We start from the raw sequence: 57671 nt of genomic DNA, 5'->3' as shown, positions 1-57671 counted from the left end.
TGAAAGAAATAAATGTTAAGTTAGTGCGTGCTGATTATCTTCCGACTATAGGTTTGATGGCGGGTTATAATTATTTGGACGGGTTGAAATTCTCCGGCACGAAGCTTAGCATGAGTCTGCCTTCGGTAATGCTTTCGGCATCAATACCTATATTTAGTTTCGGACAAGGAAAGAATAAAATAAAAAGTGCCAAATTCGCTTATAATATTCAACAACAAGAACTTGAAAAAAATCGTAAGCTGATGGACATTGAAGCAAAAAATATCGAAAGAGGTTTGCAAGATGCATTTAAACTAATTTACACAGCAGAAATTGCGCTCGAACAATCGTCTGCTAATCTCGAATTGATCACAAATCGTTACGAACATCATTTCGCAACAATAATTGATGTATTGGATGCTCAAACTCAATGGCAAGAAGCATACAGTAACTTAATTGATGCACAAGTTAGTTATAAGATAAAGGAAATAGATTATCTAAAAGTATTTGGTAAATTATAATAAGCACAAAAACATTTCGATTAATATACCTGTGTTAAAAAAAGTTTAATCTCTTTTTATCAAAAGAAAATAGACAAAATTTTAAATATCTTTGCGCAATTTTTGACACTAAAAGTAAATAATGAACCTGAATATAACCATTGAGCAAAATAGAAATTTTGTTTCAACGAATTGTTTTTCAAAAATAACACCGGATTGCATTATTATATTTTTGCTACTTTTTATTACAATGCCAGTAAAAGCACATTCAAATGTGAAAACCAATGTTGAAGGAATAGTGGTTAATAGCATGACAGGGGAAGGTGTTCCTTTTGCCCATGTTGTTTTAAGACATTCCGATTCGTACGTTGGCACTACAACTGATTTCTCAGGACGTTTTTCCTTAGAAACTTATGAGGCATTGGATACGCTTGTCGTTTCGTGTATGGGATATGAAACATATCATACGAATATTATATTAGGTGAGAAAAATAATATCGCTATAAAGTTAACCGAAACCGTTATAACACTTGATGCAGTAACAATAACGTCTAAGAGAGAACGTTACACCAAGAAAGGCAATGAAGCGAATGAACTTATTGAACAAGCGATTGCTCAGAAATCACAAAACAGACTTGAAAACCTTGCTTACTATCAATACAAACAATACGATAACTTGGAAATTGCTATTTCAAATCTCGGAGATAGTATTGAAAATAGTAAATTGATGAAGAGGTATAACTTCATGGCTGAAAATATTGACACGGCAGCACTTACCGGAAAACGGATATTACCTTTTTATAAGACCGAAACTGTTGCCGAAACATTTTATCGAAAAAAACCGGAGTCTAAGAAGACCTTCATCGACGGATATAAATACGTTGAATTTACAAAATTCCTCAGCGCCGAAAGTATGGACATTATTATGCGGGATATCTTCGGCGAAATAAATATTTACGAGGATAATATCTTCTTTATGCAGAACCAGTTTATGTCGCCCCTATCTCCGCTGGCCCCTAACTTTTACAAATTCTATATAACAGATACCGTGTCCATTGAAGGCACAGATTGTATTCAAATCTTATATGCCCCGCGAAATTCTTCCGATTTCGGATTTATGGGCTATTTGTATTTAACTTCTGAAAATCAACAGTATGCTGTCAGACGGACGGAAATTCAATTGACAAAAAATACTCCTGTTAATTTTATAAAAGAAATTTTAATTAAGCAGGATTATGAGTTGGTTCAAGGAATTTGGACTATGACTGAATCTATAACGATGGTGGATTTTGCATTAGCAGGTGAAAATTTCGTTCCGCTTTACGGACAAAAGGAAATAACATATTCCGATTTTGTGTTTAACTTACCCCAAGATGACAAATATTATCTGGGCAGCGCGTTGATTGTCAGAACTGAAGGATATGATGAACGTAATGATGAATACTGGGAAGAAAATCGCACTAAAGCAACAGGCTCAACGAGAAGCACCTACGACTTTATTGAAAAATTGGAAGATGTGAAGGTTTACAGAGTTGTTAGAGATTTTATTACAACTATTGTCGGTGGGTATTACGCTGCTGGGCCCATAGATATTGGTCCTGTTGAAAATATGTTGAGTTTTAACAGTATTGAAGGCGCACGTTTTAGAATTGGCGGAAAAACAAACGGTAGAATGAGCCGGCGTTTCTTCATTGAAGCTTTTGGGGCTTACGGTTTAAGAGATAATGAGTTTAAATATAATTTTACCGGACATTATTCTTTCAACAAGAAAAAGAATCATCCTTGGGAGTTTCCTACAAACCTGTTGTCAATTAGTTATGAAAAGAATACGGATATACCCGGACAATCATTCCTTTACGGAACCGGTGACCGTCTTTTGATTTCTATCGGTAGAGGAAAAACCGAAAGAATGACTATGGATCGTCGCTTCAAGATTAATTACAAAATGGAAACAATTAATTATTTCAGCATGAATGTTAATTTCACTCATTTGCAACAATATCCGCTCGGACAGTTGAGCTTTGCAACTTATGACGGAAATGATTTCTCTCCTTATACAATCACATCATTCGGATTAAATTTGCGTTATGCTCCTAATGAAAAATTTATCCAATCGCAGCAAAATCGCTATCCGATAAATTTGACAGCTCCTGTTTTCGATTTAGGATACCAAGTCGGTATCGGTGGTTTTTTAGGTGGCGATTATACGTTCCATAAAATAACAGCTAAATTTCAAAAACGGTGGTATATATCCAGTTACGGATACTTTGATACTTATGTTGATGCCGGAAAAATACTAAATCAAGTGCCTTACCCATCTCTATTTATACATCATGCCAATCAAAGCTGGGCATTTCAGGATGAAGCATATAACAGCATGAGGTATTTTGAATTTGTGAGCGACCAATATATTAATTTACAAGTTACATATTGTATGAACGGATTTATTCTCAACCGTATTCCTTTGATAAAGAAGTTAAATTGGCGCGGATTGATTTCATTTAAAGCTTTATTCGGAAGTGTTTCAGACAAAAACATGCCCGATCCTGATACAAACCCTGGCTTGATGATTTTTCCTCACGATGCTGACGGCAATCCGACAACTTTTACTCTTAATGGTAAACCTTTCCTTGAAGGAAATATAGGTATCGAAAACATATTCAAAATTTTACGTATAGATCTGGTAAAGCGTTTCAACTACCTTGATAATCCTAATATAAGCGAATGGTCGTTGAGGTTTAGATTAAGGTTGGTATTTTGAGTTAAAAATCAAATATGAATTTAAAAATAAAAACATATAAATAAAATGATTAAATATAATAATACATGTAAAGTTAATTATTTCTTTTTCGATGATATATTATTGAGTTACAAGTTACCGAAAATGAGTTGTTTTAATAAAGCGATAAATGGCAAATTTTCATAACCACAACAAATTTCAATCCTACGATATGAAATATAAAACTATCCCTATAAATATGAAAATGCTAAAAAATAACTAACAACTTATCACTTTAACTCATAATTTTTAACTCCATGAATTACGCAATACTATCTGCCGGCACAGGCTCTCGTTTGAAAAGCGAAATGATAGAAGTTCCGAAGCCTTTAGTAAAAGTGGACGGAATACCTATGATTGAGAGATTATTATCTGTGTTTCTCGAGAATAATGCCGAAAAGATTTATGTTATCACAAATCTTCAACCGGAAACAATGGATTTTTTGAGAAAAAAACAAAGTAAAATGAAGAATAAATTGGAAATAATTTTCAAGGAAACTCCGAGTTCTGCTCATAGTTTCTACGAGTTATTTCCATATTTGTATGACAAAAGTTTTTGCTTAACAACAGTTGACACCATTTTTAATCCGGATGAATTTACATCTTATATTAAAGAATTTACTTCAGATAAAATGATTGACGGATTGTTGGCCGTAACTTCTTTTATCGATGATGAAAGTCCGCTCTACATTGAAACCGATGAGAACATGAATATTACAGGATTTCATGATCAGAATAACGGAAAGTGCAAATATATTTCCGGTGGAATTTATGCTTTCAACCCGTCAGTATCGCCTACAATAAAGAGAGCATCTGAAAAGGGAATTACGCGAATGCGGAATTTACAACGAGAGTTACTTGCAAACAATTTGAAATTAAAAGCTTACCCTTTTTCAAAAATATTGGATATAGACCATGCTGCAGATATTGAGAAAGGTAAAGAGTTTTTAGAAAAATTGAAAACTGAAAATTAAAAGTTATGAAAACAATTTTAGGCATAAGGCGTTCGCATCAATTTTCGCCGAATCATATAGGCAATGATAGCAAAATATTTAATATAACGGCAGCGGAGTTGGAGAAGAAGGGTTTTGCTGTCAGGCAAATGACTGAGGAAGAATTTTATTCGACGGATGATATACAAGACGATATTATATTTTCAATGATTAGAAGTATCGAAAATGTGAATAAACTAAAACAGCTCGAAGCGAATGGAATTAAGGTCATTAACTCCGGAAAAGGCATCGAAAATTGTTTCAGGGCAAATATGACTACCTTATTACTAAATAATGGTATTCCCTACCCTAAAAGCTATATTATATCTACGGAAGACAATCCGAAAGATGCTTTCGACGGATTGGGCTCAAAAAATATTTGGATAAAGCGGGGCGATTTCCATACTTTGCACAAAGAAGATATAGCTTTTTGTCGGCACTGTGAAGAAGGGGAAGAAATATTGAATGAATATGCCGTTCGCGGAATTCCTAATGCAGTTTTATCGGAACATTTGTGGGGCGACCTCGTAAAATTTTACGCTGTAAAGAATACCCCTTTCTTTTATTGGTTTTATCCTTTCGATGCAAACCATTTGATGTTTGGTGCACAAAAGCCGGAACACACTTCACATTTCGATTTTGACATATCGGAACTAAGAAGTATTGCTGAGAAAGCTGCTGCTGTTTTAGATGTTGATATTTACGGTGGCGATGCAATTATTTCGAAAGAAAATAAAATCCAACTTATTGATGTAAACGATTGGCCGAGTTTTGCGCCGTGCAGAAATGAAGCCGGAAAGCATATCGCGGATGCTATAAAATTAAAAGTTGCGAATTAAGAGTTATAACATTATTTTTTTAGTTAATATATTATGAAACAAGACATAAAATCTACGTACAAATCTTTGGATACTGAAGAACCGATAGATATTTATTTCTATCGGCCAATCGGATATTTCTGGGCGAAGATTGCTCGGAAATTACATATTACACCGAATATGATTACTATTGCCAGTATCTTTATTGGGGCGGCAGCCGGCATTCTGTTTTATTATCCTGATTTAATTCTAAATATAGTAGGAATGTTATTGCTCGTTCTTGCAAATTCTTTTGACAGTGCTGACGGGCAGCTTGCGCGCATGACAAACAATAAAACTCAACTTGGTCGCATTCTCGACGGATTAGCGGGAAATATTTGGTTTATTATCATTTATGTTGTTATTGCATTGCGAACTGTAAATCAAGGATTCTACGGTTTACCGAATTATTGGATTTGGATAATTGCAAGTATTGCCGGAGCCTTTCATATTCTACACGCAAATATTGCCGATTACTATCGCAATATTCATTTATATTTCCTCGAACACGGCAAAGGCGGAGAGTTTGATAATTCTAAAAAAATTAAAGCAGAACTAAAATCACTTACCTGGAAGAAGAATTTCTTTAAAAAAGTAACTCTGTTATTTTACTGGAATTACACTCACACACAAGAAATGATGACACCTAAATTTCAAAAGTTTATATCAAAAGTGCGTGAAAAATATCCCGACAACAATCTGCCGGAAGATCTTTGTAATGAGTTCAGAAAAGGAAGCAAACCTTTAATGAAATTTACCAATATATTGCAATTTAATACACGAGTAATTGTTTTGTTCATCTGCATATTCCTGAATATGCCTTTTCTTTATTTCTTTTTTGACTTGCTGATATTAACACCGCTAATGCTTTATATGATCCATAAACATGAAAAACTCTCTAAACAATTAATAAACAATTTTTAATTCTTAACGTTTTGGCAAAAAACTGGAAAATATTCTTATTCATCGCGGGAGTTCTTATTCTCGGTTATATGGTTTATGCCATTGGCGTTGATGTAATTTGGGAAAATGTTCTTAAAACGGGCTGGTGGTTTGTTCCTATCATCGGAATTTGGTTGATTGTGTATATTTTAAATGCGTTTGCATGGGATATTATAATGCGCGATAAGAATCTGCCGGTAAAGCGTCATCCAGCTTTTTTAAAAGTGTTGAAAGTTACAATCAGCGGATACGCAATCAACTACATTACTCCGGTAATTGCTTTAGGCGGGGAACCTTACAGAATACTTGAGATGAAAGAAGGGCTCGGAGTACGCAGGGCAACTTCTTCCGTGCTGTCTTATAGCATTATGCATATATTATCACATATTGTCTTTTGGATGTGCTCCATATTCCTCATTATTTTTTGGTTGAAACCTTCGACCGGGCTCATCATAGGTTGTATCATAACTTTTTGTATATTTGCTTTTTTATTATATATCATTTTTAAAGGATACAGAAAAGGTTTAGTTGAAAAAGTTTTTGCCATGCTAAGCAAGGTACCTTTTATCAAAAAACCGGTAAAACGTTTTGCAGAGAAAAATTTTGAATCATTTAATGAAATTGATCGCAATATAGTGAAATTGAGCACTGATCGTAAGCCTGCTTTCTATTCGGCACTTGGATTGGAGCTTTTGGCACGTATTGTTTCATGTTTTGAGTTGTTGTTTATTGCCAAAGCTGTTGGCATTGATATGGGACTGATTGATAGCATAGTTTTGTATTCCGGCTCTACACTTTTTGCTAACATTCTCTTCTTTTCCCCAATGCAATTGGGTACCCGTGAAGGAGGTTTGGCTTTAGTTCTGAAAATGATGGGATTTGCCGGTTCATTTGGGATTTATATGGGTTTAGTAATGCGTATTCGCGAATTATTCTGGATCGCTATCGGATTAGGTATTATGCGTATAAAAACTTTTTCTAAAAATAAAAAACATAAAAAGATGAATATAAAAGGAATTATTTTTGATTACGGCGGAACATTAGACACAAACGGCGTTCATTGGTTTGAGGTCTTTTACGACGCATATCAAAATGCAAAAGTAGATATCGACAAGGAAACTTTGCGTAAAGCTTATATCTTTGGCGAACGCGCTATGGAAAAAAATAGCGAAAAAATAAAATCTACTGATACCTTTTTTGATAATTTGAAAATGAAAGTAGAATATCAATTACAATATCTTAATGAGAACGATGGTATGTGCGCTGATTTTTCGCATTTAAAAAACGATATTGTTGATTGGTGCTATCGTTTGGCAAAAGAAAATATAATCAAAGCTACCGCAATACTAGCAAAATTAAAGGACAAATATTCTATTATTTTAGTTTCAAATTTTTATGGCAATCTAAATAGTGTTTTGAAAGATTTTAAGATTGACGGTTATTTCAATAATATTATAGAATCGAGTGTTGTAGGTATTCGCAAGCCTGATCCGGATATATTCCGCAAAGGCTTGGAAACACTTAAGTTAAAAGCCGGCGAAGTAGTTGTTATCGGCGATTCATACAAAAACGATATTGAGCCGGCACAATCGCTCGGCTGCATTACAGTATGGCTCAAAGGTATAGGTTGGGAGCCGGAAAACGATAGTAATAAAACTGCTGATTATGTGATCGGCAAGTTGGATGAAGTGCTTGCGTTAGTTGAAAATTAAGGATTAAAATTAACAATAATCCCGTAAGGGGTTACAAAATCATAAGATGATGGAAAAATTAAATGTGCAAAATCCGCAAGGACGCTTAGGTGTGCTCGTGGTAGGTTTAAACGGAGCCGTATCCTCTACTTTTATAGCAGGAACATATTCCGTAAGGAAAGGTTTGAGTCAACCGGTTGGCTCAATAACTCAAATGGCAACAATTCGTTTGGGACAGCGGAACGAAAACCGTTTTCCTAAAATCAAAGAGATTGTTCCATTGGCAAATCTTGATCAACTTGTTTTCGGAGGTTGGGATATTCAGGACGAGAATCTCTATGAATCTGTATTACGTAATGAAGTTCTTGTTCAAAAAGATGCTGACCCGATAAAGGATGAATTAGAAAAACTCCGCCCGATGAAAGCAGTTTTTGACCGGAATTATGTAAAGCGCCTTCATGGAACACACGTAAAATCAGCTCCTACAAAATGGGAGTTGATGGAACAGCTGCGTTCAGATATTCGTAATTTTAAAACAGAAAACAATTGTGATCGCATTGTGATGATTTGGTGCGGAAGTACTGAAGTTTTTATGGCTCCCAACGGCGAACATGATAGTTTGAAAAGTTTCGAGAAAGCGATGAAAGAAAACAGCGATGCAGTAGCTCCGAGCATGTTATATGCTTATGCCGCAATTGCCGAGAAAGTGACTTTCATTAATGGTGCTCCCAATCTTACCGTTGATTTTCCGGCAATGCTTCAGCATGCAGAAAACAACAATGTTCCTCTTTGCGGAAAAGATTTCAAAACAGGACAAACAATGATGAAAACTGTCTTAGCTCCGATGTTTAAAACTCGTATGTTGGGACTTAACGGTTGGTTTTCCACAAATATCTTGGGAAATCGCGACGGTGAAGTATTAGATGATCCGGGCTCATTCAAAACTAAAGAGGAAAGCAAACTCTCTGTTATTGACACTATTTTGCAACCGGAACTCTATCCGGAACTCTACGGCGATGTTTATCACAAAGTTCGCATAAACTATTATCCGCCTCGCAAAGATAATAAAGAAGGTTGGGATAATATTGATTTATTCGGTTGGATGGGTTATCCGATGCAGATAAAAGTTGATTTCCTTTGTCGCGACTCAATTCTTGCAGCTCCTCTATGTCTAGATTTGGTTCTTCTTTCCGACTTATCGCAACGATGCGGATTCTCCGGCATTCAACATTGGCTGTCATTCTATTTTAAGAGTCCTTTGCACAACAAAGACCAACAACCCGAACACGATTTATTCATTCAAAGTATAAAATTAAAAAACACTTTACGTATGATAATTAACGAAGACCCTATTGACTTCATTGATGAAAGTATTGAGCTTTTTAAATAATATTTTATTGAGCACATTATTACATATATTTTATGTAGTCAATTTGCGTCGTTATCAAATAAATTTATATCTTAATTAAATCTTGACAATGAAATTTTTTAACAAAAAAATATTTTTGATATTGAGTTTATTCTTTTTGCTGCATACCTTTGCACAGGCTCAGGATATACGTTTATTTCATATAGAAAGAAATAAAAATAACAGTATTGTTTGTTATGATTTACATGTAGATGATAATAAGGAAATTAATCAACAAAACCCTATTGATGCCTATTGGATTACTCCCGACAAAGACAATTCGAGAAATTCTTTAAGTCTCGTACAATATAAATTGGCTTACGGACTTACAATTGATAAGATTGAAGGCGATGATATTTCTTTTAAGCTCAAAGCTTACCCCGAACGTGATATAAGAGTCATTTACGATTCAGAGAATAGACAAGCAAACGCATATACATATATTAATGGTGCGTTTGCTGTTTTAAAAAAATTATATATTCATGCATCACCACCTCTTTATAAATCGGTGGAATACATTATTCTGGAAGGATATGACCCTGAGACGGGTAAAGAAGTGAGTGAAATGATTATAAATACATAAACTTTTATTAAAAATATGACATTAGATAAAAATTGCGATATTCATTCAATAAATTGTGATGACTATACGCAGGCAGATTTTTTGAATTATACCGGTGAAGATCTTTTTGAAGTAACCGATTATTTTTCAGCATTTTTACAAGATGCAACACAGAAAGGATATATGGTTTACGGCAATCCAGTATCATCAGCACCTAAAGCGGAATTTAAAGTATGTAACGGACAATCTGGTGAAGAACGAAATTTTTTGAATTTCTGTTCTTACAACTATTTAGGATATTCCTATCATCCCGAAGTCATAAAAGAAGTGCAGAATGTTATTGGAAAATACGGTACCGGCGCTGTCTCCGCTCCCCTTTTAAGTGGTTATTATGATTTATCGAAGCAGTTAGAAAAAGCCATTGCTGACTTCAAAAAGAAAGAAGATGCAATCTTGTTTCCCACCGGTTACGGCGTTAATCTCGGAGTGCTTTCCTGCCTGCTAAAACCCGGTGATGTTGCCGTATTGGATATTTTATCTCACGCTTCAATCTACGACGGTGCCAAACTTTCGGGAGCTAACATAAAAGTCTTCAGTCATAATAATGTTGAACATCTGGAAAGAATACTCAAAAGTTTAAACACAAAAAGAGTAATAGTTTGTATTGAAGGCGTTTATAGTATGGATGGCGATTTAACTAATCTAAAAGAAATTGTGCCGGTATGTAAAAAATATGGTGTGAAAATACTTTTGGATGAAGCCCACTCAACATTGATTTTCGGAGAAAACGGCAGAGGCGTTGCCGAACATTTCGGAGTTGAGAATGACATTGATTTAACAATAGGGACATTCAGTAAATCATTTGCCGCTATCGGCGGTTTTGCTACCGGAAATTCATCATTAATGGCATATTTGAAAATGTATGCGCGCTCCTATGTTTTCTCTTGTGCTATGGCACCTCATACTATAGCAGGCGTACTGAAAATATTGGAAATCTACAAGAAAGATAAATCCAACTTAACTAAAATGTGGGATAATACTCATTACATGCAAAGAAAATTGAAGGAAGCCGGCTTAGACATCGGGCAAACGCAATCTCAGATAATTCCTGTTATTGTTGGAAATGACATCAGATTGCGCGAAATAAGCCGTAAACTTCATCAACAAGGACTTTACACCGGTGTTGTTACATTTCCGGCAGTATCAAGTAAAAGAACACGGTTAAGATTATCCGTTTCTTCGGAACATACTATCGAGCAGATTGATAACTGCGTAAATATAATTAAGGAAGCTTTCAATCAAACCAAATAAATCGAAATTTATAAGAAAATGATTACTATCAGAGAAGTTACAAATAAAAAAGAACTAAAAAAATTCATTCGTTTCGGAAACAAACTTTATGAGGGAAATCAATACTTTTGTCCTCAACTAGAATTTGATGAGTTAAATACACTTACAATAGAAAAAAATCCAGCTTTCGAAAACTGTGAATCAATTTATTATCTGGCTTATAAAGATGGAAAAATTGTCGGGCGTATTGCCGGAATAATCAATAAAAAAACGAACGAAGTATGGAATGTAAAAAAGGTTCGGTTCGGTTGGTTTGATTTTGTTGATGATAAGAATGTTTCTTTTGCTTTGTTAGACAAAATAGCCGAATGGGGAAAATCGAAAGGGATGAATTGTATGAATGGCCCCGTAGGATTTACCGATTTCGATCATCAAGGTTTATTGCTTGAAGGATTCGAGTACAATTCACCGATGTCAAGTCTATATAATTATCCTTACTATATTGAACATTTCGAAAGCTACGGATTAAAAAAAGAAAGCGATTGGATTGAATATCGCGTTTATACGCCAAAAGAAGTTCCGGAACGAATGGAAAGGATCGCTAAAACCGTAATGGAAAGGTATAATTTAAGAATCGACAAGGTAAAATCGGACAAAGAAGTAGTTAAAAAATACGGTTATTCTTTTTTTGATGTAGTAGATGAGGCATACAAGCCACTATACAATTATTCTCCGTTAACCAAAAAGCAAAAAGAATATTACGCAAAAATGTATTTTTCCTTTTTAAATTTCGACTTTATTACTATTATCGTTAACGACCAAGATGAAATCGTTGGTTTAGGTGTAAGCATGCCTAATATTTCTAAGGTTTTACGCAAATGCCAGGGGAAATTATTTCCTTTCGGATTTATCTATCTTCTCAAAGCATTAAAAGCAAAGAAAATATCCGATTTAGATATGTTGTTAATTGCTGTTCGCCCTGATTATCAAAATAAAGGAGTAAACTCAATTTTCTTTTATGACCAGATTAAGTATTTTAATCAATATGGTGTAAAGAATTCAGAAACAACATCTATCTCCGAAAATAATGTTAAGAATCAGGCTAATTGGGAGTATTTTGATAAGATTCAACATAAACGCCGCAGGGCATACGTGAAAGAAATTGAGAGTTAAGAATTAAGTTTAAAAACTCAATATTTTATCAATAATCTTAACTTTTAAGGAACTTTATAGTACCATCTCAATATCGCATGAAACCATCTTGACGGTAAGATTTTCTTTGCCAATATAGAAAGTTTCTGCACCGGACTCGCCACCGAATATCTGAATTTCGGTCGTTTTTTATTGATTATGCGATTAATTTTTTTAGCAATAACAATCGGTATTAAACCTGACAATTCTTCTTTTTCAACCAACTTCAATGTCTTAACAAACGAATCCTTATAATCTTCATTACATAAACTTTCTTGTGATATTTTTCTATTGGAAGTAAATTCTGTATGAAAATCGCCTGGTTCCACCAAGATAATCTTAATATTGAATTGATGAACTTCCAGAGAAAGCGCTTCGCTATAACCTTCTATCCCGAATTTTGAAACAGAGTATAAGCCTTGATACGGAATGCCCATCACCCCTGCAATAGAACTCATATTTATAATCTTTCCCGAACGTTGTTTCCGCATATGGGGAAGAACTTCTGAACATACGTTCATAGTCCCAATCAAGTTTGTATTGATTTGAAAATTAATTTCTTCTTTTGTTGACAATTCTAAAACCCCACCTATTCCGACTCCGGCATTATTAATCAAAATATCTATTTTTCCTTCATTGTCAATAAGCGTTTGCATGCATGAGCGAATACTTTCTACTTTCGTGATATCCATTTGTAGCAGACGTACATGTTTTTTTTCTTCAGCGACTATATCTTTTTTTGTTGGAATAGTTCTGCTTGTTCCATATACAATATGACCTTTATCGGCAAGTAGCTCAGCAATTGCTTGTCCGAGACCGGAAGTTGCTCCCGTAATTAGGATTACTTTTGCTTTAAATTTATTATTCATAATTGGATATCAGTATTGAAGAAAACCGAATAAAATAATTAAAAACGGGTTTAAGTTTAAGAACTATAATATTATTTTAGTACAAAAATAGAAAAAATGATTCATCAATAATTATTTTAATTCAGTTTTTTATTACTAATTAAACACCAAAAATTAATATATTATACTGCTCCCCCTTTTAGTCTTTTCACTTTGCTAAAGTGCAAACAAAAAAACCTACAAACTATTGAATTTGTAGGTTTTATCTATAATTTGTCGTTTTTCGACTTCTTTCAAGCGGAGAGAGGGGGATTCGAACCCCCGGTACCCTTCTCGGGTACGACAGTTTAGCAAACTGTTGGTTTCAGCCACTCACCCATCTCTCCAATATTTTCTAAGATCGTTTTAGAGTTTGCAAAAATAATATTTTTTCTGAAATAAATATACTTTTGACTTATTTTTATTTTTGAAACTAAATCTAACGAACAAAATCACACAGTCTTCAGAATAATGTATTCGCAGAATGTGTAAATTGTTATTCTTTTACAGATCTCATGTCTTTTTTAAATCCTGTATCTGTTCTTCAATCACCGCAATTTTTTTATTTGCATCATCACGTTTTCTTTGCTCTAATTCAACAACATTTGCAGGTGCATTAGCAACAAACCGTTCATTATTTAATTTCTTATTTACCGATTCTAAGAATCCTTTTACGTAGTCTAATTCGGTATAAAGTTTTTCTAATTCGGCATCGATATCAATATTTGAAGGAGTCGGAATATAAAATTCAGTAGTATCGACAATAAAAGAAAATGCGCCTTCTAACTTTTGATCTAAATATTCAATCTTATCCAAGTTGGTCAGCTTTGCAATAACAGAATCAAAAGTTATGTCTACTTTTTCATTATGATTTTTCTTAATGAATAATGACAGTTTTTCTTTCTGAGGAATATTTTTTTCTAAACGCAAAGTGCGAATTGTCATTATAACTTCAGCAGCAGAATCAAACTTTTTAAGTATATTTTCATCATTTTTTTCGTAAACTGGCATTTTCGAAATCATAATACTTTCTTTCTCATTTCTTATTCTAAGATTATGCCAAATCTCTTCCGTAACGAAAGGCATAAACGGATGAAGTAATTGCATAAGTTTCTCAAAGAAATCAACAGATTGATTATAAGTTTTTCTATCTATGCTCTCTCCATATGGCGGCTTAATAATTTCCAAATACCAAGAACAAAAATCATCCCAAATAAGTTTATAAGTTGTCATTAAAGCTTCGGAAATTCTATATTCGGCAAATTGATTATCAAGCTGTAATATCGTCGAATTAATTTTTGCATTGAAAAAATCAAAAGCTGTATCCGAATAATCGGGTTGTGCTTTATTTTCATCAATATTCCAACCCTTAATCAATCTTAATGCATTCCAAATCTTATTTGCGAAGTTTCTTCCCTGTTCACATAAAACTTCATCGAAAGGCAAATCATTTCCGGCCGGCGAAGCAAACAACATCCCTACCCTAACTCCATCCGCACCATATTTTTCAATTAAATCCAACAGGTCTGGAGAATTGCCCAAAGATTTCGACATCTTTCTTCCTTGCTTATCTCTTACAATACCAGTAATATAAACATTATAAAATGGTATTTCTTTTCTGTATTCCAGTCCGGCCATTATCATTCTTGCAATCCAGAAGAAAAGAATATCGGGAGCGGAAATCAAGTCGTTAGTAGGATAATAATATTTAATATCATCATTATCAGGATATCTTATTCCATCGAAAACAGAAATAGGCCACAACCAAGACGAAAACCAAGTATCAAGAACATCTTCATCTTGTCTTAAATCACCAATTTTAAGGTTTTCAACTTTATTCAATGCCAAAGCCTTTTGATATGCTTCTTCCAAAGTTTTAGCAACAACCATTGAATTGTCGGGGAGATAATAAACCGGTATTCTTTGTCCCCACCAAAGCTGGCGACTTATACACCAATCTTTTATGTTTTCCATCCAATGCCTGTAAGTATTTTTAAATTTTGCAGGATGAAATTTTACAATATCATTTTCAACAACATCAAGAGCCGGTTTCGCAAGCTCTTTCATCTGCAAAAACCACTGCAAAGACAGTTTAGGTTCAATTGGAGCATGAGATCTTTCGGAAAGTCCGATTTTATTAATATAAGGCTCAATCTTAACGATATTGCCGGCTTTCTCCAAATCCTCGACAATTTCTTTTCTAACAACAAAACGATCTTTACCAACATAAAGTTGAGCATTTTGGTTTAGAGTTCCGTTATCATTTAAAATATCTATCGATTCCAGATTATGTTTTAATCCTATATTATAATCGTTAATATCATGTGCCGGAGTAATCTTCAAGCAACCGGTTCCAAATTCTATATCAACGTATTCATCAACAATTACCGGAATTTCTCTGTTAATTAACGGCACAAACACTTTCTTGCCTTGAATACTTTTATATCTATCATCATTCGGATTAACACAAACGGCAGTATCGCCCAAAATTGTCTCGGGACGAGTTGTCGCAATAGTAACGAACCCGTCTTCACCGACAATTTTATATTTGATATAATAGAGCTTCGACTGTTGTTCTTCGTATATAACTTCCTCATCAGAAACAGCAGTAAGCGCAACGGGATCCCAATTTACCATTCTTACGCCGCGATAAATCAAGCCTTTATTATAAAGATCAATAAAGACATCTATAACAGATTCGTACAAAGCTTCATCCATAGTAAAACGCGTACGAGTCCAATCGCAAGAGGCTCCAAGCTTCCGGAGCTGTTGCAAAATTATTCCGCCGTGTTTTTCTTTCCATTCCCAAGCGTATTCAAGAAATTTTTCTCGGGTAATATCAGTCTTTTCTATGCCCTTTTCTTTGAGCATGGCTACAACTTTAGCTTCGGTAGCAATAGACGCATGGTCGGTACCCGGAACCCAGAGTGCATTAAAACCTTGCATCCTCTTTCTACGAATTAGCACATCTTGGATTGTATTGTTGAGCATATGCCCCATGTGCAACACACCCGTGACGTTTGGCGGAGGAATTACAATAGTATATGGTTTTCTTTCGTCTGGTTTCGATTCAAACATTTTGTTGCTATCCCAAAACTTATACCACTTTTCCTCAAGTGCCGAAGGGTCGTATTTCGAAGCTAATTGCATAAAAATATAATTTAAAAAATTTTTGCAAAAATAATAAAATAATATGATGATACGCCGATTGTATGAAATCGATTTTATTGTTTGCAAATGAAAATAAAAAGAGTTTGTAATCAATATTTAAGTTTCTCGGATAATATAAGTATAGAATCTGTTTTGTTAGATTCAACTTAGAAAGTAAAATTTATAACTTAGCGAACATATTAAAACAGATATCCGTCTTAATTATACTTACAAATTAAAAATCTATGTTTGGTAAAATTTTAAAATCCTCTAAATTATATCAATAAAAATTAGACAAAAGAAAATAGAAATGAGCAATATACCATAAGTAATAAAAACTCATTTCTATTTTTTCATCCATTATTTCTATAAAATACTAAACGAAACGGTAAGTCCGGCCATTACAATAGAGACCATACTCATAAGTTTGATAAGGATATTCAAACTCGGTCCTGAAGTATCTTTAAATGGGTCACCGACAGTATCGCCAACGACTGTAGCTTTGTGTACATCGCTGCCCTTTCCGCCAAATGCTCCTTCTTCAACATATTTTTTAGCGTTATCCCACGCACCGCCCGAATTAGCCATAAAAACAGCCATTACAAATCCGCAACTTAGTCCGCCGATTAATAATCCGAGAACTCCCGGAACTCCGAAAAGAATACCTATCAATATTGGAACTATGATTGCAAGTAATGATGGAAATAACATTGCTTTTTGTGCACCTTTAGTTGAAATTTCGACACATCTTGCATAATCAGGAGTTCCTTCGCCAGTCATAATACCTTTTATTTCACGGAATTGACGACGTACTTCTTCTACCATTTTTTGAGCTGCTTTACCAACGGCTTCCATTGTTAACCCACAGAAAACAAATACCATCATGGCTCCGATAAACATTCCGACTATCACAATGGGATTCATCAAATGTACATTATAATAATTCATAAAATCAACAAAAGTAGCATTTGCTAATGAAACAGATGATCCGTCTGCAAAATTTAATGCATGTTGCCCTATTCGTTCAAGACCAATTTTGACTTCTTCAATGTAAGAAGCTAATAAAGCTAAGCCGGTAAGAGCAGCAGAACCAATAGCAAAACCTTTGCCTGTTGCAGCTGTTGTATTTCCTAAAGAATCCAAAGCATCTGTACGTTTGCGAACTTCAGGATCAAGACCGCTCATCTGAGCATTTCCGCCGGCATTGTCGGCAATTGGACCGTATGCATCGGTTGCAAGCGTAATACCGAGAGTCGAAAGCATTCCCACAGCAGCAATACCAATTCCGTAAAGTCCGTTAGTTACATCAGCAATATTAAAAGATGAAAAGGCTTTTCCTTCGGTAACACCGGAAGCAAAAAGGAATGAAAAAATAATACCGACAACGACAGCAAGTACGGGAATTGCAACAGAAAGCATTCCTGTTCCGACACCGGATATAATTACTGTAGCCGGACCGGTCTTTCCACTTTCGGCAATTCTTCTTGTCGGTTTATATGTTTGAGAAGTATATAATTCAGTGGCTTGCCCTATGACAATACCAACTAATAAACCAACAACCACAGAACAGGAAAGTCCTACCCAGTTATAAATCCCAAGTAATCTCAATATAAAAAATGTTCCTATGATAACTAAAATTGAACTGATATTTGTTCCGAATGATAAAGATTTTAAAAGACTTTTCATGTTTGCATTTTCTTTAGTCTTAACTAAGAAAATACCTATTATAGATAAAAATGTTCCAATGGCAGCAATTAACATCGGAGCTAATATTGCTTTTGTTTGCATTTCGGCACCGAAAACTTTATATGCGGCGGCACCAAGAGCAGCGGATGCAAGAATTGAACCACAAAATGATTCATATAAGTCAGCTCCCATTCCGGCAACATCACCTACATTATCACCAACATTATCTGCTATTGTCGCAGGATTTCTTGGATCATCTTCCGGAATATTAGATTCTACCTTACCTACAAGATCAGCACCGACATCTGCTGCTTTTGTATAAATTCCGCCTCCTACACGTGCAAATAATGCCTGTGTTGAAGCGCCCATTCCAAAGGTTAACAATGTTGTTGTAATAAATATATTCTTTGTAATCGGGTCAGTTATTGGAACAAAGTAAGTTAGTATTATGTACCATAATGAAATATCCAACAAAGCCAACCCAACAACAACAAGTCCCATTACAGCACCGCTTCGGAAAGCTACTTTTAAACCTCTGTTTAAAGACTCTTGTGCTGCATTAGCAGTTCTTGCAGAAGCGTATGTAGCTGTTTTCATTCCGAAAAAACCAGCCAGACCTGAGAAAAAACCACCGGTAAGAAATGCGAACGGCACCCATGCGTTTTGTAAACCAAAATAAGCCATGACTGCAAAAATCACAGCTAAAATAATAAAAACAATTATTACAACTTTATATTGTTGCTTTAAATATGACATTGCTCCAACTCTAACATGTTGTGCAATTTTAGCCATTGTGGGTGTTCCTTCGCTTTCCTTCATCATTTGACGAAAGAAATAATAGGCAAAAGCTAATGCCACTATTGAAGCGATTGGAATTAGCCAAAAAATAGGTGTAATCATAATCTAATTTTTTTGTTATTTTTTCGATTGCAAATTTAACAAAAATTTGGTTTTGAAAACGGATAATATGTTAAAATCATACGAAATTTAAATAAAAAAATATTTAATTGATTTTTTTAATGTATTTTGATTATTATATTATGTTGGTTATAAATCAATTATGTTTTATCAAATCAATTTATAATATTATATTTCTAAGAAGTTAGATTTATAACTGCCAAAGGTTTTATTACTCAGTTTAAAAGCCTATATACTCCCAACTTTCAGTTAACTCCTACTATATGGTTTCGCTTTTTGATCGGTAAATTCATTGGAAAGATATTTGAAATATCCGGCAACAGCAATCATTGCGGCATTATCTGTAGTAAATTCAAAATCAGGAATAAATACTCTCCAATTAAACTTAATATTTAAGTCATTAACAGTATTTCTTAATTCGGAATTTGCGGAAACACCACCCGCGATCGCTATGTTTTTAATTCCGGTATCTTGAGCTGCTTTCACCAATTTTTCCATCAAAATATCAATAATAGTTTTTTGAAGCGAAGCACACAAATCAGCAGTATTTTTCTCAATAAATTCGGGGTCATTTTTTAAATGGTCACGAAGGAAATACAGAAAAGAAGTTTTTAGTCCGCTGAAACTATAATCGTAACCGGAAACTTTTGGCTTTGCGAATTTAAATGCATCGGAATTTCCTATTTTAGCTAATTTATCAATGATTGGTCCGCCGGGATAGCCCAGATTCATTATTTTGGCAGCCTTATCAAAAGTTTCACCGGCAGCATCATCAATAGTTTTTCCGATTATTTCCATATCGTTATAAGCCTTTACAAGAACAATCTGAGTATGTCCGCCGGAAACAACAAGACACAAAAAGGGAAATTCAGGCACTTCCTTAACCGTATCTTTCTGCTGTGCAAAATGAGCTAAAATATGTGCTTTTAAATGATCTACTTCAATAAGCGGAACATTTAATCCGATTGCCAAAGCCTTAGAAAAAGAAACCCCGACGAGTAAAGATCCGAGTAAACCGGGGCCGCGAGTAAAAGCTATTGCAGAAATCATTTTTTTATCTAACTTTGCGACGTGAAATGCTCGGTCTATTACGGGGATAATATTTTGTTGGTGAGCTCTTGAGGCTAATTCGGGAACAACACCTCCATATTTTCGGTGAACGTCCTGATTGGCTGTGATATTTGCCAAAACTGTAGTATCTTGTAAAATTGCTGCCGAAGTATCATCACACGATGATTCAATACCAAGAATATAAACACTCATAATTGCAACGATTTGAAAACGAAAAAGATTTTTAAAATATTTTTCAAAACAGTTGGTATTATAATATTAATCTTGTTTTTTACTATTCTAAGTACAGGATTACTATTACAAATACCATTTGTTCAAAACTTCGTTGCAAAGATAAGCATCAATATTATTTCGAAACAAATTAATACGGAGATATATTTAGAAAAATTTCGTTTTTCAAATCTTAATACAATTGAATTAACTAACGTTCGTATTAATGATTCTCATAATAACTTAGTTATGTCTGCCGGCTACATAAAGGTTAAGGTTAAAAGAATTTCACTTAAAGAAAAGGTCTTTCATTTGAAAGAAGTTATTGTCCGTGATTACATCTTTAACCATATTAAATATGAGAATAGTGTGAAATCGAATCTATTAATGATTTTTCCCGTTCAGGAAGAAAATAATGAAAAGAAGAAGAAAAATGATAAACCCTTAACGATTCTTGGTGATTATATCAGAATTTATAATTGGGCATACAAGTATAAAGATTATAACCGTAAAGATGAGATGATGCATATTGATTTCAATGATATTTCTGTTGTTGAAACCTATGGTGAATTTATGGATGTAACGGTTATCAATGACAGCATTTCTTTAGAAATCATTAGTTTAAGCTTGAAAGAAGAAAAAGGGTTTGATATAAAATCTTTTAATACCGACTTAATCATCAGTTCCTCTACCCTTCGATGTTTAAACACTGCGGTGGTAACTAATAATTCAGATTTCAGCATGGATTTGATTTTCGATTATAATAATTGGAATGGTTTCAACGATTTCACCGATTCGGTATTTATAATAGGGAAAATCAGAAAAAACAGTTTGATAAATTTAAATGATATTAGTTATTTTACGTCAGTACTTGCCGGAGCTGATAATCCGGTAGAGTTTGCTGCGGAAGTTTACGGGCCTGTTAACAACATGTATATTAATGATATCGACTTATCAATGTTTGATGTAACATATTACGCCGGCGATGTATTTCTAAAGGATGTTGACAAAGGCAATATTTATTTGGGGTTAGATATAAAGAACTTTATTACAAATTATTCTGATATTGAAACCTTTAAAGTACCGGCATTTAAAAATAACGTATTTAATCCTAAAACACTGTCTTTACCTAAAGAAATTGAAAAACTTGGAACTGTTTCTTTATCCGGAAACTTTGCAGGAGAATTTGATAATTTTAAAACTGATATATCTGCCGAAACAGATATTGGATATGTATTTGCAGATGTTGAATACAATAAAATTTCTGAACAAAATAACGATTTTAATATTCAGTTAAACGGAAGTAGAGTAAATGTAGGAGAAATATTAAATATCACACCAAAAATTCAAACAGTTGACATAACTCTAACCGCTGATGGAATTGCCGAAAAGTTTATTCCTCAAACTTTCAACTTAGAAAGTAATATTTCAAGATTGCAACTTGAACATACAACACTTTCGGACTTACAAATTCAAGCATCAAAAGACGATGAACAATTTATAGCTCATGCATCAATTTTTAATGAAGAATTATTTTTAGACGCATCATTAAATTCAATATTAAGCGTAAATCCTCCTATTGTTAATTCTTCAATTGCAATTAATCATGCGGATTTACCTAAATTAGGTTTAATGGACAGAAGTGTTGATTTTATTGTAGGCGGCTTTATTAATGCTAACTTTACCGGTAATAATATTGATGATTTGCGAGCTCAAATAAACGGCACAAAGCTTTCAATTACATCCGATAAAGAAACATTTTCTATTGGAGATTTTACTCTTAATCAAACTTCAAACAAAAATTGGGATAAAGTTGTAACTTTCAATTCTAATTTTTTAGACTTTACTATTGAAGGTAATTTCTTTTATAAAGATTTGCCGACCTATTTTTCTAATCTTTTACATGTTTATTTACCCAATTTTGTCAACAAAATAAATAAAGATAGCGAGAATATTCAATTACAGGCATTTATCAATCTCAAACAGCCAAATATAATTACCTTCGGAGTTCCTGATTTAGATATTTCGAAAAACACGTCTATGTTTATTAACATTGATGATTCTGTTAATCTCAGTATAGACTTGTATTCGGAAAATATCAGATATGCATCTTATAATCTTAATGAAGTAAATTTTTATTCGGATTTTATTGATAGTACTTTCAATTCCGAACTATCTGTCAATGATTTATATTTAGGTGATGTATTAAGCAATGCCTCGGTTATAGATATCAGTGATTTTTTATTAAAGAATAATCTTGAAAATAATATTTTATATTTCGATTTAACCTGGCATGATACGATTTCCGCAAAAGGGACTCATCTTAAAGTAAATGCCGATATAAGTAAATTGCCTGTTTTTGTATTTAATATTCCTGATGAATCGTATGTCAATATTTTAGAAAACTTGTGGAATATTTCTACAGAAGGAGATATTGTAATTGGTAACAAATATTATTCTGTTGATAATTTACGTATCCAAAATGAAAAAACCAGTTTATACATTGACGGAACTTATTCGGAAAGTGTAAGTGACTCGCTAAATGTAGGATTTAAAAATTTGGACATCTCTCCGGTGAACTTCTTTTTACCTGATGATATGCAGATAACCGGCATATTAAACGGTGGTGCTTCTATATCGTATTTAGGTAATAATCCGTATTTTAATGCTGATTTTAACTTAAATAATATATTTTTCAAAGAACAATATTTCGGCGATTTACTTTTTAACACAAGTTGGCAGGATGAAATTAGTGCAATAAATATTAACGCTAATCTGGTTAAGCTTCAGGATAGTTCCAAAGATTCGATAATAATTTTAACCGGTAATTATTTTCCCTTAAGCGAAAAAGGTAATATTAATGGAAATTTACATTTCAACAATTTTAATTTCAAATTTTTAGAACCATTTCTAAATACTGTCATTGTCAATCCTAAAGGATTCATAAGTGGAGATGTAGGTATAAGTAATGTACTATTATCACCAGACTTGAACGGAACTTTAAATTTCAAAGATGCAGGATTAACCGTTAAATTTACAGAAGCTGCATACACATTTTCAAACTCTGTCGATATCACTCCCAATACAATAATTTTTGATGAGTTTAAACTATATGATGCGGATGGAAAGCACTTTGATTTATCAGGCCGGATCACACATAAAAACTGGCAAGATTTCGGTTTATCATTGCATACAAATTTTGATAAATTTATTTTTCTTGATAACCGCATGAGTTTGCAAAATCAATCTATATACGGTAAAGCTGTATTATCGGGAATAGCTTCATTAGAAGGTAGTTTCAACGATTTAGAAATATCTGCAAATGTAGGTACGGATTCCGGGACAGAGGTAAATATCAATTTGGCGTCTAACAAAACAGCAGCACAACATTCATTCATTAATTTTGTAAGTTATGACGAAGATTCCGTCGTAATTTCCCGTCAAAATAATAATCATGAATCAAGTAAATTCAGAATAAATGCGATAGCGGAACTTAATCCGAGTGCTCAACTTAATATTATACTCCCATACTCATTAGGTGAAATGAAAATTAACGGAACAGGTAACATTACATACAGACAGTCGAGTGAAGGCTCATTTAGTGTTGTCGGAGACTATTATGTTAATTCGGGAAGTGTTAAGTTGAATTATCAAGACCTAATACAGATAGAATTTTCAATAAAGGAGGGCGGTGGAATTATATTTAGCGGAGATCCTATGAATGCCATCATGGATATTGAAGCTATTTATCAACTGCGTGCGTCGTTAGCAGGAATTTCAACTATCACCGAATCAGAAAGTCAGGAGCAAAGAGTTCCGGTAGATTGTATAATTAGCTTCACAGGTGCACTTTCAGATCCGCAAATAAATTTCAGTATAGAATTACCAAATGTTGATGAGGACACAAAATCTTTAATTTTTGCTGCAATTGATATGGATGACCAAGCAGTTGTTGCCGAGCAGGTTTTCTATTTGTTGTTACTTAAATCTTTTTACACAAGTAATAGCACTTTTACCGATACTAATCTTGGAGCCAGCTCATTACGACTTATTTCAAGTCAGATATCAAATTGGTTTTCAAATATCAGCAAAAATTTTGATTTTGGAGTAAATTATAGACCTGGTGATGAATTAAATCCTAATGAAGTTGAGTTTGTTTTTAAGGCAGGGTTTTTTGACAATAGAGTAACAATAGACGGTAATATTGGTGTAAATGACAATACCGGGGAAACTGCTAATGCGAGTAATATTGTAGGTGATTTTATATTGGAGTATAAAATTACAAGAGACGGTAAACTCAAGGCAAGAGTGTTCAACAAATCTAATGAATATAATTTACTTGAACAGAACGGACCATATACACAAGGTGTCGGTTTATCATATTACACTGAGTTCGATAAATTATCAGATTTATTTAGGAAAAAGAAGAAAAAAACTATTAATAGATAAGAATTTAGTAATTATGATTATTTAAAAATGAAATAATGCTAAATTAACTCTAGAAGAACAACATTTTCTACATGGTGTGTATGTGGAAACATATCTACCGGTTGTACTTTTTTAACTTGGAAAGTATCTGACATCATATTAATATCACGAGCTTGAGTAGCAGGATTACAGCTAATGTAAACTAATTTAGGAACTCTATGTTTCACTAAAGTTTTTACAACATCCGCATGCATTCCGGCTCTTGGCGGATCAGTAATCACAACATCAGGATTACCATTAACAGCAATAAATTCGTCTGTTAATATCTTCGCCATATCACCTTCAAAAAATTCTGTGTTTTTAATTTTATTAAATTCAGAATTTTGTCGTGCATCAATAATTGCTTGCTCAATATATTCTATACCGATAACTTTCTTAGCATTTTCCGCAATAAAATTGGCAATAGTACCGGTACCTGTATATAAATCATAAACAATTTCATTACCGGTTAAACCGGCAAATTCTCTTGCAACTTTATATAAATTAAATGCTTGCTCATGATTTGTTTGATAAAAAGATTTTGCGCCAACAATAAAATTCAAATTTCCCATTCTTTCAATCAAATGGTCATCACCGCTATATACAAAAACATTTCTATCAAAAATATCGTCATTAAATTTATCATTAACAACATATAGAAGGGAGGTAATTTCTTTAAAATTTCTTTTTACTTCATCAAAAAGCGGAAATAAACTTTCAGGATTATCTTCAGCCGCAACAAATATTACCATTAATCCATCGGTAGTAGATTGTCTGATAATTAAATTTCTAAGTAAACCGGAATGGTTTTTGATATTATAAAAAGTCAAATTTTTACTTAAAGCATAATTTCTAACAAAATTCCTAATAGCATTTGAAGGATCAGGTTGAAGGTAACACTTATCAATATCCACAATTCTATCAAATTTTCCAGGAAGATGAAACCCTAATCCATTAAGATTACGATTTTCATCATTTTCATACTCACCATCCAACATCCATCTGAAATCGGAGAAAGTGAATTCTAATTTATTCCTGTAATATTGGGTTTTTCGGGAAGGTATTATCGGATTAATTGTAGGAAATTCGACTTTTCCAATTCTGGTTAATGCATCGTAAACTTGTTTTTGTTTAAAATTAAGCTGTGCTTGATAATTCAAATGTTGCCATTTACATCCGCCGCATAAACCGAAATACTTACAGAAAGGTTCTACTCTATCGGGAGAATACGAGTGGAAATTTATAATTTTACCGTACTTGAATGACTTTCTTTTATGTGTAATCTGTATATCAACGATATCGCCTGGAGCACCGTAAGGAACAAAAATTATTAGATTATCATTAGTTTTAGCAATAGAGTAACCTTCACTAACAGCTTCAATTATTTTTAAATTATAATAAACTTGAGGTGTTTTATTTCTCATCAGAAAAAATTTTTGCAAAGATAAATTTATTTTGATAATTTGATTTGCAGATATTACTTTCTAAGTTGAAAAAACATGATGAAACAAATTCAAATTAAAACAATTTCAACTGAGTTCCCTGATCACCCTTCGGTTTTTTTGCATTGCCGAAAACAGTCTTTCCACGATATTTATATGATTCATTACGTTCATATTCAACAAAATCATCAAAAAAATTATTTGGGGAATAAGTTTTTTCTATGGACTTAGAAAGTCGAGACAAATTTTTTAAAGCTTCAGATTGATCTTTATCACCTAACTTGGATTTATGAATTGCTTTATCGAAAATATCAATTGTTTCATCATAAACTTTTAATGGGACAGGAAAAGGATGACCATCTTTTCCACCATGTGCAAATGAAAAACGTGCCGGATCTGAAAATCTGGAAGGTGTACCATGAATAACTTCACTAACTAAAGTCATAGCTTGAATTGTTCTAGGCCCGACATTTTTTAACAACAATAGTGATTCAATGTCATTTACATTAGTTTCGTGCATTAATATTAATGTCGCGCCGAGTCGCTTTAAGTTAACATCTTTTGCTTGCACTTCGTGATGATTAGGTAATATCAATGAAATATCACGCATTAACTTGTTTGGATTTTCTTTTGTAAGTTCAATTATTTTAGACTTAGTAAGTGTAGCTGCTTTATCCGTAAGATTTAAAATTGATCCTTGGTTGTTTCCACAAACCGAAGTATGGGGTTCTTCTGTAAAAGATTCCAAAGCAGAAGAAAGCCAATGATACCTTCTTGCAAGTTTCATATCTACATTCATTCCTTGTTGAACAATCGCCCATTCGCCGTCTTTTGTAACAATAAATGAGTGAAGATAAAGTTGAAATCCATCTTGAACGGCCGTATTATCTACTTTAGCAGATAATTTACTATTGTAAACCAAATCATCGCCGTTTAAACCTGTTTTATAAGCTACATCCATTAATTCAACAGGTGTTTGTCTAGATGACTTTCCTCTTCCCCCGCAAATATAAATTCCAAGCTCGGCAGATTTCTTATTTACTGATTTTTTCAATGCATTCATTACTGAAGTAGTAATTCCTGATGAATGCCAATCCATGCCAAGTACACAACCAAGCGATTGAAACCAAAACGGATCACTTATTCGCTGAAGAAAAGCATCTCTTCCGTATTCAATAATAATTGCTTCAACAATTGCACCACCAAGCAAACTCATTCTCTGAGCAAGCCATTGAGGTACAACCCCATAATGTAAAGGTAAATCAGCCTTTCCTCGCTTCATTATTCTATACTAATATTCTCCTAAACTCAACATTACCAATGTACACTGTTCAAGAACACTGATATTATTCTTGATTAACAAATTCTTAAACTCAGGATTTTCAGTTCCAGGATTAAAAATAACTCTTTTTGGTTTTAAACCAATAATTTTTTCATAATATTCTTCCTGTCTTTTTGGATTAATATATAGAGTTACCGTATCAATATTCTTATCTTTTGGAAATTCAGTGGTAATTTCAATATTTTCAATTTTACCCTGGTTTATCCCTAAAGCAATAACATCTATATTGTTCTGAAGTAGCCGTGACACCGCCATATTTGCATAACTATTGGTACGCGTATTAGCTCCAATAACTAAAGTAAGTTTATTCATATTTATTTTTTGCAAAAATAATATTTTTGAATTAAGAATTTTGAATCCGATACATTATTATTTAGAGATTATCTTTTTATCTTTGCATAAAAATTTTATGACAACAATAATTTTTGCACATCCATGGCACAGAAGTTTTAACAAAGCTATTTTAGATACAGTAATCGAAGCATTATCCGAAGAATACACAGAATATCAGATTATTGATTTACATAAAGACAACTTCAATCCGGTTTTATCCGAAGAAGAACTTATAATATTTAACGAAGGTAAGTATATAGATCCTCTGGTAAAAAAATACCAAGACATGATATTAATGAGTAATGATTTGATATTTATTTTTCCCGACTGGTGGTCTAGTATGCCGGCAATTTTAAAGGGATTTTTTGATAAAGTTTTTTTGAAGGGTTTTGCGTACGATGATTCTAATAATTCATGGAAACCATTATTGAAAATTCCGAAATCAATGGTTATAACAACATCTGGGCAACCGACAGAAAATATTTCGAAATTCGGTGATGTTTATAATGATATGATATTTAACATACTTACGTCTGTTGGTATAGAAAACACATTGTGGATGAATTGCGGATTGGTTTCTATTCCAGGTACAGATAGAAAAGTCTTTTTGGAAAAAGTAAATCAATGTGTTAAAACTAGATAGAATTATAAAAGGGAATAATTATTAGTTGCAATTATTTCTTCAAATTAATAAATTAAAAATATATAATATGAAAGTAGTAGCTATTAATGGTAGTCCTAAACAAAACGGTAATACTTATACGACCTTGAATGAGATTGGAAAAACAGTAATTAATGAGAATATTGATTTTGAGATAATTCATATAGGAGCAAAAGATATCAAAGGATGTATGGGATGTGGAAAATGCTATAAAAATAAGGATGAAAAATGTGTAATTAATACTGATATTTTAAATGACCTTTTACCTGTAATCAAAGAAGCCGACGGTATTATTTTAGGTTCTCCTGTTTATTATTCCGGAATTGCAGGTACAATGAAATGTTTCCTTGATAGAATGTTTTATACATCCGACTCAAATGGTAATTGGTTCAGGCACAAAATTGGCGCGTCTGTCGTTGTGGCTCGACGTTCAGGAGGTACAATGGCATTCAATGCTCTTAATCATTATCTTCAAATTTCTGAAATGATAATCCCATCATCAAATTATTGGAACATTGTTCATGGCGCAAAACCCGGTGAAGTTCTTCAAGACGAAGAGGGAATACAAACTATGCATGTTCTTGGTAAAAATATTGCATGGTTGCTACAATCAATTAATAACTATGAATTGAAAAATATCAAACCTGAAAAAGAACAAAAAATTAAGACTAATTTTATTAGATAAATATTATTCAATTTGAATATCATAATCATTATCAGTGTGATTGATATGTTCAAACTCCATTATTAATATATTTTTGAATAAAGTTTTAAATATTACTCCCGAACTCAATAACCATTTTGTTTCATCCTTATATCGTTTATATGTACTCCACGTATAATCTCTAAAATCATTAATTAATTCATGAATCTGTGGATTTCTATGAATAAAGATAATAACTCGCTTAATATCTTCAATAGTTTCTAATAATATTCGTCTATAATTCTTTCTAAATAAACTTCCTGTTAATGAATATTTAGAGTTGTAATATTTTGAATAAGACATTAAAAATCTTCTCATTAATTCTCCTATTATGATACTCTCTTCCTCACGAGATGATTTTTTTTTGAAGCGAGTAATAACTTTATCTAAATTAATATATCTATCTGTGTAATTTTTAAAATCTTTTTTCACAATCATAATAATATGAAAATGATTTGGCATCAATGAATAAGATTCTAATATAACAAATGGGGTCATATAAAGTTTAAATTTTTTAATAAATCTTTCTTTATCAGCATCATCTCGAAATATAATTTGTTTATTATTCCCCTCATTATAAATATGATAACAAAGTCCTTTAAGAAGTGAAACATAATAATCTTTCCATTTGCGTTTATTTTTCATAGGTATTTTTTCTTATTAATCAAAAAAATCACAAAATGTCTTATGAAATTAATAAAAAAATTAACACAAATTACTGAAAATTGTTTAATTGTTTTTATTAAAATTAGTTTTACTTTCTAAGTCCAAATAAATCTAAATCCACTTTATATGATTTTAAGGGTCTTCATTAAATTTAATTAATTAAAAATACTATCTAAGTTGTACTAATAATTTCATTTCCTTCAACATATTTTTCACTACACTCTAATTTTACTTTCTAAGTTGAATTTTAATCTAAATATTGTATTCAAATTATTATTACAACAACATAAAAGTTAATAAAAATAATATTTTCGCGATCGTTTCGTTAAAATATCAACCTCTTTATATATCTTTGTAGATTAATTTTATTAATATGGCAAAACAAATAACAATATTAACAATATTATTATTTTTCACTACGGTGGCTATTTCACAAAACAGACATATTCAAGCAGCCGACAAAGCTTTTGAAGAACAATATTATACTACTGCTATTGAAAAATATAAAAAAGCATATTCCAAATCAAAAAAAAATCGAACAGAAAGAGCAAGGATTGCTTCACGTTTAGGTGATTGCTATACTTATACGAGTAAAATGAAAAATGCGGAGGCTCAGTATAGAGCGGCTATTCGCGGAAAATATGATAAACGTGATTCAACTGTTATTTTAAGATATGCAAATGCTCTGAGATTTAATGAAAAATATGATCTTGCTAAAGAACAATATCAGACTTATCTTGATATTGTACCCGGAGATCCTTTGGCTCTAGCAGGATTGGAATCTTGTGAAAAAGTTATGGAATGGCTTGCTAATCCGGATAAATGTGAAATAATTCCGATAAAAACCATTAATTCTAAATATAGTGAATTCTCCCCTACATGGGGCGATCAAAGCTATACTTCAATTCTCTTTACTTCTTCGCGAGAATCGGCAAAAGGCAAACAAAACGATGAATGGACAGGGGAACGGTTCAGTGATATTTTTATGGCTTCTTTTGATGTGAAAGGAAAATGGAGTCAACCTGTGCCTATTGATGAAGATAATATCGTAAACACTACTGCCAATGAAGGCACCCCATTTTCTAATTATAGAGGAAATAGATTATATTATACATATTGCCCTGATAGTAAAGACATATATGTAGGGTGCAAAATTTATGTAGCAAGACGTAATGGTAAAACTTGGTCTGATCCCAAAGAAGTCAAATTAGGTGGCGATAGTACTTGTGTGACAGGTCATCCGACACTTACTGATGACGAACTTACTATAGTTTTTGCTTCCGACCGAATGGGAGGATTAGGTGGGAAAGATCTTTACATAGCAACCCGCGAATCTACTAACTCCGATTTCGAAACACCAATTAATCTCGGAAATAAAGTCAATACTAAAGGAAATGAAATGTTTCCTCATTTCAGGAATGACAGTACCTTATATTTTTCTTCCGATGGTCATCCGGGTATAGGCGGATTAGATTTATTTTATGTTTATTTAGATAGAAATAAAATCCCTAAATCGTTACCGATAAATGCAGGTGCTCCATTAAATTCAAGTGCTGATGATTTCGGAATTTTATTCCGTCCCGAAAGAAATGAAGGTTATTTCAGTTCTAATAGAAAAGGTGGAAAAGGTAACGATGATATTTACGGATTTATAGTTCCTCCTATTGAGTTTACATTAACAGGTACTATCACGGATGAAAAGACTCTGCAATATATAAATGGAGTTAAAGTAGTTTTAACCGGCACAGATGGTAGTATTATTCAATCAATTACAAATAATAAAGGTGAATATGTCTTTTCGAAATCACAATTAAAACCGGAAACAACTTATGACATTACAATTGAAAAAAATAATTATTTGACAATTACAGGTAAGGAAACAACTGTTGGTCTAACCAAAAGTGAAAATTTTATAAGAGATTTTACCTTGTCCCCTATTCCTGACCAACCTGTAGTATTACCCGATATCCTTTATGATTTTGCTAAATGGGATTTAAAACCTCAATATCAGGATTCACTGCAAGGTCTTATTACAACCTTGAATTTGAATCCGAATATTGTTATCGAATTAGCCTCCCATACCGACATGATAGGTTCTATTGAAAGTAACGATGCGCTTTCTCAGAAACGTGCCGAATCTGTTGTTGCTTATTTAATTGATCGTGGTATAAATTCGAGAAGATTAGTTGCAAAGGGTTACGGTGAACGTAAACCACGTACACTCCATAAAGATTACACCGTAAACGGACAATTTTTCTCGGGAGGCACAACCCTTAATGAAGAGTACGTCAATAATTTACCTACACAATCGGCTAAGGATGCGGCCAATCAACTCAATCGTAGAACCGAGTTTACAATTATCAGTAAAGATTTCGTTCCAGATGAAATAACGCTTCAAAACGAATCTATCGATGATGTTCGAGGAATTATAAATATTGTTGTAGATCCTAATAAAAACTATATCAATTACATCATCACAAAAGACAATAAAACAGTATCCAAATGTATCGCAAATGGTTATACATTGAATTTCGAATACGAGCCAAAGATGTCGGATAATTATATTTCACATACTAAAGCTGTTGAGTTCTTACAAAAAGGTGTTATTACTATTGACGATATTGAAGGTGACCCGGCTAAAGTTATCTCACAAGGTAAAATTGCAGAAAGAACAACAATCATTATCAAAACTATACGTTTCGGCAATAAAGAAATTGAAAATGTTCCGGTTGTTGTAAATAGCAGAATCCCTTATGATCTCGTTCTTAACAAAAAAACTTTAGATAGAGTTGGTATGGTAATTTTTGACGAAGGCAGTCAATTGATAATCTTCGAATAATGAACAATAAATCAAGATATGAGCTGCGTGGTGTGTCCTCAAGTAAAGAAGATGTGCACACAGCTATTAAAAATGTTTCAAAGGGAATTTTCCCTAAAGCTTTTTGTAAAATAATCCCAGACATTCTGGGTAATGACGATGAATATTGTAATATAATGCACGCTGACGGTGCAGGTACAAAGTCTTCATTGGCATATATATATTGGAAAGAAACAGGTGATATGTCGGTATGGAAAGGTATTGCGCAAGATGCTATTGTAATGAATACTGATGATTTAATGTGTGTTGGGATTGATGATAATATTTTATTATCATCGACAATTGGACGAAATAAATCTTTAATTCCTGGTGAAATTATCTCTGCTATTATTGAAGGTACTGAAGAATTTCTTGAGGAGCTAAGAAATCTTGGCATAAATATTTATTCGACAGGCGGTGAAACTGCTGATGTTGGGGATCTGGTAAGAACAATTATAGTTGATTCTACGGTTACAGCAAGGGCAAAACGTAATAAAATTATTGCTAATGATAAAATAAATGCCGGTGATGTAATAGTAGGATTTGCTTCCTACGGAATTGCCTCCTATGAAAAAGAATACAACGGAGGAATGGGTAGCAATGGGCTGACCTCTGCACGTCACGATGTTTTTTGTAAAAAATATGCAGAATTATATCCTGAGTCCTATGATCCGGATGTGCCGTATAATTTAATTTATTGCGGCACAAAAGAATTAACAAATCCAATTGTAAATACTAATGTCGGAAAATTAGTTTTGTCCCCTACCCGCACATATCTTCCGGTTCTAAATGCTATATTTAAAGAGATTAGGAGCGAAATTCACGGAATGATTCACTGCAGCGGCGGCGGACAAACCAAGATTCTACATTTTATTGATGATAATATTCACGTTGTTAAGGATAACCTTTTTACTATTCCACCCCTATTTGATTTGATTCAAAAAGAAAGTAATACCTGCTGGAATGAGATGTACAAAACTTTTAATATGGGACACCGACTTGAAATTTATATTTCTGAAAAATACGCTTCTACATTAATTGACATCGGCAAATCATTTAATATCGACACTCAAATTGTTGGGCATTGCGAGAAAAATGACAAAAAAATGTTAAGCATACGTTCTCCTTACGGAAATTTCATCTATTAATCAATTTTATATATAAATTAATGTCATATTAATTTATGGTTCTTATCTATCTAATAAATCTTTCGTCTTATAATAAATTTATAAAAAATTGTAGGAATATATATGTTACATCCCTACAATTTATATAATACCATACAAATTGATGATTAGATTGGCTTAAAATTACTTTTATCCACGCCACAAACCGGACAAACCCAATCTTCGGGAATATCTTCGAAAGCTGTTCCGGGAGCTATACCACTATCAGGATCGCCTTGTTCCGGATCATAAATATATCCACATACTTCGCATTCATACTTTTTCATAATTCATCTTTTAGTTAATACTTTTGCAAAAATAATAAATTAATTGATAATTAAAGTATGATAATAATTCCCAAATTAAAATGTTAATAACAGAATTCAACTTAGCAAGTACAAATATTATCATACTAAAAATTGATAATAAGCAATTAATATACTCTAAAAAAGGAAAATTCATTTTGTACGAAAACAATAAAAAGATAAAAGAATCAGTAAATAAAAAGTCTATTTCTCAAAAACTCTTTTATTCAAAAATTTCACATAACAAATTTCACTTTCTAAGTTGATTTTTTATCGAATCAATAATTCTTTTATTCCCACCAACTATAAAAATGATGTACCGGACCGTGTCCTTTTCCTAAAGTATATTTCGCACCAGTTTCAATAGCAGAATAAACATAAGCTTTTGCTTTTCCAACGGCACTTTCTAAGTCCAAACCATAAGCAAGAAAAGATGCTAATGCCGATGAAAATGTACAGCCAGTACCATGAGTATTTTTTGTGTAAATGCGTTTTGATCCTAATTTGGTTATTGAATCAGTCTCAGCATTATATAAAACATCTATAAGTATTTTATCATCAAGATGACCGGCTTTTAACAACACCGATACATTTCTATTATTCGATAATTTCATTGCAAATTCAGGAAGTTGATCTTGGTGAGTAATCTTTTCTCCAAGGAGAATTTCAGCTTCTGGAATATTAGGAGTAATAATACGTGCCATATTTAACAACTCGTTTTTTAATGTATCAATTGCTTCATCATTCATCAATTTATGTCCGGAAGTTGAAACCATAACAGGATCTAAAACGATATTCGTAAGATCGTAAGGTTTCAAAGCTTTTTTTACAGCCAACATAACTTCAGAAGAGCTAAGCATCCCTATTTTCACCGCATCAGCACCAATATCAATCATTACCGCATCAATTTGTTGTTCTATAATATCCGGAGGGATAGGCATAAAACTCTCAACACCTAATGTGTTTTGCACCGTAACAGCAGTAATTGCCGACATTCCATAACAACCACAAGCAGACATAGTTTTTATGTCTGCTTGAATGCCAGCCCCACCACCTGAATCACTACCGGCAATTGTTAATACTCTTTTATAGTTCATAATATTTGGTTCAAAGTTTTGATTTCTAAATTAATAAACGAAATAACAAAATAATATTTCGTTTAAAATTATTAAGTAATAAGCTAAATGAAGAAAATTATAATCCATCAATTATTATACTGGCCATTTCTCAAGCCTGTATGCACTATCCCAAAACATCCATTCCATTTTTGTTGCTAAAACAAAAGCTTCTGTCATTTCCTGTTTTTGAACTTCGCTACAATTATCTGCCATTACATTGCATATTTCTATCGCTTTCTGAGTCGATTCTGCAAATGACTCATCAGCATAAGTGTTAATCCAATTTTGATATTTATTGTTTTCGGTTTCTGCTGTATTGTAGATATGTTCACCAACTTTCTGGTAAATCCAAAAGCATGGAAGAACAGCTGCAAGAGAAACCTCAATATGAGGATTATATAAACTACTTACTAAGTAAGAAGTGTATAATTTGCATGTCGGAGTCATTTCCGACTTAGAAGGTACATGTCCGTTAAGAAACGATTCGTGTAAAATTCTTTCTACTGCTACACCATCATTAGCAAACTTCATAAATGCTTCACCATACTCGGGATTTTGCAATTTCAAAGCAATATTCATTAAGGTTCTGCTATAATCATTAAGATATAAAGCATCTTGTATTAAGTAAAATTTAAATCTTTCATCGGATAAAGTTCCTTTAGATAAATCTTTAATAAAAGGTAAATTTAAAATTTCTTCATAAATTTTTTCAACTGCTTGCCAGGTTTTTTCACTCCATTTCATATATAATTTATTTTTTTGTTTAGATCTGATTATGATTTTATGTAATTTCAATATCAGAAAAATTTATTTTTAATTAATTTTTTTGTGTTCTAATTATAACTTTTTATAACTCTTTCATTTTTAACTGAAGTATTCTTGCAGCTTCTTCTATATTCGTTGCCGACATTATAGCTGAGACAACCGCAACTCCGTCTGCTCCCATTTGCATTATCTTTTGAATATTGGTAACGTTAATGTTACCTATTCCAATAACAGGATGTTTAGATATCTCAACAACCTTTTTTACTCCTTCAAAACCGAATTCTATTTTGGTATTTGTTTTAGTATGTGTAGAAAAGACAGGAGATACTGCAATATAATCAACATCTAATTTATTTGCCTCCTCAGCTTCTTCAAAATTTTCTATGGATAATCCGATGACTTTATTGTATCCCAAAATTTTTCTTGCAAGATGATATGGCATATCCGACTGTCCGATATGAACTCCGTCTGCATCCGCTGCAAGGGCAATATCTATTCTATCATTTATTAACAAAGGAACATGATATAAAGATAGGATTTGTTTCAGCTTAATTGCCAAATTCACAAATTCTCTTGTATCACAATCTTTTTCACGTAATTGAACGACTGTAACACCACCTCTAACAGCTTCTTCGACAACCCATTCTAATGGGCGATTCAATGATAACTTTCTATCTGTTACCAGATACAAACTAAGATCTAAATCCATATTATTTTAGATATTGATTGATTTCTTTTTCGGAAAGTAAATATAATTCATCAATAAAATTCATTTGAAGCGATCCTGGTCCCCTAGACTTAGAAAGTGCAATTTCGCCAGCAATACCCATAATTGCCATAGCATTAGCAGCAGCCTGTAAGTAATCTCGGTTAATTGCAGCAAAAGCACCAGTTAAGGCTGAAGCGGAACAACCTAAACCAGTTACTTTAGTCATCATTTCAGTACCATTTGTAACTTCTATAATTTCATTACCATTAGTAATATAATCTGTTTCACCGCTAATAGAAACAATCATATTATATTCATTAGCTAAAGATTTTGCAGCCTCAATAGCACAATCGGAATTAACGGAACTATCAACGCCTTTGGTTTTTATATTGCTATTATTAAGCGCCATAACTTCAGATGCATTCCCACGCAAAATATCTGGTTGACATTCCTTAATTATTTTCAAACAGACGTCTGTTCTATAAGGTGTAGCTCCAGCTCCAACAGGATCCAATATAATTGGAATATTTTTTAATTTTGCAGCTTTTCCGGCGATTAACATTCCATTAACCCACTCATCATTCAAAGTACCAATGTTGATAACCAAAGCGGATACAATGGCAACCATATCTTCCATCTCATTAGTGGCATGCGCCATTATAGGCGAAGCTCCAATTGCCAAAAGAGCATTTGCAGTGTTATTCATCACAACATAATTAGTAATGTTGTGAACCAAAGGAGAAGACTTTCTAAGTTGATTTAAATTGTTAATCAGAATTTCTTTGTTTACTTTCATAGGATAAAAATTTAATTAATAATATAGATAAATTTAATCCCAACAATTAATACAGTCAATAAAAAAACCGCTTCCACAAAGAAACGGTTTATTAAATAAGTGTTTTTCAACTCTTACCGTTTCCCTACGCTGTAATTAAACATGTCAGGTTCATGGGGTATTTTCTCAGCACAACAATCTGTCGGCACCCCCAACAGTGATTGCAAAGGTAATTAATAATTAATAATTAACAGTTAATAATTATCTTTTTTTATTTTATAATAGTCAAAACATGCTTGCAACAGGTTTTGAATCACATATTACTTTAAATAATTGCGATCACTTTCTAAGTTGATTTTTTTTCAATCATCAGCATCTATTTACAAACTTACTAAAAATTCCTATTTTATTAAATTGGAATTCTTAAATATATGATAATTAATTCTCATATCTTCTCCATGATATTCCAAATAAAAAAATATACAACGTAAACACCCTGAACTTTAAATCTCTGTCCTTCTACGTAAATTACAGACCACATCAATTACAAAATAAGTACATATCATCCTTATCGTAATTATAAAAATTCATAGTTGACAATATCGGTAGTTGTTATCTAATTTTTATCAAAGTCGTAATGACAATTGAATATTTTATACTGCAATTAAATGATAAATAAACAAATATAAATAGCAAATAATCTTTGTGTATATATTCCTAGTATTATCCTTCTATGAGTCTAAATCTTACTCTCCATCGATTATTTTCAAAATCATGTGAAGTAATCATAAATATTCCGATTTCCGAAGTATTATTAACATGTGCACCTACACAAGCACAAATATCATAATCGCCTATCATTACAATCCGAACTTTATCAGTTATATTTTCTGGCAATTTTGTTAGATCAACAATATCTTTTGCTTCATCAAAAGATACATATTTCACAATTACAATAAGATTTTGAGAAATAATCTCATTAACCTTTTTCTCTATTAGTTTTATTTGTTCATCGGAAGGTACACTTTCTAAGTTATAATCGCATTTCGATTTTTTACGTTCAATGTGAGCATTTCTCGATCTTTCGCAACCGAACATTCGTACCATAGTTTGATTTAAAATATGTTCTGCCGTATGCATCGGCGGATATTCTTGCTTATTATGTTCTGAAACTATATTATTCATTTTTCCACGCAAAAATAATTATTTAATTAATATTTGAAGATTAGTAATTGACAATTATTCGAGTATGTTAAGCAAAAATAATATTTTTTAATTGTTGATTTTTCATTATTTATACCTTTTACGATTATGAAATTATAATATGGAATTTATTTTGGACTTAGAAAGTAAAATACATATCGAATTCTCTATCTTACCTAAAAATTATCATCAGTCATCAACCGCTTCTTAATTAAATAGAATTATCTTTGCACAAAATTTTTGATTTTATTATGCATTGGTTTTTATTAATCTTAGGTGGTTTTTTTGAAATGGGTTGGGCAATCGGACTGAAATTATCTCAAACTATGCAGGTGAAGTTCTGGGGAATATTAATGGCTGTATGTTCAATGGCCTTAAGTGTTACTTTACTGTATTTTGCTCAAAAAGAAATTCCAATAGGCACAGCATATATTGTTTGGGCCGGAATAGGTGCTGTATCTACACTGACAATAGGAATACTATTCTTTGGAGAATCTGCAGCATTCTGGAGATTATTTTTTGCCGCCATGATATTAGTAGGAGTAATCGGAATAAAAATGCAATCATAAAAATTTCGAAAATCTTAAATTAAAGATATTTCATAAATTATATTAGTCTTCCTTCTGTATAATTAATTACTCATTTGTAATTTTCTAACACGACATTCCATATTTTGTTTTAAGTTTTCGGAGTAGAGCCAGGAATCCATAAAATGTAAATTGCCTAACGGAAATGATTCCTTGAATTCCTCTTGAAAACATTGATAAGGATCTATATCTGGACAAATCAGATAATTATCCTGAATATATACTCCGGTTATATTTGGGGTTATTATATATTTTTGTTGTTTTTTATTATACATCGAATAACCTAAATGAAGTTCACGCGGTGCAAATGTTGTGTCTGTAGTCCAAATCAACGGGTTAATACATATGTCGTTTTTAGGCATCGTCATGCTTCTTGCATTAATATTTGTAAGAGAATTGAAAAGAATGACACAATTCAAGTCACAACTGTCCTTTGCCGGAATAAGTCGATTTTCAAAATTCTTAATTTCATCATTTGATAAAGAGTAACCTATGGTGTAAGCGGCAACCATTCTTTCAAATTCATCATCTTCAATACCATATTTTAAAAGTTCGATTAACATGCTTGAACCCTGACTATGTCCGAGAAGAAAATACGGCCTGCCATTATTGAGATTTTCCATATAATATCTGAAAGCATCCAAAATATCCTGTACGGCAATTTTTCGGTACTCCTGAAAAACTTCTTTGTTTAAACCATAAGTATTAAATGAAATCTGACGATAGAAAGGAGCAAAGAAATTATATTTATCACCGGCGTAAACATTATTATTGTAATTTTGATTGGAAAACGCAGCATCGCGAATCTCTTTCTTTGAAATATCAGCTAAATAGATTTCATTTCCATTTTCATCTTTTTCATCAAAGATAACTGTTGGATAAACATAGAAAATATCAATTTTTTTATCAAACTCTTGATTAATATCTCCAAACCAAAATTCTTTCAGCGCATAATCAGGTTTTTCAGGAACATTGAGTTTCTTTTTTACTGCTGAATTGTTGCAAGCCGATAATATAATTACAACAAGCAATAGTGATATTAATTTCGATTTTCTATTAATTATTTTGGTAAACATAATAACATGCATTTGATTTTAAAGATTTATTTTTTATTTATGAATGGATTTAAGAATTGTTCTATTAGTGAAAAATTTACTTCCGCTTTAAATTATATCCTTAAAAACTTTTTTCAATAATACTTCCACTCAGCAAGTGTAAAGATATTTCACAAATTTTTATGTTATAAACAGCTGTAAGTAACCGTTCTTCAGACTCTAAGAGACCAAGCTGAGCTTCTCTTAATTCTATTCCCGAAAGTTCGCGCAACCTGTATCTTTCCATAGCAATTTCAAAGTTACTGCTTGCAACAATCTGATTGCGCCTTTCAAGTTCCCAGAGACGGATATTATTTGTATATGCGAGCCAAAGATTTGCCAAATCAGTTTTTAATGAAGAAATATATTGCTCCGCCATTAGTTCACTGTTTTCAATCATGATACGTGCATTTTGCTGTTCACGTCGCCTATTCATTCCATCAAAAATATTTATACCTGCCGTTACTCCAAAATTTAATCCGAACTGATTTTGCATTGTTGTATTACTGTTTTGATACCAATATTGATTGTAACCATAACCGATATTCATTTTTAAATAAGGGTAATTTCTGCTACGTACATTTTTATAATCAAGTTCGGAAATCGTTTTATTCTGAATAGCCATCAACAAGGATGTGTTATTCTTTAAAGTTTTCCGCCAAATTTCTTCCTTAATAAGTGTAGAATCAAAAACTATAATCGTATCGGCACTACAAAACATATCATCATCTTCATCAAAAGCTAAAAGACTATTGAGCCTTATTCTGATTCTCTGAACTTCTTCTTCTTGAGAAATCAATGCAGAGTAATCTGCGTTATAATCTACTTGAGCTTGCTGATAATCTAATCCTGAAGCTGCTCCAATAATAAAACTTGCTTCAACAATATTTAACCTATCAAGCGAAAGTTCGAGTGACATTTGAAGATTATTTAATTGAAGTATTTGTCGGACTAAATTATAATATTCAGCTAAAAATGAGGCGATAAAGTCTTCAATCATTAGGCGAGCATTAAACTCTCCTTTCATTTGCAATTCTTTTAATTTCGCATAATTAGTCTGGAGATTAAATCCTTCAAAAATTGTCCATCCGAGATTAATTCCCGCGCTAATATTATTATTTAAAGTATTCATATATGAATCTCGCGGATTATTTAAATAATCCGTATTAGTATTATTAAGGCTTCCTGCGTATGACCCGTTAAGATCAATAGTTGGTAATTGGCCGGCATTTCCGCGAGTTGCGTTGTTTTCGGCAATTTTCAATTCATTTCTAACAAGCCGAATATCAAAATTTCTTTCCAGCCCCATTTCCAAACCCTGTTGGAGCGTATAGGTATTTTGTGTAAAAGAAATGAATGAAATACCAAAAGAAACGATAAGCAAAATTACTATTTTAGCAAATGATTTCATAATCATATAATTAATTATCTATAAAACAATTGTTTTCTCCGATATTCCGGAGTGGTTACGTATTTATTAAGAAATTTTTTTTGCTCTAAAATATTGTTCTTCATGTCAATAATAAATTTTTTAAGATCACTTACAGAAGACATAATATTTTTATCATCGCTCTGAATATTATCCAAAATTAATTCAGCGTTAACACAATGATTCTTAGAAGAATTTATAATTTTTATTAAATCTTCATCATTAATATTTTGAAATTGTTTATTTCTGTAATCAATAAAAATATTTAGGTTATTTGCTGCTTTATTAATTTCTTCGACAGCCTTATTATAATAATTAGTAATATTTACAGTCTCATAATGAAGAATTTCATTGTCTATGATAGTTAGTTCTTCAATAATCATTGAGTTAACAATACCATTACCTTCTACCCTACGATATCTTGCTTTTAAAATTTCTATATTATCTTTATTCTTGTAAAATTCGATTGTATCATTATAATTGAAAAATCTCTTGGAGTCTTTTCCAACGAGATAAATATCATTATAAAATTCCTGATTTGTAATAGGATAAAAAGACAGCTGCCAAAGCGGGTCATAAGGCATATGAGTTTTAATCATATCACCAGGATCTATCGAAAAATATTTATAATTAGCATCTTTAAAGAATTTATCATTCATAATATATCCTGCTCCCCATGTTGCATCAAACACTTTCCAAGTTGAATCAATTCTGCAAATATTCCACGCATGAGGCAAATTCATAATAGTATCATTCTGTTTAGTATATCCGAAAACTATATAAGATTCTATTTCCGATTTTTTTGCCAGAGTATCAAAAAGAAGAGAATAATGCATGCACACACCCTTCTTATTTTTCAGAACATCAGAAAGAACTTTTTCCATATCGTCAAAAAAGATATCTTCCCTTAAATTTTTAATATCATAAGAAATATTATATGTAATCCAAGTATAAATAGCATTTAATTTCTCTGAATCAGTTTCGAAATTTTCTTCAATGTACTTAGAAAGTGAATTTACGGATTGTGTTTTCTCATCTGGAATGCTCAAAATAATACTCTTATTTTCAAGAGCATTATTTTGTCCGAACGATAGTACAGCAAAACAAAGTAATACGAATGTCATTAATATTTTCCTTAACGAAATCATATAGAATATTTTTCTTCTTTTAGTTTTTTTCTTTCGATATTTGTTGATATATAGCTATAAACTGCAGGAACTATATATAAGGTAAGTAATGTAGAAAATAATAATCCGCCAACGACGGCTATACCCATTGCAATTCTGCCGTTTGCACCCTCGCCATGTGCGAATACAAGCGGGAGCAATCCTAAAATGGTTGAAATACTTGTCATTAATATCGGTCTTAATCTTTGTACGGAAGCCGAAATGAGAGCGTCATATTTGCTCAAACCTGCATGTTGCCGTTGATTAGCAAACTCAACAATAAGAATTCCGTTTTTAGCAACCAAACCAATAAGCATAATTATACCGATCTGACTAAAAATGTTCATTGTAACATTAAACCAATCCATAAACATCAAAGCACCAGCAACAGCAAGCGGAACTGTAATCATAACGATTATCGGATCTTTAAAACTTTCAAATTGGGCGGCTAACACAAGAAATATTAATACTAATGCAAGTACCAAAGCGAACATTAAACTTGAAGAACTTTCTCTGAATTCTTTAGATTCACCGCTGAGGGCCGTTCTAAAAGAGTCATCAAGAACTTTTGCCGCAATTCTATCCATTTCATCAAGTCCGTCTCCAAGCGTATAACCCGAAGCCAAACCAGAAGAAACAGTTGCAGAAACAAATCTGTTATATCTGTATAATTGAGGTGGTGCAACATCTTCTCTAAAAGAAACCAAATTATCAAGAGAAATCATAAAACCTTTATCATTCTTCACATATAAAGACTTTAAATCTAAAAGAGTATTTCTTTGCTGTCTGTTAATTTCCGCTAATATTTGATATTGTTTTCCATTCATATAGAAATATCCCATACGTTGACCGCTAAGCGCATATTGAAGTGTTTGAGCAATATTCAAAGTACTTACACCTAAAGAAGTAGCCTTATCTCTATTAACTTCAATACGTGTTTCAGGTTTATTGAATTTTAAATTGACATCCGCCATTCTAAAAACCGGACTTTGATTTACTTCTTCCATAAATGAAGGAAGATATTCCTGCAATTTATCCAGTGAGGTTGCTTGGAGAACGTAGCTCACTGGCATTCCGGCGCGCGCACCGCCAAAAGTTGATTGCTGTTGTACAAACGCTCTGGCTTGTGTTTGCGGAATAATCGCCGTTGTTAATGCTTCGGCTATTTCCATCTGACTTCTTTCTCTTTCATCGATATCGGGAAGAAGCACATTAATAAATCCGCCGCCTGTCCATGAACGCGAAACTATTGCCGTATTTTCGTACGCAACTTCATCCGCAATCAAAGCAATTTGGTCGGAATAATCTCTTAAATATTCGAAAGTAACACCTTCCTGTCCGCTGACACGCACTGTAATTACCGATCTGTCTTCCAAAGGAGCCAACTCGGAAGGTATTTTTCCCCACAAAAACACAATCAAAAAACCAAGAACAAGAACAACAGGTATTGTAAGCCATTTGTGTTTTATGAAAGAAATTAATGTTCTTTCATAAAAATTGGTTAGGCTAACAAACATCGGTTCTGTTTTTCTATAAAGCCAATTTTTTTTGTCGCGTCGTTTAAGCATCTTAGTAGCAAGCATCGGAGCGAAAGTTAATGCGGCAATTGAGGATATAGCAACAGAACCTGCTATCACAATACTGAACTCCTTAAATAATCGTCCCGTCATTCCTTGCATAAATACAATCGGCAGAAATACTGCAATGAGAGTAACAGTTGTAGAGACAACGGCAAAGAAAATTTCTTTTGAACCTTCTATTCCGGCTGCTTTCGGCGACATTCCTTTTTCAATTCGAACATAAATATTTTCGGTTACAACAATGGCGTCATCAACAACAAGTCCGACCGAAAGTACAATCGCAAGCATTGTTAAAACATTTATTGTGAAACCGGCAACAAACATCACGAAGAAAGCACCAACAAGAGAAATCGGAATAACAATAACAGGAATTAATGTTACACGTACATCACGTAAGAAAAAGAAAATAATAAATACAACTAATAGGAAAGCTATAAAAAGCGTTTCAACTACCTCATTAATAGATGCTCTTATAAAACGAGTATTATCATATTGAACATCTACCAGAACATCTTCAGGAATATCCTTTTTCAATTGGTCTATTCTCCTGTAAACTTCATCTGCTATTTCTATGTGATTTGCACCCGGTTGAGGGATTACTACGGCATTAACCATGGGAACACCATTTTTTCTAAGTGCGCTTCGCATATCTTCAGGTGCGAGTTCGGCAAATCCTACATCGCTGAAACGAACAATCTGATCGCCATTTTGTTTAATAATAAGATCATTAAATTCTTGAGCGGTTTGCATCAAACCCATAGTTCTGATTGACAGTTCTATTGTGTTTCCTTCAATACTGCCGGATGGTAATTCAACATTTTCCTTGTCTATGGCATTTTTAATATCCATCGGAGTAACGCCATAACCTGCCATTTTAGTAGGATCAAGCCAAAGTCGCATCGAATATCTTTTCTCTCCCCAAATTTCAACTCCACTTACATTGGGAATCGTCTGCAATCTTTCTTTAACAGTTAAATCGGCAATTTCACTTACTTCCATCAACGAACGAGAGTAACTCTGTACGCTTACCTGAATAATAGGATTAGCGTCGGCATCGGCTTTTGATACAGTCGGCGGATCACAATCACGCGGTAAATATCTTTGTGCTATAGAGACTTTATCTCGAACATCATTGGCTGCCGTTTCAAGATCAACACTCAATTCAAATTCAATAGATATTCTGCTTCTTCCTTGAGTACTTGTACTTGACAAAGAACGAATACCTGCAATTCCATTGATGTTTTGTTCGAGAGGTTCTGTAATTTGGTTGAGGATAACTTCGGCATTAGCGCCGGCATAATTTGTAGTTACGGTAATAATCGGATTATCAACACTAGGATATTCTCTTACACCAAGGAAGTTGTAGCTTATAATACCGAAAAGGACAATTATAAGCATTAAAACAGTTGCAAGTACCGGCCTTTTTATACTAAGTTCAGAAATGTTCATAACTGATTAATTAGATAAATTATTGATAACCACTTTTGTTCCTGTTCTAAGTTGCATAACTCCGGAAACTATCAGGGTATCCCCTACCGACAACCCGCTAAGCGCTTGCACTCTTGCTTCTGTTCTTATTCCGGTTATAATTTCAACAGATTGAGCTATACCGTCTTTATAAAGATAAACGAGATTTCTTCCCATTTCGGGAATAATAGCTTCGCTCGGAACAGAAAGTGCGTTGGGAATCTCTTTTCGAGTTATTTCCACAGATGTAAATCTACCCGGAATTAATTGCATAGACGGGTTATTATACAATGCTCTTACTTGTAACGTTCTGGTTTCTATATCAATTTTTGATTCCACAGCATAAACTTCAGCATCATAACCGCGCATAATTCCATTATTATCTTCTAATCTAAATTTTATTTTTGTTCCTTTCTTAATCTCATTTGCATAACTTTCGGGGACAGCAAAATCAATCTTTAATGTTGAAATATTAGTTAGCTGAGCTATTTTTGTTGAAGTAGTAACAAAGGCTCCTTCACTAATTTCACGTAAACCTATTATACCATCAAAAGGAGCATAAAGAGCTGTTTGCTCAATATTAGCCTTCACCAAATCAATATCAGCTCTCAATTTTTCCAGCTCAGTAACAACGGATTCATAAGCTTCTTGGCTGACAGCATTTTTAGCTAATAATGTTTCTTGCCTGTATACCCTATCTTGAGCCAACGGCAACTGTGCTTCTAGTTTTTTTAGTTGAGCTAATAAAGGTTTATCATTAATCTTTGCTAAAAGTGTTCCCCGTTTAATAAATTCTCCTTCGTTGAAGAAAATATCAACAATCTTTCCGGATGTTTCAAAGGTTAAATCCACTTGTTCCGAGGGTAGAATATTACCGGTAGTAATTGTTCTATCAGTCATAGGATGATAATTAACAATTTCCACATTTACATTAAGAATTCTTTGAGATATGCTGCTTCCTAAAGGCGGCGAAGGAATCTCACTATTATCTTTGTTAACAAAATATCTCTTAATATAAGGTAATGCAATAATAATTGCTATAAATATTAAAACAACTACAATTAGTATCCAACGTTTTCTTTTAGACATATAGGTTATTATAAAATATTTTTGCGAAAGTAATGATTTTTGTGTAAATAATATTGTTAATCATAACGAAGTTCCCATATTTTTTTCAGCAACAAAGACGAAGAAGACTATAAAAGAGAGTTTATAAGGAAGGATAAGTAAGAAGGAAGGATAAAAATCTTCTTCGCCTGTTGCCTATTTTTTACTCGACAAAAGTTGGTATCTCGTTATTGTAATTATCTTGTTAATCAAAGAACATTTAGAAATTTCAAAACACAAGCATATTGCTATTTTTATATAAAAATATATATTAATATGTTTTCAATAAACTTTACAATAAAACTCCACTTTGTAAAATCTGGGCCCAAAGGTAACAATACTTTTGGATTTCACTCAAATAAAATTGTACAAATTGCCAACATTAACAAATATTAACAATTTGCACAAGTATCTAAAAATGAATTAATCAAAACAAATCTTATATCGATAAAAGTTTATTCCTTAATCAGAATAAACTCCGCTAAATTTGAATTATTTCCAGAATAAAGCGTTAGTACTTCATTATCAATAGAATATCTTACCGCATTGCTAAACATATTAAAGAATTCAGTTTCAACATCCATCATATCAATACAAGCCATCAAAGTTGAAGCAACTCTTGAAAAAAATATTTTATTTCCACTACGTATATCGGTACTTCCAAAAAAGGAATTACAAATACCAACTCCATTAATATTATATTGTGAATTAATGATGAAATATGGTTGTTTCAAAAATTCATTATCAATTTCAATTTTCCTTCCGTTTAACTCTTTCAACATCCATTTTTTATTTAAAAGATTCGAAACTTTCTCCAATGAATAATCTAAATTTGAATCTGTTATTTCTTTACCATTCATATCTAGCTGAATTAGTTTATTTTCTTTAACAATATACTTATTAGGAAAAGAAGGCTTTTCGTCAAAATTAAGTTCTATTTGATTTCCTTTTTTATTCCATATAAACGAACCTTTATACGTATAAGTATCCGACTCTTTCCCTAAATATTTAATTGTCATAGCATACATATTATTATTATCAAGTTCGATAGTAGTTTGAATTCCGCTGCAATCGGCACAAGGTAATATATTAGTGTAAGTTCCTGTCCACTCGACAGTATTTTTAACTGAATGAGTAGAATTATTTCCGCAAGATGCAATTAGCATTACAACTACAGATAGTAGTGTTAGTTTTAATGTTTTCATATTTACTTAATTTTAATTATTCGGCAAATATATAAAAATATTACAATATATATTTTTCCCAAAAAAAATATTATTTACATATTTTCAAACATAAAGATATTTACTTAAAATAAAAATTTATGGAATACTTAGAACATTTATCAAAAGAAGAATAAACAACGAAAAAACAAGAATGCCCTCAATATGTCAAGCATACGAGAGCATTCCAAAAATTTAAAAACATGAAACCTATTTATTATTCTTATTAATTTATAGTAGTAAGCATAGAATTTACGTTGAATGTTTTTGTTTGTCCACCAGAATATGTACCTCCGATTATATAGCCGTTAACATTAGTTCCTCCGGTGATAGTACCGCCGTAATGTAATGTATAATTATTTCCTGTCACAATTTCAGAATCGCTGAATAAAATTACAGATTGGTTTCCACCGCCCGGGCCGCCGCCAATTCCGGTGTATGTCGGAATTTCTAACATTAAAATTACATCTCCCGATGGATTAGATATACAAATATAATCGCCAGAGGCACCTGATCTGTAAATAATTGTACGTTGAGTACTTACATTAGCTGTCGGATTAGAAGTTGAGCCACCCGTACCAATAATAGTACCACCGGTAATTTTGAAAATACTATTATCGCAATCAAAACCGGCTTCAGGAGCTCTTGTTCCGTTTGAAAAGACAAATCCTCCTGAAATTGTAAGAGTTCCGTTACTATCTATTCCGTCGTTTCCCCTTGCCAAACAAAAAACATTACCATTTGTAATCTCTATATGATCGGAAGCATTAATGCTATCATCGAAAGTTTCAATATGTATTTCACCACCATTAATAATTAATGTTGCTTTACTTTCCAAGCCTTCGCCTCCTTCATCTTCTTGTGTACATGAAATTGTAATTATTCCACTATTCACTGTTAAATTCCCGTCGCTTTTTATAGCTTTCGGATTAGCATAATCGGCATCATCACCGTATCCCGAGACATAAAAACGTTCTCCGGTTGTAGTAACATTCAAAATTAAATTTTCATTATTAGCATCAAGTATGCCGATAACCAAATCTGCATCAGCAGAAATACCTTTGCCACCCAAACCACTGCTATGACAAATAATTGTTCCTCCGAAAATATTAATATTATTATCTGCGGTTATACAAGTACATGCAAAAGAATCCAAGTTACCGTCTTCGTCGGTATAAATATCACCGTCGCCGGTTGTTGAAATATTAATTACTCCGCTGTTAATAATAATATTGCCATCAGCAGAAAGTCCTTTACCACCATTACAAGTTTCTAAAGCTTGAATATTAATATTCGCATTGGTTATTTCAATATTGCCACTCACTTTTACTGCGGTACAATATGAAGGATCAAAACCGTTGCCGGATTCTTCAAGCACAGTTGTTCCCGATGTAGTAATGTTTATATTGCCGCCATAAAAATATGCATTTTGTTTTGAACTGAAACCTTTAGATTGTGCTCCTTCTATTGTTAATATAAACTCGCCGCCATTAACAGTTAAATCGTTATCTGTTTTTATACCTTTAACGTCATTTGCAGTTGAATTGATTGTTATATTTCCATCGTTAATTAGTATTACTCCGCTGCCTGCATCAATTCCATCGCCTGAAGCAGTAATATTAAGTGTTCCGTTGTACATCACAAATCCTTCGGAATGAAAGCCGTCGGAAGCTGCTTGCAAAATGGTAATTATTCCATTTTCAACCTTAATATTTCCGCCGGAATAAATAGCATGTTTTTTAACTGCAGAAACCTCTAGTTCACCGTTGCCGGTAAACTCCAAAGAATTACTACATAATAATACTCCGTTAGCAGAACTTCCGGAACCAGACGATAAATAGTTATTACCTTCTAACTGAATTTTAACATTGTCGGCTGTAACATTAATTACTGAACCGTTAGGATTTATGACAGAAACATTAGATAATGTAAGAATTATTGATTCGTGGCTATTTACAGTTAACGAACCATCATTTGTTAAGCCCGAAACATGATATTCAATATTCGCAATTCCGCTTTGCGCTTCAGCAACAACATGAAATTCTGTAACATCAATTGAAATTCCTTGATTTTCATACGGATTAATTATCGTCACACCATAATCATTATATATAATGTATATAATTTCATCTGGATTAATTATTTCATCAGAAAAAGTAATACTGTCAATTGAAGATATAGGAATACTTACCGGACTTCCTGAACCAAGATTAAAAATTGAAATGTTGTTTTGAAACTTTACACTATCAATATCAGAAATATTAGATTCGAAAATAGTATTACCATTATTGTGAATTAATATATTTTCTTGTGTAAATACATATCTACTTACAAAAAGCAACAGCAATGCTAAGAATATATTCTTCATCATAACTTACTTAATTTTAAAGTTTGATCATTAACTTTTATAAAATACATTCCAGTTTTTAAGAACGATAAATCAATTTTATTATCGCTAAAATATTTTCCTTCTAATAAAACTTTTCCGTTTATAGAGTAAACCGTAACTTGTAGTTTCTCATTAATATTAATACTCTTAATATTAACATAATCTTGTACAGGATTCGGATATATTATATAAAAATCTGAATCAGAAGTATTCAAATCTGAAATTCCGGCATAATTTGCAACTAAAATTTTTCTAATATCGGATAGGTATATATCCCTTACGGTTGCCGAATTATCAAGAATAAAAAGTTTATCAACATCAAAATATAACTTACCGTCTTCATTTACGATAAATATTTCTTCTATTCCTGAATTATAAACTACAGTCAATTCCGTTTGTTGTGCCGAGACTTGAGATAGTCCGATAAGCATTATCAAACAAGAGAGTATAATATACCTTAGATTTTTCTTTCTCATATTTAAAAAAATTCAACCAAAAGTAAATACTTCTTATAAACTGAAAAAGGAAAAATCGACAAACGAATAAAATTATTCGACAAACAGAGTTTACATTATTCGGATATCCAAGAAATGACGTATTTCATCTTTTCTTTTTGAGGAATTTCATTTTTAGGGAGTATTTCAAATTTTCCACCAATCTTCAATTCTTTACATGTTTCATTGAAATGGCATAAAGCGATTCCCATATCATTTTCAGAAAACATTCCCGAATTTGAATTATAAAAATGAAGTTCATTATCCTTAAGTATAATTCGCCAAGGTTGACTATTGCTCGCCGATGGTGCAAGCCGAACCATTTCAAGCGGAGTGAAATATTTCCTTGAAGTTTTTTCAGTCAATGGTGTTTGAAAATCATTTTCAAAAAAGAGAGTTTCAAAAGGTTTTCGATTTGCACTGTTTGCTCCAGACCTCATTAGTTTTTCAATAAAAGATCTTTTATCAGCAGGATATCCTACAGGCGAAACAATAGAAAGTTTTTCACTTTCATTTATATTTATTTCCTTTTTGAAATCACTTCTTTTAAGTGTTCCGCCTAGCCAACAAGTTCCTAATCCTAAAGATGTACAAAACAAAACGACTTGCTCAAACATGTATCCAGAATTTTCTTTTGCCAGAACTCCATCCTCATAAACTAATAACAGATAGTCATTAGCTCCTGAAATAACACCATAAGTACCTAACTTTATTGATTTATTGCCACCCAATTGTTTAGATACAAGCTCAATACGTGCTTTCCCGCCGAGCGGTTGTTCTAAATTATTAACATATTGAAGAATACGGTTTTTATCATTTTCTTTCAATGGTTCACCCTTGTAGGTCCTTATGGAAGTACGTTTTTTAATATTTTCGATTATAGACATAGTTTATATTGATTTAATGTTGTGCAAAAATAAGTATTTTAATATAATAATGAAATTAATTAAAATACTCGATATAATATTATTTATATTAAAAGCATTCCCCATTTTTAATTTCTTCGTACCTTTGCAACGAAAACGGCTTGTTCTATCGCTGCGGCTGGTGCCGGAGAGGAAAGTCGGGACAACATAGAGCGCCATACTTCCTAACGGGAAGGGTTCGTGAAAGCGAATACAGATAGTGCCACAGAAAATAACCGCCGGCAACGGTAAGGGTGAAAACGTGAGGTAAGAGCTCACGCGGCAGTGTGGCAACATGCTGTTGGGGTAAACCTTATGGGTTGAAATGCCAAATATACCGGAGTTCTAATTTCAGATAAGAGTTGCTCGCTCGATTCCGGGGGGTAGGCAGATTGAGGTGTAAGGCGACTTACATCCTAGATTAATGATAGGACGCGACAGAATCCCGCTTATAGAGCCGTCAAAAAAAAATGCCGAAAAGTTTTCGGCATTTTTTTTTTATAAATTTTAAAACTTCAACATCACAATCTATAACAAATTTTATATCTTATAATTCATATCTAATCAACTCTCAATCAATTCAACAACAATTGCACCGTAACCATATTTTTTAAAAGGAGCATCATAATAGGATAAATCTTCATACTGGTCATTTAATAACTTGATTATAGCTTCCCTGAGAACACCATTTCCAATACCATGTATAAAAACGATTTCCCGATAATGATTTGTTAATCCGCTTTCGAGAGCAGCTAAAAAATACTCTTTTTGAATAGTTAATATTTCAGCATTTTTTAATGTAGAATAATCGTCGCGCAAAGCAGAAACATGCAAATCAACTTCCGCTTTTCCTTTATCAATTTTATGCCTGTCGATTAATTGTGTCGGAATAACCGGAGCAGATTGCTTTGCTTTTTCTTCACTGATTAAAACATCCTTATTCTTCTCATCTTTAGGGACATTGATTTTTTCATGATAAAATAAATCGTTAAGCATTATCATAAAAGCTTTTTCATAGATAATGTTTGAAGTTCGATAATTTTCGATAATATCAAAATATGAAGGTTTTAAATTAATTTCCGTATGAATCGGATTTGGAACCTGCTTAGTTTGCGAAGTAACGAAGAGCGCTTGAAAGATTCCTTTCATCCAACGATTTAAATCTTCGCGTTTTCCTACTCCCAAATCATATTTTGAAAATGGTTGAACTTGTAATATGCCGGAACTAGAGTAATCTTTCAACGAACTTTTCAGATAGAAATTAAATATTACCGTATATTCAGTGTAATTTAAAATTGAAATAGAAAGCTCGCCTTTTATGAGTTCATCCTGATTCTTAGGGATAAAAGCAAGTATAATTCCTTTATCAATAAATTCTCCATCCGGATTATCAATTAATTTTCTTTCTTTAGCTTCCTTTTCCTCAATATCTTTTTTTCTTTTTTCAATTTCCTGATGAAGTTGATAATCTTCGGATCGTGCTTTCCTCTCATTAACCGGAACATTAAAATCTTCATCAAAATATCTTTCCAGACTATTTTGCGGATTAATTAAAATCAGTTCCTTCTCCATAATAGGATATTCGAAACCATCTTCAACCGCTACTTTGACCATTCCATTTGCAAGAACCTTTGTAACGTACCCACCACCAACTTTATTTAAAAATTTTACTTTATCTCCTACTTGAAATTTCATAGTTTATTTTGAATTTAATTGCAAAGATAAGGAAAATGCACGAAAGACATTATAATACGAAAAAATAGACATTCTATCTATTTATCAATTTTTTCACTCTTAATTTTATAATTTTTAATTTTTCAACTCTTAACAATTTATTATCTTTGCAATAAAAATTTTGCTTTATGACATTAGAAGATAAAATAAATGCCGAAATTAAGCAAGCTATGCTTGCAAAAGATACCGACAAGCTTACGGCTTTAAGAGCTATTAAAGCTGCAATATTATTATTAAAAACCGACAAAAGCGGAAATGCAGTTACTCCTGAAGTGGAGATCAGTTTATTACAAAGATTGATTAAACAAAGAAAAGAAGCTGCCGATATTTATAAATCACAAAATAGAGATGATTTATATAATGAGGAAATGAATCAAGTTTCTGTTATTGAAACTTTTTTACCCGAACAAATATCTGAAGACGAAGTAAAGCAAATTATCAAAAGAATTATTTCTGAAAGCGGAGCTACGAGTATAAAAGAAATGGGAAAAGTAATAGGATTAGCTTCTAAGGAATTAGCAGGTAAAACGGAAAATAAAACTATTGCAAATATTGTAAAAGAATTACTAAACAATTAAGTCATAACAAATTAAATTAATTAATCTAAAACATGAAAAAATTTTTATTATCAATTTCATGTGCAATTTTATTATTAAACTTTTCATTTGCACAAGAACCCGAAAAACAACAGGAAGAAGCTTATATTTTTGAAATGATTAAAGAAGTTCCGGTAACGTCCGTGAAAGACCAACACAGATCCAGTACATGCTGGTCGTATTCGGCATTAGGATTTTTGGAAGCGGAACTACTCAGAACTACAGGCAAAGAATATGATTTATCGGAAGGTTTTATTGTTTACAAAACATATCAAGGAAAAGCCGACAAATATGTTCGTTATCACGGAACATGTAATTATAGTCCGGGCGGGTTATTTCATGATATTTCTTGGACTTGGGAAAAATACGGTTTAATGCCTGAAAGTGCATATACTGGATTAGTTAATCCGGACACTCTTTTCATTCACGGTGAACTTATGTCTATAACAAAGGGTTTACTTGACGGAGTTATAAAAAATTCAAACAGAAAATTATCGGATAATTGGAGAAATGCATATGATGGTGTATTAAATGCATATTTCGCAGCGCCTCCTCAGGAATTTATTTACGAAGGTATTAAATATACTCCTGAATCATTTGCAAAATCTCTTAAAATAAATTTAGAGGATTATGTTAATATTACATCATGGACACACCATCCTTTTTACACTCAATTTGTTTTTGAATTACCTGACAATTGGTTGAACGGCAGTATTTATAATGTTCAGTTGGATGAAATGGTTCGCATGATCGACAATGCTTTAGAAAACGGATATACTGTTGCTTGGGCGGCCGATGTTAGCGACAAAGGCTTTTCCTGGAAAAACGGTGTTGCAATTATGCCGGACAGAGTAATCGAATCTACCTCCGGTTCTGATGCGGAACATTGGACAGGCAGTACCAAAACTCCTGATTTATATGCTTTCGACGGCAAAGTTATTGAAAAAGATGTCGATCAAGAAACTCGTCAACAAGGTTTCGATGATTGGACAACTACAGATGATCACGGAATGGTTTTATGCGGAATTTATAAAGATCAAAGAGGAAATAAATTCTATAAAGTTAAAAATTCATGGGGAACAAAATCTGGAAAATACGATGGATATTTCTATGTTTCCGTTCCTTATGTAAAAATGAATACTATTTCAATAATGGTCAACAAAAATTCAGTACCAAAAGATATCAGAAAGAAATTAGATATATAACAGGGAAAGATTCCTTAATAAAAAAGAGGTAATTATATTAATGATTACCTCTTTTTTTATATAATAATTTTTATTCAATTTCCGAATTATTACTTTCAATATTGATTGTATTACCAATGCTATAAATAGGTCTTCTCTTAATTTCATCAAACATATAACCAATATATTGGCCGATGAGTCCTGTAATAAAAAGTTGAATTCCTGCAAAAGCACTTAAAAAAACTATTAAAGTAGTATATCCCGGTATAGTTTTATGCATGCTCCACATTATTATAGAATAAATAAGAAGTACAAGACTCAATACTAAAAATATTATTCCTGCTACAATCCCCAATTGCAAGGGCATTTTAGAAAATGAAGATACGGCTGTAAAAGAAAGTCGCAATAATTTCAAAAAATTATATTTACTTTTTCCTGCTTTACGCTCTTCCGCAACAAATTCAATATTTGTTTTATTAAATCCGACAATTTGAATTATACCTCTTAAAAATCTCGTTCGCTCTCTATATTGAGTTCTAAGAATATTGGCAACTTTTTTCGATATCAAAAAGAAATCCGAAGCATTTTCTTCAAATCTAACAGAAGCCATATTATTTAATAATTTATAAAAGATTTTTGAAGTTATTTTTTTTAATAATCCTCCATCTTTTCTTTCTAATCTAACCATATTAATAATATCGTAACCTTCATTCGCTTTACTCAACATCTCAGCTATTAAACGAGGTGGGTGCTGTAAATCGGAATCCATACAAATTACATAATTTCCTGTACAATAATCTATTCCTGCAATCATAGCAGCCTCATGTCCGAAATTTCTGGAAAAATCAATTACTTTCAATTTTTTATCACTATCGGATAGTTTTTTTAAAATATCAATGCTACTATCAATACTTCCGTCATTTACAAAAATAATCTCATAAGTAATTTTCAAATTTTCTATTTCCGATTTAAGAATAGTATAGAACTCATTAAGAATTTCTTCTTCGTTATAAACGGAAACTACTACTGATAATTCAGGTATAACTGATGTCATAGAAATAAATATTATCCACAAAGATAGATAAAATAATTTAAAAATTAATTGTATAAGTATTCCTATATAAATAGCTCGGCAATAGTATTAGGGTATTATTCCGCTTAATGATTTTATCATTAATAATATTCATAATTTTTAAATTTTCACTACTTTTGCAAATCAGTGTACTTGAAAACCACTTAAAAAACAAGATTTATGAAAGAAAAAGTTTCTGTACCCTATATGATAATGGGTATTATTTTTAATGTTTGTTTAATAACAGCTAACCTTCTAGAAACAAAATTAATACAAGTGGGTCCGCTTTCAATAACGGCAGGTTTACTTGTATTCCCTATTTCTTATATAATCAATGATTGTATTACCGAAATATGGGGATTTAAAAAAGCTCGTCTTATTATTTGGACAGGATTTATAATGAATTTTTTTGTTGCTGCAATGGGACAAATTGCAACATTTATTCCGGCGGCAACTTATTGGGAAGGCGGCGAACATTTTAATTATATTTTCGGATTAGTACCTAGAATTACAATTGCAAGTTTATTGGCATTCATCTGCGGTTCGTTTGTTAACTCATATATAATGAGTCGAATGAAAATAAAAAGTAAAGGTAAACGCTTCTCATTAAGAGCAATTGTATCTACAATCTTCGGGGAAACTATAGACTCTATTATCTTTTTTCCGATAGCATTTATTGGACTAATTCGTTTTTCCGATTTAATAAATCTAATATTGATTCAAATCGCCTTGAAATCTTTATATGAAATATTAATTCTTCCGCTAACTATTAGAGTAATAAAATATATAAAGAAAATTGACGGGAGCGATGTATATGATGATGGAATATCATACAATCCGTTAAAAATAAAGGATCTATAATTTAAAAAATAAAATATTCCTGATTTTTTTACAATAACTTTTGACCCATAACAGCTTTATTTGGATACAAAAAAATAGCCCGGAACGTCTAACATCCCGGGCTATATAAAAAAGTGGCAACTACCTACTCTCCCACTATCGCAGTACCATCGGCGCAG

The 57671-nt window shown here is 32.4% G+C and carries 44 protein-coding genes, 1 tRNA gene, 1 other RNA gene and 1 riboswitch (1 of these 47 running past the window's edge); of the genes, 20 read left to right on the top strand and 26 right to left on the bottom strand.

What is annotated here, in order from left to right:
• From LBP67_06430 to LBP67_06385, 10 genes are all read left to right on the top strand, one after another.
• A protein-coding gene (locus tag LBP67_06430; protein MDR2084612.1) for a TolC family protein crosses the window boundary here: on the top strand, positions 1-500 show its final stretch. The gene continues 805 nt to the left of window position 1, outside the view; 500 of the gene's 1305 nt are visible here — the last part of the coding sequence; the start codon falls outside the window, past its left edge; the stop codon is at positions 498-500.
• 229 nt (positions 501-729) lie between these two features.
• Positions 730-3240: a DUF5686 and carboxypeptidase regulatory-like domain-containing protein gene (locus LBP67_06425; protein MDR2084611.1), complete on the top strand. Its 2511-nt coding sequence runs from the start codon at positions 730-732 to the stop codon at positions 3238-3240.
• Between the two features lie 275 nt (positions 3241-3515).
• Positions 3516-4232 (top strand): NTP transferase domain-containing protein, encoded by a 717-nt coding sequence (locus LBP67_06420; GenBank protein MDR2084610.1) that lies wholly within the window; start codon positions 3516-3518, stop codon positions 4230-4232.
• 5 nt (positions 4233-4237) lie between these two features.
• On the top strand, positions 4238-5089 hold the full coding sequence (locus tag LBP67_06415; GenBank protein ID MDR2084609.1) for a hypothetical protein: 852 nt from the start codon (positions 4238-4240) through the stop codon (positions 5087-5089).
• A gap of 33 nt (positions 5090-5122) precedes the next feature.
• Entirely contained in the window at positions 5123-6031 is a 909-nt protein-coding gene (locus LBP67_06410; GenBank protein MDR2084608.1) for a CDP-alcohol phosphatidyltransferase family protein, read from the top strand.
• An 11-nt stretch (positions 6032-6042) separates the two neighbouring features.
• On the top strand, positions 6043-7761 hold the full coding sequence (locus LBP67_06405; protein MDR2084607.1) for an HAD-IA family hydrolase: 1719 nt from the start codon (positions 6043-6045) through the stop codon (positions 7759-7761).
• 46 nt (positions 7762-7807) lie between these two features.
• Entirely contained in the window at positions 7808-9130 is a 1323-nt protein-coding gene (locus tag LBP67_06400; protein ID MDR2084606.1) for an inositol-3-phosphate synthase, read from the top strand.
• A gap of 121 nt (positions 9131-9251) precedes the next feature.
• Positions 9252-9731, top strand: a complete 480-nt coding sequence (locus LBP67_06395; protein ID MDR2084605.1) for a DUF4833 domain-containing protein — start codon at positions 9252-9254, stop codon at positions 9729-9731.
• A 15-nt stretch (positions 9732-9746) separates the two neighbouring features.
• A complete protein-coding gene (locus LBP67_06390; protein MDR2084604.1) occupies positions 9747-11021 on the top strand; it encodes an aminotransferase class I/II-fold pyridoxal phosphate-dependent enzyme in 1275 nt (424 codons plus the stop codon).
• A gap of 18 nt (positions 11022-11039) precedes the next feature.
• Positions 11040-12173 (top strand): N-acetyltransferase, encoded by a 1134-nt coding sequence (locus LBP67_06385; GenBank protein MDR2084603.1) that lies wholly within the window; start codon positions 11040-11042, stop codon positions 12171-12173.
• Between the two features lie 44 nt (positions 12174-12217).
• Here the strand turns inward: LBP67_06385 and LBP67_06380 are convergent, their stop codons facing one another.
• From LBP67_06380 to tsaD, 5 genes are all read right to left on the bottom strand, one after another.
• Complete coding sequence (locus LBP67_06380; protein ID MDR2084602.1) at positions 12218-13060, bottom strand: SDR family oxidoreductase; 843 nt, start codon at positions 13058-13060, stop codon at positions 12218-12220.
• Positions 13061-13337: 277 nt separating this feature from the next.
• Positions 13338-13425, bottom strand: a tRNA-Ser gene (locus tag LBP67_06375).
• Positions 13426-13591: 166 nt separating this feature from the next.
• Positions 13592-16228: a valine--tRNA ligase gene (locus LBP67_06370; GenBank protein ID MDR2084601.1), complete on the bottom strand. Its 2637-nt coding sequence runs from the start codon at positions 16226-16228 to the stop codon at positions 13592-13594.
• 366 nt (positions 16229-16594) lie between these two features.
• Positions 16595-18814 carry a sodium-translocating pyrophosphatase gene (locus tag LBP67_06365; GenBank protein ID MDR2084600.1) on the bottom strand — a complete coding sequence of 740 codons (2220 nt, stop codon included), beginning with the start codon at positions 18812-18814 and terminating at the stop codon, positions 16595-16597.
• 267 nt (positions 18815-19081) lie between these two features.
• Positions 19082-20095 carry a tRNA (adenosine(37)-N6)-threonylcarbamoyltransferase complex transferase subunit TsaD gene (tsaD, locus tag LBP67_06360; GenBank protein ID MDR2084599.1) on the bottom strand — a complete coding sequence of 338 codons (1014 nt, stop codon included), beginning with the start codon at positions 20093-20095 and terminating at the stop codon, positions 19082-19084.
• Between the two features lie 12 nt (positions 20096-20107).
• Here tsaD and LBP67_06355 point away from each other — a divergent pair, with 12 nt between their 5' ends.
• Entirely contained in the window at positions 20108-24562 is a 4455-nt protein-coding gene (locus LBP67_06355) for a translocation/assembly module TamB (GenBank protein ID MDR2084598.1), read from the top strand.
• 38 nt (positions 24563-24600) lie between these two features.
• Here LBP67_06355 and rlmD read toward each other — a convergent pair whose 3' ends face one another.
• From rlmD to LBP67_06340, 3 genes are all read right to left on the bottom strand, one after another.
• On the bottom strand, positions 24601-26004 hold the full coding sequence (rlmD, locus tag LBP67_06350; GenBank protein ID MDR2084597.1) for a 23S rRNA (uracil(1939)-C(5))-methyltransferase RlmD: 1404 nt from the start codon (positions 26002-26004) through the stop codon (positions 24601-24603).
• Positions 26005-26098: 94 nt separating this feature from the next.
• Positions 26099-27304, bottom strand: coding sequence for a DUF763 domain-containing protein (locus LBP67_06345; protein ID MDR2084596.1), 1206 nt, complete (start codon positions 27302-27304; stop codon positions 26099-26101).
• 9 nt (positions 27305-27313) lie between these two features.
• The gene (locus LBP67_06340; protein MDR2084595.1) at positions 27314-27676 is read right to left on the bottom strand and encodes a CoA-binding protein; all 363 of its coding nucleotides are present in this window, start codon (positions 27674-27676) and stop codon (positions 27314-27316) included.
• Between the two features lie 97 nt (positions 27677-27773).
• Between LBP67_06340 and LBP67_06335 the strand changes: the two genes are divergently transcribed.
• Together LBP67_06335 and LBP67_06330 are read left to right on the top strand one after the other, a co-directional pair.
• Positions 27774-28340, top strand: coding sequence for an NAD(P)H-dependent oxidoreductase (locus tag LBP67_06335; protein MDR2084594.1), 567 nt, complete (start codon positions 27774-27776; stop codon positions 28338-28340).
• Positions 28341-28407: 67 nt separating this feature from the next.
• Entirely contained in the window at positions 28408-29043 is a 636-nt protein-coding gene (locus LBP67_06330; protein ID MDR2084593.1) for a flavodoxin family protein, read from the top strand.
• A gap of 3 nt (positions 29044-29046) precedes the next feature.
• Here the strand turns inward: LBP67_06330 and LBP67_06325 are convergent, their stop codons facing one another.
• Positions 29047-29706, bottom strand: a complete 660-nt coding sequence (locus LBP67_06325; protein ID MDR2084592.1) for a hypothetical protein — start codon at positions 29704-29706, stop codon at positions 29047-29049.
• 394 nt (positions 29707-30100) lie between these two features.
• Between LBP67_06325 and LBP67_06320 the strand changes: the two genes are divergently transcribed.
• Both LBP67_06320 and LBP67_06315 read left to right on the top strand, forming a co-directional pair.
• Positions 30101-32566, top strand: a complete 2466-nt coding sequence (locus LBP67_06320; GenBank protein ID MDR2084591.1) for an OmpA family protein — start codon at positions 30101-30103, stop codon at positions 32564-32566.
• A complete protein-coding gene (locus LBP67_06315; GenBank protein MDR2084590.1) occupies positions 32566-33732 on the top strand; it encodes a phosphoribosylformylglycinamidine cyclo-ligase in 1167 nt (388 codons plus the stop codon). The genes LBP67_06320 and LBP67_06315 overlap by 1 nt, the downstream gene beginning before the upstream one ends.
• A 146-nt stretch (positions 33733-33878) precedes the next feature.
• Here the strand turns inward: LBP67_06315 and LBP67_06310 are convergent, their stop codons facing one another.
• The 6 genes from LBP67_06310 to LBP67_06285 all read right to left on the bottom strand — a co-directional run bounded on the left by LBP67_06310 (position 33879) and on the right by LBP67_06285 (position 38607).
• On the bottom strand, positions 33879-34037 hold the full coding sequence (locus LBP67_06310) for a rubredoxin (GenBank protein MDR2084589.1): 159 nt from the start codon (positions 34035-34037) through the stop codon (positions 33879-33881).
• 308 nt (positions 34038-34345) lie between these two features.
• Positions 34346-35152 carry a bifunctional hydroxymethylpyrimidine kinase/phosphomethylpyrimidine kinase gene (thiD, locus tag LBP67_06305; protein MDR2084588.1) on the bottom strand — a complete coding sequence of 269 codons (807 nt, stop codon included), beginning with the start codon at positions 35150-35152 and terminating at the stop codon, positions 34346-34348.
• 114 nt (positions 35153-35266) lie between these two features.
• Positions 35267-35917 (bottom strand): TenA family protein, encoded by a 651-nt coding sequence (locus tag LBP67_06300; GenBank protein MDR2084587.1) that lies wholly within the window; start codon positions 35915-35917, stop codon positions 35267-35269.
• A gap of 103 nt (positions 35918-36020) precedes the next feature.
• Positions 36021-36647, bottom strand: a complete 627-nt coding sequence (gene thiE, locus LBP67_06295) for a thiamine phosphate synthase (GenBank protein ID MDR2084586.1) — start codon at positions 36645-36647, stop codon at positions 36021-36023.
• Position 36648: 1 nt separating this feature from the next.
• Complete coding sequence (gene thiM / locus LBP67_06290; GenBank protein ID MDR2084585.1) at positions 36649-37443, bottom strand: hydroxyethylthiazole kinase; 795 nt, start codon at positions 37441-37443, stop codon at positions 36649-36651.
• Positions 37444-37547: 104 nt separating this feature from the next.
• Positions 37548-37645, bottom strand: a riboswitch (TPP riboswitch).
• Positions 37646-38145: 500 nt separating this feature from the next.
• Complete coding sequence (locus tag LBP67_06285) at positions 38146-38607, bottom strand: hypothetical protein (GenBank protein ID MDR2084584.1); 462 nt, start codon at positions 38605-38607, stop codon at positions 38146-38148.
• A 269-nt stretch (positions 38608-38876) separates the two neighbouring features.
• Between LBP67_06285 and LBP67_06280 the strand changes: the two genes are divergently transcribed.
• A complete protein-coding gene (locus tag LBP67_06280; GenBank protein ID MDR2084583.1) occupies positions 38877-39194 on the top strand; it encodes a multidrug efflux SMR transporter in 318 nt (105 codons plus the stop codon).
• Between the two features lie 62 nt (positions 39195-39256).
• Here LBP67_06280 and LBP67_06275 read toward each other — a convergent pair whose 3' ends face one another.
• The 9 genes from LBP67_06275 to LBP67_06235 all read right to left on the bottom strand — a co-directional run bounded on the left by LBP67_06275 (position 39257) and on the right by LBP67_06235 (position 52048).
• Positions 39257-40288 carry a DUF3089 domain-containing protein gene (locus LBP67_06275; protein ID MDR2084582.1) on the bottom strand — a complete coding sequence of 344 codons (1032 nt, stop codon included), beginning with the start codon at positions 40286-40288 and terminating at the stop codon, positions 39257-39259.
• Between the two features lie 100 nt (positions 40289-40388).
• Positions 40389-41717: a TolC family protein gene (locus LBP67_06270; GenBank protein ID MDR2084581.1), complete on the bottom strand. Its 1329-nt coding sequence runs from the start codon at positions 41715-41717 to the stop codon at positions 40389-40391.
• Between the two features lie 14 nt (positions 41718-41731).
• A complete protein-coding gene (locus tag LBP67_06265) occupies positions 41732-42883 on the bottom strand; it encodes a hypothetical protein (GenBank protein ID MDR2084580.1) in 1152 nt (383 codons plus the stop codon).
• Positions 42880-45930 carry an efflux RND transporter permease subunit gene (locus LBP67_06260; GenBank protein ID MDR2084579.1) on the bottom strand — a complete coding sequence of 1017 codons (3051 nt, stop codon included), beginning with the start codon at positions 45928-45930 and terminating at the stop codon, positions 42880-42882. Before LBP67_06260 ends, LBP67_06265 begins: the two co-directional genes overlap by 4 nt.
• 6 nt (positions 45931-45936) lie before the next feature.
• Entirely contained in the window at positions 45937-47037 is a 1101-nt protein-coding gene (locus LBP67_06255) for an efflux RND transporter periplasmic adaptor subunit (protein MDR2084578.1), read from the bottom strand.
• 473 nt (positions 47038-47510) lie between these two features.
• A complete protein-coding gene (locus LBP67_06250) occupies positions 47511-48260 on the bottom strand; it encodes a copper resistance protein NlpE N-terminal domain-containing protein (protein MDR2084577.1) in 750 nt (249 codons plus the stop codon).
• 244 nt (positions 48261-48504) lie between these two features.
• Positions 48505-50649, bottom strand: coding sequence for a carbohydrate-binding domain-containing protein (locus LBP67_06245; GenBank protein MDR2084576.1), 2145 nt, complete (start codon positions 50647-50649; stop codon positions 48505-48507).
• The gene (locus LBP67_06240) at positions 50646-51143 is read right to left on the bottom strand and encodes a T9SS type A sorting domain-containing protein (GenBank protein ID MDR2084575.1); all 498 of its coding nucleotides are present in this window, start codon (positions 51141-51143) and stop codon (positions 50646-50648) included. The genes LBP67_06245 and LBP67_06240 overlap by 4 nt, the downstream gene beginning before the upstream one ends.
• Positions 51144-51238: 95 nt before the next feature.
• Positions 51239-52048, bottom strand: a complete 810-nt coding sequence (locus LBP67_06235; GenBank protein ID MDR2084574.1) for a nitroreductase family protein — start codon at positions 52046-52048, stop codon at positions 51239-51241.
• A 132-nt stretch (positions 52049-52180) separates the two neighbouring features.
• Here LBP67_06235 and rnpB point away from each other — a divergent pair.
• Positions 52181-52534, top strand: an RNA gene (gene rnpB, locus LBP67_06230) — RNase P RNA component class A.
• 96 nt (positions 52535-52630) lie between these two features.
• On the opposite strand, the gene LBP67_06225 is transcribed toward rnpB, so the two are convergent.
• Positions 52631-53761 (bottom strand): Smr/MutS family protein, encoded by a 1131-nt coding sequence (locus LBP67_06225; protein ID MDR2084573.1) that lies wholly within the window; start codon positions 53759-53761, stop codon positions 52631-52633.
• A gap of 167 nt (positions 53762-53928) precedes the next feature.
• Here LBP67_06225 and LBP67_06220 point away from each other — a divergent pair, with 167 nt between their 5' ends.
• Both LBP67_06220 and LBP67_06215 read left to right on the top strand, forming a co-directional pair.
• Entirely contained in the window at positions 53929-54378 is a 450-nt protein-coding gene (locus tag LBP67_06220) for a GatB/YqeY domain-containing protein (protein MDR2084572.1), read from the top strand.
• A 32-nt stretch (positions 54379-54410) separates the two neighbouring features.
• Positions 54411-55601 (top strand): aminopeptidase, encoded by a 1191-nt coding sequence (locus tag LBP67_06215; protein MDR2084571.1) that lies wholly within the window; start codon positions 54411-54413, stop codon positions 55599-55601.
• Positions 55602-55671: 70 nt separating this feature from the next.
• Here LBP67_06215 and LBP67_06210 read toward each other — a convergent pair whose 3' ends face one another.
• Complete coding sequence (locus LBP67_06210; protein MDR2084570.1) at positions 55672-56634, bottom strand: glycosyltransferase family 2 protein; 963 nt, start codon at positions 56632-56634, stop codon at positions 55672-55674.
• A gap of 198 nt (positions 56635-56832) precedes the next feature.
• Here LBP67_06210 and LBP67_06205 point away from each other — a divergent pair, with 198 nt between their 5' ends.
• Positions 56833-57513 (top strand): queuosine precursor transporter, encoded by a 681-nt coding sequence (locus tag LBP67_06205; GenBank protein ID MDR2084569.1) that lies wholly within the window; start codon positions 56833-56835, stop codon positions 57511-57513.
• The last annotated feature ends 158 nt before the right edge of the window (positions 57514-57671 follow it).

The organism is Bacteroidales bacterium (genome assembly GCA_031276035.1).
Lineage (GTDB): Bacteria > Bacteroidota > Bacteroidia > Bacteroidales > BM520 > RGIG7150.
The sequence above is the reverse complement of the archived record's forward strand: the minus strand, read 5'-3'. Positions and strand labels throughout refer to the sequence as shown.

Coding starts and splice junctions, on each gene's coding strand:
- LBP67_06425 (MDR2084611.1), top strand. CDS start 730: ATGCCAGTAAAAGCACATTCAAATGTGAAAACCAATGTTGAAGGAATA.
- LBP67_06420 (MDR2084610.1), top strand. CDS start 3,516: ATGAATTACGCAATACTATCTGCCGGCACAGGCTCTCGTTTGAAAAGC.
- LBP67_06415 (MDR2084609.1), top strand. CDS start 4,238: ATGAAAACAATTTTAGGCATAAGGCGTTCGCATCAATTTTCGCCGAAT.
- LBP67_06410 (MDR2084608.1), top strand. CDS start 5,123: ATGAAACAAGACATAAAATCTACGTACAAATCTTTGGATACTGAAGAA.
- LBP67_06400 (MDR2084606.1), top strand. CDS start 7,808: ATGATGGAAAAATTAAATGTGCAAAATCCGCAAGGACGCTTAGGTGTG.
- LBP67_06390 (MDR2084604.1), top strand. CDS start 9,747: ATGACATTAGATAAAAATTGCGATATTCATTCAATAAATTGTGATGAC.
- LBP67_06385 (MDR2084603.1), top strand. CDS start 11,040: ATGATTACTATCAGAGAAGTTACAAATAAAAAAGAACTAAAAAAATTC.
- LBP67_06380 (MDR2084602.1), bottom strand. CDS start 13,060: ATGAATAATAAATTTAAAGCAAAAGTAATCCTAATTACGGGAGCAACT.
- LBP67_06370 (MDR2084601.1), bottom strand. CDS start 16,228: ATGCAATTAGCTTCGAAATACGACCCTTCGGCACTTGAGGAAAAGTGG.
- LBP67_06365 (MDR2084600.1), bottom strand. CDS start 18,814: ATGATTACACCTATTTTTTGGCTAATTCCAATCGCTTCAATAGTGGCA.
- tsaD (MDR2084599.1), bottom strand. CDS start 20,095: ATGAGTGTTTATATTCTTGGTATTGAATCATCGTGTGATGATACTTCG.
- rlmD (MDR2084597.1), bottom strand. CDS start 26,004: ATGAGAAATAAAACACCTCAAGTTTATTATAATTTAAAAATAATTGAA.
- LBP67_06345 (MDR2084596.1), bottom strand. CDS start 27,304: ATGAAGCGAGGAAAGGCTGATTTACCTTTACATTATGGGGTTGTACCT.
- LBP67_06340 (MDR2084595.1), bottom strand. CDS start 27,676: ATGAATAAACTTACTTTAGTTATTGGAGCTAATACGCGTACCAATAGT.
- LBP67_06335 (MDR2084594.1), top strand. CDS start 27,774: ATGACAACAATAATTTTTGCACATCCATGGCACAGAAGTTTTAACAAA.
- LBP67_06330 (MDR2084593.1), top strand. CDS start 28,408: ATGAAAGTAGTAGCTATTAATGGTAGTCCTAAACAAAACGGTAATACT.
- LBP67_06325 (MDR2084592.1), bottom strand. CDS start 29,706: ATGAAAAATAAACGCAAATGGAAAGATTATTATGTTTCACTTCTTAAA.
- LBP67_06320 (MDR2084591.1), top strand. CDS start 30,101: ATGGCAAAACAAATAACAATATTAACAATATTATTATTTTTCACTACG.
- LBP67_06315 (MDR2084590.1), top strand. CDS start 32,566: ATGAACAATAAATCAAGATATGAGCTGCGTGGTGTGTCCTCAAGTAAA.
- LBP67_06310 (MDR2084589.1), bottom strand. CDS start 34,037: ATGAAAAAGTATGAATGCGAAGTATGTGGATATATTTATGATCCGGAA.
- thiD (MDR2084588.1), bottom strand. CDS start 35,152: ATGAACTATAAAAGAGTATTAACAATTGCCGGTAGTGATTCAGGTGGT.
- LBP67_06300 (MDR2084587.1), bottom strand. CDS start 35,917: ATGAAATGGAGTGAAAAAACCTGGCAAGCAGTTGAAAAAATTTATGAA.
- thiE (MDR2084586.1), bottom strand. CDS start 36,647: ATGGATTTAGATCTTAGTTTGTATCTGGTAACAGATAGAAAGTTATCA.
- thiM (MDR2084585.1), bottom strand. CDS start 37,443: ATGAAAGTAAACAAAGAAATTCTGATTAACAATTTAAATCAACTTAGA.
- LBP67_06285 (MDR2084584.1), bottom strand. CDS start 38,607: ATGAATAATATAGTTTCAGAACATAATAAGCAAGAATATCCGCCGATG.
- LBP67_06280 (MDR2084583.1), top strand. CDS start 38,877: ATGCATTGGTTTTTATTAATCTTAGGTGGTTTTTTTGAAATGGGTTGG.
- LBP67_06275 (MDR2084582.1), bottom strand. CDS start 40,288: ATGTTTACCAAAATAATTAATAGAAAATCGAAATTAATATCACTATTG.
- LBP67_06270 (MDR2084581.1), bottom strand. CDS start 41,717: ATGAAATCATTTGCTAAAATAGTAATTTTGCTTATCGTTTCTTTTGGT.
- LBP67_06265 (MDR2084580.1), bottom strand. CDS start 42,883: ATGATTTCGTTAAGGAAAATATTAATGACATTCGTATTACTTTGTTTT.
- LBP67_06260 (MDR2084579.1), bottom strand. CDS start 45,930: ATGAACATTTCTGAACTTAGTATAAAAAGGCCGGTACTTGCAACTGTT.
- LBP67_06255 (MDR2084578.1), bottom strand. CDS start 47,037: ATGTCTAAAAGAAAACGTTGGATACTAATTGTAGTTGTTTTAATATTT.
- LBP67_06250 (MDR2084577.1), bottom strand. CDS start 48,260: ATGAAAACATTAAAACTAACACTACTATCTGTAGTTGTAATGCTAATT.
- LBP67_06245 (MDR2084576.1), bottom strand. CDS start 50,649: ATGATGAAGAATATATTCTTAGCATTGCTGTTGCTTTTTGTAAGTAGA.
- LBP67_06240 (MDR2084575.1), bottom strand. CDS start 51,143: ATGAGAAAGAAAAATCTAAGGTATATTATACTCTCTTGTTTGATAATG.
- LBP67_06235 (MDR2084574.1), bottom strand. CDS start 52,048: ATGTCTATAATCGAAAATATTAAAAAACGTACTTCCATAAGGACCTAC.
- LBP67_06225 (MDR2084573.1), bottom strand. CDS start 53,761: ATGAAATTTCAAGTAGGAGATAAAGTAAAATTTTTAAATAAAGTTGGT.
- LBP67_06220 (MDR2084572.1), top strand. CDS start 53,929: ATGACATTAGAAGATAAAATAAATGCCGAAATTAAGCAAGCTATGCTT.
- LBP67_06215 (MDR2084571.1), top strand. CDS start 54,411: ATGAAAAAATTTTTATTATCAATTTCATGTGCAATTTTATTATTAAAC.
- LBP67_06210 (MDR2084570.1), bottom strand. CDS start 56,634: ATGACATCAGTTATACCTGAATTATCAGTAGTAGTTTCCGTTTATAAC.
- LBP67_06205 (MDR2084569.1), top strand. CDS start 56,833: ATGAAAGAAAAAGTTTCTGTACCCTATATGATAATGGGTATTATTTTT.